This is a genomic window from Mitsuaria sp. WAJ17, assembly GCF_014174515.1.
Classification (GTDB): Bacteria; Pseudomonadota; Gammaproteobacteria; order Burkholderiales; family Burkholderiaceae_C; genus Roseateles_B.
The window spans coordinates 115344-173014 of the sequence record NZ_JACJUG010000004.1 but is presented as its reverse complement, the minus strand read 5'-3'; the positions used below and the strand labels follow the sequence as shown (position 1 = coordinate 173014).

The following is a 57671-nucleotide window of genomic DNA, read 5'->3' as shown; positions in this document are numbered from 1 at the left end:
GCACGGCGCTTTTCAAGCAGCATCCCCTGGTCTACGGCGCGATGGCGCTGACGGCGGGCCTGGCCTGGTTCTTCTACCGCTCGCGCGCCGGGCTGGTGCTGCGCGCGGTGGGCGAGTCGCCCGAGTCAGCCCATGCCCTGGGCTATCCGGTGCGCCGCATCCGCCTGCTGGCCGTGCTGGCCGGCGGTGCGCTGTGTGGCCTGGCCGGGGCCTATGTCTCGGTGGCCTATACCCCGCTGTGGGTGGAGGGCATGATTGCCGGCAAGGGCTGGATCGCTCTGGCCCTGACCACCTTCGCCACATGGCGGCCGGCCCGCGTGCTGCTGGGCGCCTATCTCTTCGGTGGCGTCACCATGCTGCAGTTCCATCTGCAGGGGCAGGGGGTGGAAGTGCCCAGCCAGTTGCTGTCCATGTTGCCCTACCTGGCGACCATCGTGGTGCTGGTGGGGATCTCGCGCAACGGCGGCTTCATCCGCGCCAACATGCCGGCTTCCCTGGGCAAGCCATTCCATCCGGGCGGCTAAGATCGCCGGCTGGAATTTTCTGCAGTCTTCACCCCGTCATTCCCCTCGCGGGATTTCCAAGGAGCACCCATGCGTCACATTGGCAAGCGTGATCTGATCAAGTGGGCCGGCTGGTCCGGCCTGGCCGCTGCGGCCCTGTTGGTCGGCTGCGGCAAGAAGGAAGAAGCCGCCAGCCCAGCGTCCGCCGCCTCGGCCGCGTCCGCCCCGGCGGCCAAGTCCGAGCCGCTGAAGATCGCCTTCGCCTATGTCGGCCCCGTGGGTGACGGTGGCTGGACCTTCGCTCACGACAACGCCCGCAAGGCCGTGGAGAAGGAATTCGGCGACAAGGTCCAGACCAGCTTCGTCGAGAAGGTGCCAGAGGCCGCCGACGCTGAGCGCGTCTTCCGCGACATGGTGGGTCAGGGCAACAAGCTGATCTTCGGCACCACCTTCGGCTACATGGAGCCCATGCTCAGGGTCGCCGCCGACACGGCCGACGTCAAGTTCGAGCACGGCACCGGCTACAAGCAGGCCGCCAATATGCGCACCTACGACTCTCGCACTTACGAAGGCGCCTATATGGCCGGCGTGGTGGCGGGCAAGATGAGCAAGAGCGGCATGCTGGGTGTGGTGGGCTCCATCCCCATCCCCGAGGTGATCCGCAACATCAACAGCTTCACCCTGGGCGCGCAGAGCGTGAACCCCAAGGTCAAGGTGCGCGTGGTCTGGGTCAACGAGTGGTTCAACCCGCCCAAGGAGACCGAGGCCGCGCAGTCGCTGATCGATGGCGGCGCCGACGTGCTGATGCAGAACACCGACTCCAGCGCCGTGCTGCAGACCGCCGAGAAGAACGGCAAGTACGCCTTCGGCTGGGATTCCGACATGACCGCCTACGGGCCCAAGGCCCACCTGGCCTCGGCCGTCATCAACTGGGGCCCGTACTACATCAAGGCCGTGCGTGACGCGCTGGACGGCAAGTGGACGGCCGGCCCCGGCAGCCACAGCTGGTGGGGCGTCAAGGAAGGCGCGATCGACCTGGTCTCCCTGGCCGAGGCCGTGCCGGCCGACACCCGCGCGCAGATCGACAAGGTCAAGGCCGGCCTGAAGGATGGCAGCTTCGCGATCTGGAAGGGCCCCATCGTCGGCCAGGACGGCAAGGAAGTGCTGAAGAAGGACGAGGTCGCCGACGACAAGTTCCTCTCTGGCATCAACTTCTACGTGAAGGGCGTCGAGGGCAAGGTGCCCACGGGCAAGTAAACCCGCGCCCGTCGCAGCAAGCCACCCGCCGAGAGGCCGGTGGCTTTCTTCATGGCCGGGCCCCGGCTGTGCGCTCCGGTCTGCAGTTCGTCCGCTACCGGCTGCAGGTCATCCGCGGGGGATTGGCAAGGACGGGTGGTCTCACTACATTGGCGCGGTGCCGGGTCTTCGCCCAGCCGAGCCAACGAGGAGCACCACTTGAAGAACGAACAACGGAAGTCCGCGTCACCCCGCATCGCCCTGAATCGCCTGGCCCTGTGCCTGGCGCTGGCCAGCACCGGCGGCCTGCTCATGAGCCTGCCGGCCCAGGCCGCGACCAGCGCCAAGCAAAGCAGCGCGCCCGCCGCGCCCAAGCGCTACACCATCGAGCAGTTCATGGCGACGACCAATATCGGCGGCGCCTCTTTCAGCGCCGACGAGAAGCGCATCCTCTTCCACAGCAACAAGACCGGCATCTTCAATGTCTACAGCATCCCCGTTACGGGCGGGGAGCCGGTGGCCCTGACCAGCTCCACCAAGGACAGCCACTACGCCGTCGGCTACTTCCCCAAGGACGACCGGGTGCTCTACACCCGCGACCAGGGCGGCAACGAGCTCAACCACCTCTATGTGCGCGAGCTGGACGGCAGCGAGAAAGACCTGACCCCGGGCGACAAGCTCAAGGCTATGTTCATGGGCTGGTCCGGTGACAAGAACAGCTTCCATGTGGCCACCAACGAGCGCGATGCGCGCTTCTTCGACGTCTACCGCTACGACGCCAAGACCTACGCTCGCGAGCTGGTCTACAAGAACGAGACCGGCCTGAATGTGGCCCAGGTCAGTGACGACGGCCGCTGGATCGCCTTCGGCAAGACCAACACCACGGCCGACAAGGATGTCTACCTCTACGACACCCAGACCAAGACCACCAAGCACGTGACGCCCCACCAGGGCGTGGCCGACAACAGCCCGGCAGGCTTCGATCCGGCCTCCAAGCGCTTGCTGATTACCAGCAACGAGGGCGCCGAGTTCACCCGTCTGATGAGCTACGACCTGGCCAGCGGCAAGATGAGCGAGCTGGAGAAGGCCGACTGGGACGTGGTCTACACCGACTTCTCGGACGACGGCCGCTACCGCGTCACCGGCATCAACGCCGACGCCAGCATCGCGCTGAAGCTGCGCGAGATGGGCAAGGACGGCATGGAGCGCGAGGTGACCCTGCCCAAGCTGCCGGGCGGCGAGATCCGGGGCGTGCGCTTCTCGGGCAGCAGCGGCAAGATGGCCTTCTATGTGAACGGCGATCGCTCACCCAGCAATCTGTTCGTCTATGACTTCGCCAGCAAGCAGGTGAAGCAGCTGACGCAGAGCATGTCCAAGGAGGTCAATCCGGATGACCTCGTGGACGCGAAGGTCGTGCGCTTCAAGTCCTTCGACGGCATGAGCATTCCCTCGGTCTACTACCAGCCCAAGGATGCCTCGCCCACCAACAAGGTGCCCGCCCTGGTCTGGGTGCATGGCGGCCCCGGCGGCCAGACCATGCGCGGCTACTCCGCCCTGATGCAGTACTTCGCCAACCACGGCTATGCGGTGCTGGGCATCAACAACCGCGGCAGCTCGGGCTACGGCAAGAGCTTCTTCACCGCTGACGACGGCAAGCACGGTCGCGAACCGCTGTGGGACTGCGTGGAGGCCAAGACCTACCTGGCCAGCACCGGCGTGATCGACCCTGAGCGCATCGGCATCATCGGCGGTTCCTACGGCGGCTACATGACCCTGGCAGCCCTCGCCTTCCGCCCCGAGGCCTTCAAGGTGGGCATCGACATCTTCGGTGTCTCCAACTGGCTGCGCACGCTGGAATCCATCCCGCCCTACTGGGAGAGCTTCCGCCAGGCCCTCTACCAGGAGGTGGGGGATCCGGTGAAGGACAAGGACTTCCTCATCGCCACCTCGCCCTTGTTCCATGCCAAGGAGATCCGCAAGCCGCTGATGGTGATCCAGGGCGCCAACGACCCGCGCGTGATCAAGCCCGAGAGCGACGAGATCGTCGAGGCGGTCAAAAAGAACGGCGTGCCGGTGGAGTACGTGGTCTTTGACGACGAAGGCCACGGCTTCTCGAAGAAGAAGAACAACATCGAGGCCAGCGGCCGCATGCTGCAGTTCCTCGACAAGCACCTCAAGACGGCCAACACCACGCCGGCCAAGTGAAGGCGGCCTGATGGCGGCCTGATGGCGGCCTGATGGCGGCCTGATGGCGAGCCTGCTGCCACCGCGAGGCACGGTCCCCGCGCTCGCTGAGGGAGCCTTCCCCTGCAGGAACCCACCGCCCGGACGATGGTCTGGCCGGTGGGCTTTTCCTTGCGGGGCGGCAGCGCATGAGGGGCATGCCGATGCGGCCGGGATGGGCGGATTGTGGGCGTCCCGGTGAAGGTCGGCAGCTGCCCTGCGGTACCATGTGGCCCCATTTTTCATGGGGCAGGCGATGGTCTGGCCCCCCGCGTAGGCTGCTTCGTCGGAGAGTTGTTGTGTCCCTGTCCCCGCCCTCCCCATCATCTGCCGCAACAGGCGCCACCGGCCAGCGCGCCGAGCCGTCAGCGCCGCATCCGGCGACCGAGGCGCTGTTTCGAGCCATCGAGGCACAGCGGCAGACCGACCCCTTGATCGGCGCCAAGCTCGGTGCCAAGGACATCTTCCAGAAGCTGCTGCATGGGATGAAGGGGGAGCGGGGCGTCCACGCCGAGTCCTTGCTCTGCGCCCTGGGTGCCTTGGCGGGCTACGCCTGTCAGGCCAGCCTGCGCGAGCAAGCCCTGGCCAAGGGGCAGCCAGAGACTGCCGCCTTCATCACGGTCAAGAGCCCCGATGGCAAGACGTATTTCTTCGGCGAGCCGCTGAACCAGGCCCTGGCTGAAGGGCCCTATTCCGTCTGGAGCCTTGCTGCCGGTGCCGCGCAGCATCTTGGCTGCCAGACGCTGCCTGACCTCAAGCCCATCTTTGAGCACGTCGTCCAGTCGGTCGGCACGAGCGCCTTCGGCCGGCCCAGGTTGCCGCAGGGCCGGGTCGCCAGCGACACGCCCATCAACTACGTCAAGGCCCTGTGGCCGGCACTGCTGCCCACGGTCAAGCGCTACTGCAAGGAGCCCTCCGAGTGGCCCATGCTGTTCGCCGCCGCCGCCCAGGAGGCGATGGAAGCCAGCAAGGCGGTGCTGGCGCCGGAGCTTGCTCTGCTCATCGTCATGGAGTGCGCGATCCCCATGTCCAAGGTGGACCTGGCTGAGGGGCACACCGGCCAGGCGGCGGCTTCTGCTGGATTGGCGCCCAAGAATGCGCCGCCGGCCCGTCGAGACAGCCCGTCCGCGCGTCAACGCTGGACCCGGGTTCTTCTGGGTACGAACGAAGGGCGGATCCTCGTCCTGGCCAGCGCGCTCTATCTGGCCGTCGGCCTTTTGGCCAAGGTCTCAACGTCCATGGCTTCCGCCTTGGGCGTGGTCGGCGTGTTGGGGGTCTACATGCCGCTCCTCCTGCTGTTCGTCGCCCATCGGCTGGGCGTGCTGAGGCGGGACTTTGTCAGCAGCCGCTTCGACACGGTCTGCATGCTGGTGGCGGCATTGGCGCCGTTCCTGGCCCTCGGCAAGCTGGTCTTGTTTCGCTGAGCGACTGCCCGTGGCCCGGTGGCGACAGGCCCAAGGCGCCTGCCTGTCTTGACGGGGGCGGCGCAACGCCCGCCGTGCAGGGGCTAGCTCGGGCAGTGAGCCGCTTGAAGGGCTGGATGCGCCGAAAGCCGCTGTCAGCGCGAACAGCCGGGATGTGGCGGCGGCGCGCCGGCCGGCTGGGCTCGCCCCTTCGACTAGCGGATCAGCGCCGGCTGCGCCTGGGGGTTGCGGCCGTCTGCGGAGGCCTGCGCTGCGGCCAGGTCGGCCCGGCGGGCTCCGGTAAAGCGCTTGGCCCAGTAGGCTTCGCGCAGGTCCTCCACGCGCACGGCGCTGCCCACGCGGGGGCTGTGGATGAACTTGCCGTCGCCCACGTAGATGCCCACGTGTGAGAAGGTGCGCTTCATCGTGTTGAAGAAGACCAGGTCGCCCGGCTTCAGCTCTTCCTGCTTGATGGGTATGAGGCTGGACAGGCGCGCCTGTTCGTCTGCTCGGTGGGGCAGAACCAAGCCCACGGACATCTCGAAGATGTGGCGGGTGAAGCCGCTGCAGTCGAATCCGCTCTCCAGGGATTTGCCGCCCCGCTTGTAGGGAACGCCCAGGAAGTTCATGGCCGACATGACCAGGTCGGAAGCGGTGTCGCGCACCTGGTTCAGCAGCTTGTTTTCACTGGCGTTTTTCATCAGCCCGGTGTCCTGGAGGAAACGGGTGATGGCGTCATTGCCATTGGTGCTGGGGCTCGAACCCGCGGCCGCGGCGGCGGCCAGGTCGGCCGGTGCCGGGCTGGTCTTGGCGGCTGCGATGGCGCCCGGCTGGGCGGCCACCTGCTGGCTCTGGCCATAGGCACCCATCATGGTGCCCGGCGGCGGCGCCAGCGGGGCATTGCCCTGCGCCGACTGCTGCTGCGCCAGCGCGCCCGTGGCGCACACGCCCAGCGCGAGGGCGGCACAAGCCGCCACCATGTGCAGGGGGCGCAGGGAGCTCTGGCGGCGGGAAGGATGTCGGGCTGGCAGCATCGGGAACTTGATCTCGGCCGCGCAGCTTAAGAAGCGGGTCTTGGCAGTGTCAAGCAAGGCAGGGGCAAACCGCGGGTAATTCCGGGCGCTGTTCGATACCCGAATCACCCCGCGTTTCAGTTTGGGGAACAAGCCCTATTGGACCATAGGGGGGCCCCGGCACATGTGTCCAAGCGCACAGCAAGCGCTCCGGGATTGATCCCCGGCAATGCTCGCCGGCATGACGCTCCGGGGTCAGGCTGCCGTCAGAGCCCCGTCGTGAAATGCGCCGTAATTCGTAATTATGGAAATGCAGAGGTCAGCCATGAGCAGCATTCCCGGCAGCACCGCCCCCCAGGTTCCGGGCGATTACGCCAGCTTTTACCGTCGTTCGGTCGAGCAGCCGGACGAATTCTGGCGCGAGCAGGCGGCGCTGATCGAGTGGCAGACGCCTTTCGAGCAGGTCTGCGACTACAGCCGGCCGCCCTTCGCCCAATGGTTTGTCGGTGGCACGACCAATCTTTGCCACAACGCCGTGGACCGCCACGCCCGTGACCGTGGCGAGCAGGACGCGCTGATCTGGGTCTCCACCGAGGTCAAGGAGGAGCGCATCTACAGCTTCCGCGAACTGCAGCGCGAGGTCGAACGCATGGCCGCCATCCTCCAGGCCCAGGGCGTGGGGCAGGGCGACCGGGTGTTGATCTACATGCCCATGATCCCGGAGGCGGCCTTCGCCATGCTGGCCTGCGCGCGCATCGGCGCCATCCACTCGGTGGTGTTCGGCGGCTTCGCCAGCGTGTCCCTGGCCAGCCGCATCGACGATGCCACGCCCAAGCTCGTGGTGAGTGCCGACGCAGGCAGCCGCTCCGGCAAGGTCGTGCCCTACAAGCACCTGCTGGATGAGGCCATCCAACTGGCACAGCACAAACCGCAGGCAGTGCTGATGGTGGACCGCGGCCTGGCTGCCTTCGAGCACGTGGCCGGGCGTGACCTGGACTACGCCGCTCTGCGCGCGCAGCACAGGGATGCGCAGGTGCCCTGCACCTGGCTGGAGTCCAACGCCATCAGCTACACCCTCTACACCAGCGGCACCACCGGCAAACCCAAGGGCGTGCAGCGCGATGTGGGGGGCTATGCCGTGGCTCTCGCGGCCAGCATGAAGCACATCTACTGCGGCCATGCCGGAGAGACCTACTTCTCCACCAGCGATATCGGCTGGGTGGTGGGCCACAGCTACATCATCTACGGCCCGCTGATCGCCGGCATGGCCACGCTGATGTACGAGGGCCTGCCCACCGTGCCGGATGCGGGCATCTGGTGGCAGTTGGTCGAGCGTTTCAAGGTCTCGGTGATGTTCAGCGCACCGACCGCCGTGCGCGTGCTCAAGAAGCAGGATCCCGCCTACCTGGGCAAGTACGACCTCAGCAGCCTTCGCGCTCTGTTCCTGGCAGGCGAACCCCTGGACGAGCCCACCGCGACCTGGATCGCGCAGAGCCTGGGCCGCCCCATCATCGACAACTACTGGCAGACCGAGACCGGCTGGCCCATCCTCTCCATTGCCAACGGCGTGGAGAAGAAGCCCAGCAAGTTCGGGTCCCCCGGTGTGGCCATGTACGGCTACAAGGTGAAGCTGCTCAACGAGAACACCGGCGAGGAGCTCACGGGTGCCAACCAGAAGGGCGTGGTGGCCATCGAGGGCCCGCTGCCGCCGGGCTGCCTGCAGACGGTGTGGGGCGACGATGCCCGCTTCGTCAACACCTACTGGTCCAGCATCCCTGACAAGCTGGTGTACTCAACCTTCGACTGGGGCATCCGAGACGAGGACGGCTACTACTACATCCTGGGCCGTACCGACGACGTGATCAACGTGGCCGGCCACCGCCTGGGCACGCGCGAGATCGAGGAGAGCATCGCCAGCCATCCCAATGTGGCCGAAGTGGCCGTGGTGGGCGTGGCGGATCAGCTCAAGGGTCAGGTGGCCATGGCCTTCGCCGTGCTGAAGGACGCCAGCCTCGCGGCCACGGAAGAGGGCGCCCGCGAGCAGGAAGCCGAGATCATGAGGCGGGTGGACGAGCAACTGGGCGCGGTGGCCCGGCCGGCCCGCGTGCGCTTCGTGAGCGTGCTGCCCAAGACCCGCTCGGGCAAACTGCTGCGCCGCGCCATCCAGGCGGTGTGCGAGCAGCGCGATCCGGGCGATCTGACCACCATCGAGGACCCCTCGGCCCTGCAGCAGATACGCAGCCTGTTGGGGGGCTGACGAGCGCGTCATCCCGGCTGTTCTTGGTGTTTGTCCCGGTGCGCTGACTTCCGGGCGAGGGCAGGGCCGCGGGCACAATCCGCGCATCCTTCCCAGAGAGGCGTTGGTGCTAACCGTGCCATCGCGCAGCCACACCATGACATCGATGCAGACCCCGCGCCGCCTCGTCGGCGCGCTTCTCCTGGCCGGTTTGGCCGGCCTGGCCGGCGTTGCAGGCCCGGCACAGGCGGATGCGGCCCCCTCGCTGCCCGCCCCGCTGTTCCCCACGTTGAAGACGGTGGCCCAGATCCGCCAGGCCTGCGACAACGGCCTGGCCTCGGCCAAGAAGGCGCTGGCCCAGCTGGAGCGCCGCAAGGTGGACCTGGGCTGGATGGCCGCCTTTGACGACTACGCTGCCACGGTGGAAGACGGCCAGAGCGCTGTCGATTTCGTGCAGTACGTCCATCCGGACAAGGCTGGTCGCGATGCGGCTCAGGCCTGCTCCATGCGCTGGACGCAGTTCAACTCCACCGTCGCCCAGAACGAGCAGCTCTACAAGGCCCTCAAGCGCGCCCCCACGCCCCAGCCGCGCGACCGCGAGCTGCAGCGTGTGGCGCTGGGCGCCTTCGAGGACAGCGGCGTGTCCCTGTCCGCGCCCAAGCGCCAGCGCGCCAAGGCCATCATCGACAAGCTGGGCGAGCTGGACCAGCAGTTCAACAAGAACATCCGCGACGCCAACCTCCAGATCGCCTACACCGAGTCCGAGCTGCAGGGCGTGCCCGAGGGGGTGTGGAAGCACGCGCGCCGCGATGCCCAGGGGCGTGTGCTGCTGGGCGTTGACTATCCCAGCTATGGGCCTGTATTGCAGTCGGCAGAGAACCCCGAGACGCGCCGCCGCATGTGGGAGGCCAAGGTCAACGAGGGCGGTGAGCCCAATCTGCGTCTGCTGGCCGAGATCGCCCAGCTGCGCCGCGAGTACGCGGCCCTGTTTGGCTATGACAACTATGTGGACTTCAACCTGCGCCGCCGCATGGCCGGCAATGCGCAGACGGCCTGGAAATTCCTGGACGAGGTCCAGGCCACGGTCACCGAACGTGAGCGCGCCGATGTGGCCGAGCTGCAGGGCGCCAAGGCCCAGCACATGGGCCTGCCCCTGGCCCAAGTCCGCATCGAGCGCTGGGATGCGAGCTTCTATGCCGAGCGCCTGCGGCAAGCTCGCTTCCAGGTGGACCAGGAAGCCCTGCGCGAGTATTTCCCCGCCCAGGAGAGCCTGCGCTTCGCCATGCGCATCATCGAGCGCCTGATGGGCGTGAAGTACACCGAGGTGCCGGCCGACCTGTGGCACCCCGAGGTCAAGGCCTTTGCCGTTAGCGACGCCGCCACCGGCAAGCCCCTGGCCAATCTCTACGTGGACCTCTTCCCCCGCGAGGGCAAGTACAACCACGCTGCCGTCTGGCCCCTGCGCGGGAGCGCCACCCGCGTCGGGCGCCTGCCGGCCGCGGCCCTGGTGGTCAACTTCAACCGCAAGGGTCTGACCGTTGACGAGATGGAGACCCTGCTGCACGAGCTGGGCCATGCCGTGCACAACAACCTCAGCAACACCTTCTACCTGCAGCAGGCCGGCACGGCGGTGATGCATGATTTCGTCGAGGCGCCCTCGCAGATGCTGGAGGACTGGGTGGTCAACAAGCAGGTGCTGCCCCTGATGCTGGAGGTCTGCCCCGCCTGTAAGCCCATGCCCGAGGCCCTGGTGGACAAGGTCGTGGCCGCCAAGCACTTTGGCAAGGGCACGCAGTACGGCCGCCAGCATCTTTATGCCAGCTATGACCTGGCCCTGCATGGCAAGGAGCCCCAGGACCCGCAGGCCCTGTGGGCGAAGATGGAAGGCGCCACGCCCATGGGCCATGTGCCGGGCAGCAAGTTCGTGGCGGGCTTCTCCCATATCGCTGGCGGCTATGGCGCGGGCTACTACGGTTACCTCTGGAGCCTGGTGCTGGCCATGGATCTGCGCAGCCCCTTCGAGGCCAGCAAGCTCGATGCCGAGGTCGGCCGTCGCTACCGCGAGCGCATTCTGGCCCAGGGGGGGCAGAAGCCGGCGCCGGAGCTGGTGCGCGACTTCCTGGGGCGCGCCCCCAGCAACGCGGCCTTCTTCGATTACCTGAAACACTGAGCGACCCAGTGTCTTCGCGCTGCTGACGGCCCGCCCCTGGCGGGCCGTTGTCATTGGGGCGGGCTTGTCTGTCGCTATGTGTGTGCAGATGTGTTTTGTGCGCCGTCTGCATCAACCCTGTCAGATGTTTCAGGTTGCGCCTTAACTGAGGGTTTTGCTGGACTGTGGGGCCGGGCGAGATGGCCACAATGCGCGCGTCTTCTCCCGGGGGGAGGTTCTGTCGGGGAAGGCGCACAACAGTCCGGGCGCCTTGCGATGACCCGGCGTGTCGGGATGCAGGACGGAAGTGAGTACGGTTATGCAAGGGTTCAGGCGTTTGTTCGGGCAAGTAAGAGTGGCCCTCGGCGTGGCAGTGTTGCTGGCGTCGGGCTCTGCGGCGCAGGCCATCACCTTTGCCATCAATGAAGGGGTCACCTACCGGGTGAGTAACGCCGAGATCGCGGCGCGCTATGCGGCCATGGCCGCGGATCTGTCCAAGCTGCTGCAGCAGCCCGTCACCATCGAGCCCATCAGTGACTACAAAAGCCTGCGCCAGGGCCTGGCCGACAAGCGCTGGGAACTGGCGCTGGTGCACCCGGCCCACGTCTCCATTCAGGCCATGAGGAACTCGGGCTACCGGTTGTTGGCCGTGACCAAGGGCTTCACCGAGTACAAGGCCGGCTTCATGGTGCGAGCCGATGCCACCTGGACCCAGCTGACCGACCTGCGCGGCCAGCACCTGGGCGCACCGGACGAGGACTCCATCACCTCGGTGATGCTGCGTGCCACGCTGCGAGACCTGAAGATGAGCGCACCGCAGGTCCGCATCACCTACACCCGCTACCAGGACGCCGTGCCCTTCTTCGTCGAGAACTACCTTACCCATGCTGGCGTGACCGCCTCCAGCGCGGTGCTCAAGGCCTGGCAGGCCAAGGGTGGCAAGATTCTGGGCTACACCCGGGCCGTGCCCATCAAGCACGTCATCGCCAGCCCCAGCCTCAGCGCCGAGCAGTTCGAGAAGGTGCAGAACTACCTGACCAACCTGGACGCCAGCGAGGATGGCCGCAAGAAGCTGGAGCCCACCAAGTGGAAGGGATTCGCCCGCTTCGAGCAGGCCGAGATGATGAAGCTGGGCGAATGGCTGGACGTGCGCTGAGCGCGGGCTCGCGCCGTCATGGCCTGCCGCGGCGCGCTGGCAGCACCTGCGCTGCGGGTCCGTCGCGGCGCCGATGTGCGACGTGTTGCGCCGTCGTTCCCTGAGCTGTCGAGAAGGTGATCCCATGTCCCAAGACTCTCTCTGGCTGCAACTGCAGTCGCTTCCCGCTGAGGCCGTGGCGCTGCGCGCGCCGGGGCGTCACGCACTGAGCCACGGCGAACTGCGCGCGCTGATCGAGCGCAGCGTGCAGCAACTCAATGCCTGGGGCATGGGCCGCAACGACCGGGTGGCCATCGTGCTGCCCAATGGGCCGGAGATGGCCGCCTGCTTCCTGGCCTGTGCCTGCGGTGTGGCCAGTGCGCCGCTGAACCCGGCCTACCGGGCCGAGGAGTTCGACTTCTACCTTCGCGACCTCCAGGCGCGCGCCCTGATCGTGGAGGAGGGCAGCGACTCCCCCGCCGTGGCCGTGGCCCAGGCCCTGGGCGTGCCGCTCATCCGCCTGCAGGCGCTGGAGGCCGCGGGCGACTTCCGCCTGGCGGGCGACTTCGGCAGCGGCGCCGCGAGCGCCCAGGGCGGCATGGCCCGGCCAGACGACGTGTCCATGGTGCTGCACACCTCGGGCACCACCTCGCGGCCCAAGATCGTGCCGCTGTCCCAGCGCAACCTTTGCGCCTCGGCGGCCCATATCCGCCGCACCCTGCAGTTCAATGCGGCGGACCGGGGGCTCAACATCATGCCCCTGTTCCACATTCACGGCCTGATCGCCGGGGTGCTGGCGCCGCTGAGCGCGGGCTCGCAGGTCTTCTGCACGCCCGGCTTCAATGCACTGAAGTTCTTCGCATGGATGGACGAGGCCGCGCCCACCTGGTACACGGCCGTGCCCACCATGCACCAGGCCATCCTGACCCGCGCAGGCAAGAACGCGGACGTGATTCAGCGCCACCCGCTGCGGTTCATGCGCTCCTCGTCCTCCTCGATGCCGCCGCAGGTCATCAGCGAGCTGGAGCAGGTCTTCGGCGCGCCCCTGATCGAGGCTTACGGCATGACCGAAGCCACGCACCAGATGGCCAGCAACCCCCTGCCGCCGGGGGTGCGCAAGCCTGGCACCGTGGGCCTGGCCGCCGGCCCCGAGGTGGCCATCATGGGGCCGGACGGCGTGCTGCTGGCGCCCGGTGAAACGGGCGAGATCGTCATCCGCGGCCCCAATGTGACCCAGGGCTATGAGAGCAATCCGTCAGCCAATGCCGAGGCCTTCCGCGAGGGCTGGTTCCGCACGGGTGACCAGGGCGTGATGGATGCCGAGGGCTATGTCTCCATCACCGGCCGCCTCAAGGAAATCATCAACCGCGGCGGCGAGAAGATCAGCCCGCGCGAGGTCGATGAGGTGCTGATGGACCACGCCGCCGTGGCGCAGGTGGTGTGCTTCGGGTTGCCTCATCCCAAGCTGGGCGAGGAAGTGGGTGCGGTGGTGGTGCTGCGCGAAGGCGCCGAGGCGACCGAGCGTGAGCTGCAGCAGTTCGTCGCCCAGCGGCTCGCGGACTTCAAGGTGCCGGCCAAGATCCTCTTCATGGCAGAGATTCCCAAGGGCGCGACCGGCAAGCTGCAGCGCATCGGCCTGGCACAGAAACTGGGCCTGGGCTGAACCAGGGCCTCAGAACAAGTTCAACCAGAGGAATGGATCCCCTGTCATGCAGAAGCACCTGATTCACGCCCTCGGCGCCCTGGCGCTGGTTTTCTGCGGAGATGCCCTGGCAGCTGCCTGGCAGCCGAGCAAGCCCGTCGAGTTCGTCGTCCCCGCCGGCACCGGCGGCGGTGCCGACCAGATGGCCCGCTTTATCCAGGGCATGGTGGCCAAGCACCAGCTCTCCCCCCAGCCCATCGTGGTGGTGAACAAGTCCGGCGGCGCCGGCGCCGAGGGCTTCCTCGACGTCAAGGGCGACAAGGGCAATCCCCACAAGCTGGTCATCACGCTGTCCAACCTCTACACCACGCCGCTCGCCACCGGCGTGCCCTTCAACTGGCGAGACCTGACCCCCGTGTCCATGATGGCCCTCGACCAGTTTGTGCTGTGGGTCAACGAGGACTCGCCCTACAAGACGGCCAAAGACTACTTCAACGCCGTCAAGAGCCAGCCCTCGGGTACCTTCAAGATGGGCGGCACGGGCTCCAGGCAGGAAGACCAGATCATCACCGTGATGCTGGAGAAGGCCGCGGGCAAGAAGATCGTCTACGTGCCATTCAAGGGGGGGGGCGACGTGGCCGTGCAACTGGTGGGCAAGCATGTGGACTCCACGGTCAACAACCCCATCGAGGCCGAGTCCCACTGGCGGGCCGGCAAGCTGCGCCCCCTGTGCGTTTTCGACGACATGCCCATGCCCTACCCGGCGAAGGTGACCGCCAGTCAAAGCTGGCAGGACCTGCCCACCTGCAGCTCGCAGGGCATCCCGGTTTCCTATGTGATGTTGCGCGGCATCTTCATGGCCCCTGGCGTGACGCCTGAGCAGAAGGCCTTCTACGTCGGCATGCTGGACAGGCTGCGCAAGCTGCCCGAGTGGAAGGACTTCATGGCCAAGGGGGCCTTCAAGCAGCAGGCGCTGCAGGGCGAGGCCTACTTCGACTGGCTGGGCCGCAATGAGCAGTTGCACCGCACGCTGATGAAGGACGCGGGCTTCATCGCCCAGTGAGACCGCTGGCGGGCGCGGGCGCGCAGGCGCAAGGGGAAACGACATGGACTCACATGACAGCCCGGACATCCCGGCAGCGGCGCGAGGCTGGTCCCTGCGCTGGGTGGAGTTGATCACGGCAGCACTGGTCCTGGCCTTTGCGTTGCTGCTCGTGTGGGACAGCCTGCGCCTGGGCACGGGTTGGGCCGATGATGGCCCACAGTCCGGCTACTTCCCCTTGCGCATCGGTCTGGGACTGGCTTTGTGCAGTGCCTGGCTGCTGATGCAGCAGCTGCGGAGCTGGTCGGCCACGACCCAACGCTTCGTCGAGGCCGGGCCGCTGCGCGACGTGGCGGCCGTCTTCCTGCCCACGGTGGCCTATGTGGCCCTGATCCCCTGGCTGGGCATCTATGTGCCCTCGGCGCTGCTGATCGCCTGGTTCATGCGGCGCCAGGGCGGCTATGGCTGGACCCGGGTCCTGCCGGTGTCGGCCGGCGTCGCCCTGCTGGCCTTTGTGCTCTTCGAGCGGTGGTTTGTTCAGCCCCTGCCCAAGGGGCCGCTGGAGCACTGGCTGGGTTTTTGAATGCCCCCAGACCTGACCCTGTGCGCCAGGCCCCTCAAGGGGGTCAAGAGGCCTTGGGGCGGCCCGGCGGTGCGGTTTGTGGCGCCCCCAGACCTGGCCCTGTGCGCCAGGCCCCCCAAGGGGGTCAAGAAACCTTGGGGCGGCCCGGCGGTTTCTGGAGAGGAGTAGACCGTGGATGACTTCAACAGCCTGCTGCACGGCTTCTCCGTCGCGGCCACACTGCCCAACCTGGGCTACATGCTCGTGGGCCTGCTGCTGGGCGTGCTGATCGGTGTGCTGCCTGGCTTGGGCGGTGCCAACGGCGTGGCCATCCTGCTGCCGCTGACGTTCAGCATGAACCCCACGACGGCCATCATCATGCTGTCGTGCATCTACTGGGGCGCGCTGTTCGGCGGCGCCATCACGTCCATCCTCTTCAACATACCGGGCGAGCCCTGGTCGGTGGCGACTACTTTCGATGGCTACCCCATGGCCCAGCGGGGCGAGGCGGCGCAGGCGCTGACGGCGGCATTCACCTCCTCTTTCGTGGGCGCGCTCTTCGCCACCTTGCTCATCAGCTTCCTGGCGCCCGTGCTGGCGCGCTTCGCCGTGAGCTTCGGGCCGGCGGAGCTTTTTGCCGTGCAGCTGCTGACCTTCTGCAGCTTTGTCGGCATGAGCCGCGAGGCGCCGGCCAAGACCCTGATCGCCATGCTCATGGGTTTCGCCCTGGCCACCATCGGCATGGACGACATGACCGGGCAGCTGCGCATGACCTTTGGCTTCGCTGAGCTGCTGAAGGGCTTCGACTTCCTGATCGCGGTGATCGGGCTCTTCGGCATCGGCGAGATCCTGCTGACCATGGAAGAGGGCCTGTCCTTCAAGGGTCAGACCGCGCGCATCAGCCCCCGGGTGGTGTTCCGGACCTGGTGGGAGCTGCTGAAGCACTGGAAGCTGTTCCTGCGCTCTGTGGCCATCGGCTGCTGGATGGGCATCACGCCGGGCGGCGCGACGCCGGCGTCCTTCATGAGCTACGGCGTGGCACAGCGGCTCTCGCGCCATCCCGAGCGCTTTGGCAAGGGTGAGCTGGCCGGTGTGGTGGCGCCCGAGACCGCGGCCCACGCCGCCGGCACCTCGGCCCTGCTGCCCATGCTGACCCTGGGCATTCCGGGCTCGCCCACCGCGGCGGTGCTGCTGGGCGGCCTGGTGATCTGGGGCCTCCAGCCTGGTCCCATGCTCTTCGCAGAGAACAAGGACTTCGTCTGGGGCCTGATCGCCTCCATGTACCTCAGCAATGTGGTGGGCCTGCTGGTGGTGCTGACCACCGTGCCCTTCTGGGCGGCCATCCTGCGCATCCCCTTCGCCATCATCGCGCCGGTGATCGTGGTGACCTGCGTCATCGGGGCCTACACCGTGCACGGCGCCATGTTCGACATCTACATGATGCTGGTCTTTGGCGTGATGGGCTATGTGTTCAAGAAGCTGCGCATCCCGCTGGCGCCCCTGGTGCTGGCCCTGGTGCTGGGCGACAAGGCCGAGTCCAACTTCCGGCAGTCCATGCTGCTCTCGCAGGGCAGCCTGGGCATCTTCTGGTCCAATGCCCTGGTCGGCGGCCTGACGGCCCTGGCCCTGCTGATGCTGGTCTGGCCCCTGTGGGGGCTGCTCAAGCGCCGTGCGGCGCGCAATGAATTTGCGGTGAGTGCATGAAGTTCGCAATCGTCGGTGCTGGTGCCATCGGTGGCCTGCTGGGGACGCGCCTGGCCCTGGCTGGGAACACGGTCACGTTCATCGCCCGCAATCGCAACCTGGCGGCCATCAATGCCGAGGGCTTCACCCTTGTCGATGAGGAGGGCGGCTCGCTGCATGCGCCTGCCGGCGAGCAGCTGCGCGCCGTGCCGCGCATGGCGGAGGCCGGCGAGCAGGAGGTGGTGCTGCTGACGGTCAAGGCCCACCAGCTGCACGAGCTGCTGCCGGAACTGCCTGCATTGATCGGGCCGCAGACCCTCGTTGTCAGCATGATCAACGGCCTGCCCTGGTGGTACTTCCAGGGTCTGGCCGGTCCGCACGAGGGGCGGGTGCTGGAGTCCGTGGACCCCGGTGGTGCCATCGCGCGCACCCTGCCCGCGGGCCAGGTGATCGGCAGCATCGTCTACCCCGCGGCGCAGCTGGAGGCGCCGGGCCGCGTGCGCCTGATCGAGGGCAGCCGCTTCTCCCTGGGCGAGCTGGACGGCCGCCGCAGCGAGCGCATCGAGGCCCTGTCCCAGGTGCTGATGCAGGCCGGCTTCAAGGCGCCGGTGAGCCGCGACATCCGCTCCGAGCTGTGGGTCAAGCTGTGGGGCAACCTCAGCTTCAATCCGATCTCAGCGCTGACCCATGCGACCCTGGAAGACATCTGCCGCTTTCCGCTCACCCGCGAGCTCGCGGCCCGCATGATGAGCGAGGCGCAGACGGTGGGCGAGCTGCTGGGCGTGCAGTTCAAGATCTCGCTGGACAAGCGCATCGCCGGCGCCGAGGCGGTGGGGCCGCACAAGACCTCCATGCTGCAGGACGTCGAAGCCGGCCGCGCACTGGAGCTGGAGGCGTTGCTGGGCGCGGTGGTGGAGCTGGCGCGCATCACGGGGACGCCGAGTCCCAACCTGGATGCCGTCTACGCACTGGCCCGCCTGCTGGGGCAGACGCTGGAGCGTGGGCAGGCCCGCCTGAACCTGCAGCCTCGGGCCTGAACCGGGCAGGCTTCAGCGCCTTGCGCTCAGTCGCAGCGCAAGCCCTCGATCCGCAGGCTGCGCCCCGTCGGCAGCAGGGCTTCCTGCACCTCGCAGCGCTTCGCGCCTACGGGCAGCGGTCGCACCAGGATCAGCGCGGTGTGGTGGTAGGAGCAGGCCAGCCAGCGCGCTTCCTCGGCGGGGGCGGCGGCCTGGACCGGTGAGAAGGTCCAGCCGTAGCGCCGCTGCCTGGCGGTCTTGTGCTCGAAGTCGGGCACCAGACGTGCGCCCAGGGCCGGCGGTCCCTGCAGCATCGACACCCCGCTGAGCCCGTGGACGGGCAGGCCGGGATCGGCCATCGCCTGCCAGGGCGCTGCGGGAGGGGCGCCCGGCTGCTCATGGACTTCCAGGCTGGCCGGGCAGTTCAGGGCGGGCGCTTCTTCGGGCGAGGCGGCCCGGACCGTGGTGGCCAGGCACAGCGCCAGCGCACAGACCCTCGGTGGCGTAGCAATTGGTCGCAATTCAGTCTCACTCGATGACGAAATACTGGCGGGCGCAATCGACGCGCGGATAGTCGGGCCGCTTCAGGTAAATGGTGCGGCGCTTGACCTCGCCCTGGCTGTTCCACTGGTCCAGCACCACGAGCCCCAAGGCGTTCTCCTCCAGGAAGATGGCGGCGTGGCGGCCGCGGCCGTCGCGGGGATAGTGGCCATGTTCGTCGAAGGTCGCAATGGCCGTGCCGCGGCGGATGCTGCCGGCGGGCGCGTTCACCACCTGGATGCCCTGGCGCCATTCGGGCGTGGATGGGGCGCCGGTGGCCTGGCGCACGTACTCCACGCACTCGGTGTGGCCGGTCTTGTTGACGAACTTGGCAGGACCGAAGGAGTCGGATTCAGCGATCTGGAGAAGGTAGGGCATGGACTCAGGCTGTCATTGGCAACCGGGTATGCTCGCCTGGATGGCCGGGGCCCTTGTAAACGGCTGTGTCAGCGCCGGGCGGCCCACTCCTGCTGCAGGAAGGTCAGCACCGCGTCATCGTCGTGATGCCCGATCACCGCATGCGCCTCAGCCTTGACTTCGTCGATGGCATTGGCCACGGCCACGCCGCGATGGGCCGCGCGCAGCATGGTGATGTCGTTGACCTGGTCGCCGAAGACCACCACCTCGCGCTCGGTCAGGCCGTAACGCTGGGCGAGGATGTGGATGGCCTGGTCCTTGGTGGCGCGGCGGTCGTGCACGGTGAGCCAGGGCCAGTCGGGGCGGTAGAGGTCCTCGTTGAGATGGCACTGCACCGCCTCGCCGAACTGGGTCTGGATGTCCTCCTGCAGCGCCTTCAGCGGGCCGTGGGTGCCGACGACCACCAGGGTCATCAGGGGCCCGCCGCCCAGCTCGCGGGCAAGGTCCAGGCATTGGCGCAGGCGCGGATCGCCGCTTTGCACGCGCTCGTTGACGAAATGCTGCTGGCCCTCGTTCTCCACGCCCTGCCAGCAGAGCCGGTCGCCCTCGGGCGTGTGGACCGAGAGAAAGGGCAGCTGCCCATGGCGGCGCACCAGGGCGAAGAGGGCCTCGCCCAGGGCGCCGTCCATGCCGTGCACCAGTTCGTGCCGGCCCGTGGCCAGGTCACTGATGAACGCGCCGTTGGACGAGATCACCGGCAGGCTCAGCGGCAGGCCAACCAGCAGCTGGCGGATGGACACCACATGGCGCGCGCTGGCCACGGTGAAGACCAGGCCCTGGCCCAGCAGTTCGGTGAGACCCTTGCGGGTGGCATCGGACAACTGGCCCTGCCGATTGAGCAGGGTGCCATCCAGGTCGGAGACATAGAGCGTCATCGCGTTTCAATGAAAAAGCGGCGCCTCAGCGCCGCCGGTGGTGCAGGCTGCGGGCCCGCGGTCTCAAGGAGCCGCCGGGCCGTCCCAAGGTTCCTTGCCCCCTCGGGGGAGCCTGGCGCGAAGTGACAGGTTTGGGGGCGCTGCCTTAGAGCACCTCGGAGGCAAAGTCCGCCAGACGCGAGCGCTCGCCGCGGGCCAGGGTGACGTGGCCGCTGTGGGCCCAGCCCTTGAATCGGTCCACGGCGTAGGTGAGGCCGGACGAGCCCTCGGTGAGGTAGGGCGTATCGATCTGGGCGAGGTTGCCCAGGCAGACAATCTTGGTGCCCGGGCCGGCGCGCGTGATCAAGGTCTTCATCTGCTTGGGCGTCAGGTTCTGCGCCTCGTCAATGATGACGAACTTGTTGAGGAAGGTGCGGCCGCGCATGAAGTTCAGGCTCTTGATCTTGATCTTGCTGCGCACGAGGTCGTTGGTGGCGGCGCGCCCCCATTCCCCGGCGCTGCTGTCACCGCGGGCCAGGACCTCGAGGTTGTCGTCCAGCGCGCCCATCCAGGGGCCCATCTTCTCTTCCTCGGTGCCAGGCAGGAAGCCGATGTCCTCGCCCACGGGCACCGTCACGCGGGTGACGATGATCTCGCTGTAGCGGCGCTCGTCCAGCACCTGCGAGAGGCCGGCGGCCAGCGTCATCAGCGTCTTGCCCGTGCCGGCGGTGCCGGTGAGGGTGACGAAATCGACGTCCGGGTCCATCAGCAGGTTGAGGGCAAAGTTCTGCTCGCGGTTGCGGGCGGTGACGCCCCAGACAGCGTTCTTCTGGTGGCCGTAGTCCTTGAGCGTGCGCAGCACGGCGCTCTTGCCGGTGATCTCGGTGACCTTGGCATAGAGCGGTGCGGTGCCCGGCGCTTCCAGGTAGACCAGCTCGTTGACCAGCAGCGAGGGCACCAGTGGGCCGCTGATGCGGTAGAAGGTGATGCCGCCCTGCTGCCAGCTTTCCATGGTCTTGCCATGGCGCTCCCAGAAGTCGGCGGGCAGTGCCTGCACGCCGGTGTAGAGGAGGTCGGAGTCTTCCAGGGTCTTGTCGTTGCGGTAGTCCTCGGCGGGCAGGCCCAGGGCCCGTGCCTTGATCCGCATGTTGATGTCCTTGGACACCAGCACCACTTCCCGCTCGGGCTGCTGCGCCTTGAGTGCCTGCACCACGCCCAGGATCTGGTTGTCCGCCTTGCCCTGGGGCAGGCCCTGAGGCAGCGGGGCGTCGATCAGCTGGGTCTGGAAGAAGAGCTTGCCGCCGGCCTCGCGGTGGCCGGTCTGGTCCAGGGGCAGGCCTTTGGCCATTTCCTCCAGCGTGCTGCTCTTGAGGCTGGCCGCCAGGGCGTCGAGGTCACGGCTGACCTGGCGCACGTTGCGGGCGACTTCGGTCATGCCCTTCTTGTGGCCGTCCAGCTCCTCCAGCGTAATCATGGGCAGGTAGATGTCATGTTCCTCGAAGCGGAACAGGCACATCGGGTCATGCATCAGCACATTGGTGTCGAGCACGAAGAGCTTGGTCGCGCCGACGGACTTGGGCTTCGCCGCCTTGCTCGTGCGGGCCTTGGCCGCCGGGGCCGGCGCAGGAGCCGCAGCGGCCTTCTTGGCGGCAGGCGCCTCGACCTGGGGTGCGCGGGCCTCGACGACGACGGGGGCTGCCGGCTCGGCCGCGCGCAACACCTTGGCGGTGCGCTGTGGCTTGGCCGGCATGGGTGCGGCGACCACGCTCAGCACGGGCGCGGGCGGGTTGGGTGCCGGGGCCTCGGGCAGGGCGGCCAGCACCGGTTTCTTCTTGCTGGGGACCAGGCTGGTGGCGTAGTCGCTCGAGTCCAGACGACTGGCGCGCTTGGTCGGGGGCTTGGGCAGTGGCATGAGGCGTTTGAAGGGACGGGTCAAGCCGTCCTTGGCAGTGGGGGCGAAGACCGCCACCCGGCGCCGGCATGGGGTCCTGAAAAGCAAAAAGCCGCCTTCGTCGGAGGGCGGCTTTGTTCAGGGCAGGGTCCGGAGCGCGAGGGCATGGTTTGATTATGCACAAGTCGCCAGGGCCCCCGGGGGACAGGGCCGGGCGGCGTCCAAATACAACAAAGCCGGTCTCGTCATCTGACAGGACCGGCTCGGGCAGGATACTGCGGGACTGGCCGCAGAACCCCCGAGGCCTCAGGCTGCCGCCCGGGGCTCGATCAGGCGGCTTCCTTCTTCAGCGACTTCACGGCCTTCAGGACTTCGTCCACATGGCCGGCCACCTTGATGCCGCGCCATTCGGCACGCAGCACGCCGCTGGCGTCGATCAGGAAGGTGGAGCGCTCGATGCCCTTCACCTTCTTGCCGTACATGATCTTGTTCTTGACCACACCGAACATGTGGCAGAGCTTCTCTTCGGTATCGGCGATGAGCTCGAAGGGCAACTCCAGGGTCTGCTTGAACTTGTCATGCGAGACCATGTTGTCGCGCGACACCCCCAGCACCACGGCGCCGGCCTTCACAAAGTCCTTGTGGCGGTCGCGGAATTGCATGGCTTCGGTGGTGCAACCCGGGGTATTGTCCTTGGGGTAGAAGTACAGCACCACCGTCTGGCCATGGAATGCCTGGGGTGTGAACTTCACGCCTCCGGTAGCAAGAGCTTCAATTTCCGGGAGGGGTTTGTTGAGCGCTGGCGTCATGTGGGCGTTTTTGCTAATAGGCCTGCCCGACTGGGCATAGCCTGCAATTATACGTTGAACGCCAAGCCCCGGCTTTGCCGACCTTTCGGGGGGGTGTCCGGGCTTGCCGGATGGGGGCGGCGCCGGGAGGGCGGCAGTCGCCGGGTTCCTCAGTCCTGTGCTTCCATCAGCAGCGCCGCCAGCACGGAACGGCCTTCGGCGGCCAGCACGTTGTAGGTTCGGCAGGCGGCGGCCAGGTCCATGGTCTCCAGACCGATGCGGGCCTCGATCAGGGCCCGGTAGCGCGCCGGCGGCACGAAGCGAAGGCGCTCGCCGCTGCCGAAGATCACCAGCTCGGGCCTGAGCACCAGGATGCGCTCGAAGGCGGCTTCGTCCAGGGCCTCGAAACGATCCACGCCCCAGGGCTGCACCTCGCCGCGCCACGGCACCAGCAGGCTGCTGCCATGGGGCTGGCCATTGACCCACACGCGGTTCTTCTCATGGCGGGAGATGCTGTTGCCGCCTTGCTGTTCGTCGAGCTGGAATTTCATGCCGGAGCGTGTGGGTAGATTCAGGAGAGTCCGAGGGAATTTCGGGAGCGAGGGGCAGGGCCGCAGGCCGGCCGACGAAGCCTAGCTGCGCGGCTTTCGAACCATGGGGAGCTCCATCCAGGGAAAGCCCTGCTACCCTGTTAAATTCTACGTTTTGCGGCGCAACATGCGCGGCACTCACGAGGAGTCCCTGTCTTGAACCCGATTTCCAAGTCCGCCAAGCTCGCCAATGTCTGCTACGACATCCGTGGTCCTGTGCTGGACAAGGCGCGCCAGATGGAGGAAGAGGGGCAGAAGATCATCAAGCTGAACATCGGCAACATCGCTGCCTTCGGCATCGCTCCCCCGGACGAGATCGTCCAGGACATGATCCGCAACCTGCCCGACGCCGCCGGCTACACCGATTCCAAGGGCCTCTTCGCCCCCCGCAAGGCGGTGGTGCACTACTGCCAGGAAAAGAACATCCGCGGCGTGACCGTGGACGACGTCTACCTGGGCAACGGCGCCTCCGAGCTGATCGTGATGGCCCTGAATGCGCTGCTGGACAACGGCGACGAGGTGCTGCTGCCCGCGCCCGACTACCCGCTCTACACCGCCGCCGTGGCCCTCTCGGGCGGCAATCCGGTGCACTACATCTGCGACGAGCAGAGCGACTGGATGCCCGACATCGAGGACATCAAGCGCAAGATCACTCCGCGCACCCGGGCCATCGTCGTCATCAACCCCAACAATCCCACGGGCGCGCTCTATCCGGAGTCGCTGCTGCTGGAGATCGTCGAGCTCGCGCGTCAGCACCAGCTGATCATCATGGCCGATGAGATCTACGACAAGACGCTGTTCGACGGCAACGTCCACACCAGCATCGCCTCGCTCTCGGAAGACGTGCTCACGCTGACCTTCAACGGGCTGTCCAAGAACTACCGCAGCTGCGGCTACCGGGCTGGCTGGATGGTGGTTTCGGGCGAGAAGCGCCATGCCCAGGACTACATCACCGGCCTGAACATGCTGGCCTCCATGCGCCTGTGCGCCAACACACCGGGCCAGTTGGCCATCCAGACCGCCCTGGGTGGCTATCAAAGCATCAAGGACCTGGTGGCCCCCTCCGGCCGCCTGTGCCGCCAGCGCGACCTGGCCTACGAGTTGCTGAGCCAGATCCCGGGCGTCAGCGTCGTCAAGCCGAAGGCCGCGCTCTACATGTTCCCCCGCCTGGACCCCAAGATCTACCCGATCGAAGACGACCAGCGCTTCGCCTATGAACTGCTGGCCGAGGAAAAGGTGCTGATCGTGCAGGGGACGGGCTTCAACTGGACCGCCCCCGATCACTTCCGACTGGTCTTCCTGCCCAATACCGACGACCTCCGCGAGGCCGTGGGCCGCATCGAGCGATTCCTGTCGAACTACCGAAAACGTCACGGGCGCTGAGTCGCCCCCCATCCAGCTAGAACGAGAACACACCATGAAAGCGATCAAAGTCGGCCTCCTTGGCATCGGCACCGTGGGTAGCGGCACCTTCAACGTGCTGCGTCGCAACCAGGCCGAGATTCGCGGCCGGGCCGGCCGGGGGATCGAGATCACCATGGTGTCGCGCCGCAATGTGGCGCTGGCGCGCGAGATCGTGGGCGAGGCGGCCCAAGTGGTGGCCGACCCGCGCGAGATCATCGCCAACCCGGAGATCGATATCGTCGTCGAGCTGATCGGCGGCTGCGGCGTGGCCCGTGAGCTGGTGCTGGAAGCCATCGCCGCCGGCAAGCACGTGGTCACCGCCAACAAGGCCCTGATCGCCGTGCATGGCACCGAGATCTTCGCCGCCGCCCGCGAGAAGGGCGTGATGGTGGCCTTCGAGGCCGCGGTGGCCGGTGGCATCCCCATCATCAAGGCCCTGCGCGAGGGCCTCACCGCCAACCGCATCGAGTGGCTGGCAGGCATCATCAACGGCACGACAAACTTCATCCTGTCCGAGATGCGCAGCAAGGGCCTGGACTTCGCGACGGTGCTGAAGGAGGCGCAGCGTCTGGGCTATGCCGAGTCCGACCCCACCTTCGACATCGAGGGCGTGGATGCCGCGCACAAGGCCACCATCATGAGCGCCATCGCCTTCGGCATCCCGGTGCAGTTCGACAAGGCCCATGTGGAAGGCATCAGCCAGCTGCAGGCCACGGACATCAAGTACGCCGAGCAACTGGGCTATCGCATCAAGCTGCTGGGCATCGCACGCCGCCGCAGTGACGTCGCCGGCGGCGGCATCGAGCTGCGCGTGCACCCCACGCTGATCCCGACCCAGCGCCTGATCGCCAACGTGGAAGGCGCAATGAACGCCGTGGTGGTCCAGGCCGATGCAGTGGGCACCACGCTCTACTATGGCAAGGGCGCCGGCGCCGAGCCGACCGCCTCGGCCGTCATCGCCGATCTGGTGGACATCACCCGCCTGCACACCGCCGACCCCGACCACCGCGTGCCGCACCTGGCCTTCCAGCCGGATTCCATGAGCAACACGCCCATCCTGCCCATGGAGCAGGTGCTGACCAGCTTCTACCTGCGCCTTCGCGTGGCGGACGAAGCCGGCGTGCTCTCGCGCATCACCACCATCCTGGCCGAGCACGACATCTCCATCGACGCCGTGCTGCAGCGTGAGTCCGCCGAGGGCGAGAAGCAGACCGACCTCATCATCCTGACCCACGAGACCCAGGAAGGCCGCATGAACACGGCCCTCTCACAGATGCAGAGCCTGCCCACTGTGCTGGCGCCCATCGTGCGCCTGCGCAAGGAGGAGCTGGCCTGAGGCCTTCGGGGCGGGTGCCCGTATCCGCCTCGCCCAGCCACCGTCCGCCGGATATGCCGCGATGACTCCAAGCGATCCGGGCCAGCTGCTGGATGACTTCTCCGCGCTGCTGGCCAACGATCCCGGTGCGCTCTCGACACAGAGCGGCTACTACGTGCCCAATCTGCATGGCACCGGGGCCGAGGACGTGGTCGCGCTGCTGGACCGGGCGATCCGGCGCAGCCACAGCGACGCCCAGCTCTACTACTTCAGCGGCCAGCGCGGGACGGGCAAGAGCACGGAGCTGCGGCGGCTGGAGATCCTGCTCAATGGGCAGCCGGGCACGCGCGCCTACATCATCGACGCGCTGGACTACATCGGCGACACCCACCCCATCGACACCCTGGACCTGCTGCTGGTGATCGCGGCCGCCTTCGCCGACCGCCTCAGCCAGCCCGACGCCCTGGGCTTGGACCAGGACCCCCGCGAGAGCCCCCTGCAGCGCTTCACCCACTGGCTGGGGGCCGAGGTGGAGATCACCGGTGTCACCCTGGGCGGGGTCAAGGCCGAGTTCAAGAAGCAGCAGCAGAGCATCGTGCAGCGCCTGCGCACCTTCGACCTCTCCCGCCAGGAGCGCGTGATGGCCGAGTGCCGCCAGCACATCGGGCAGATGGCCGAGGCTGTGCAGCGGCGCTGGCAGGCGCCCAAGATCGTGCTGATGGTGGACTCCCTCGAGCGCCTGCGCGGCATCGGCAAGGAGGCCTCGGAGATGTTCGACCGCGTGGTCAAGGTCTTCGACGGCGACATGAACCAGCTGCGCGTGCCGGGGCTGCACATGGTGTATTCGGTGCCACCCTACCTGCCCTATCTCACCAACATCAAGGCCCTGGTCCAGCTTTTCATGCTGGCCTCGGTGCGGGTCTGCGAGCCACCGGCCAGGGCCCGGCGCGCGCCGCGGGCGGGCGGGCTGGACGCCATGCGCCAGGTGGTCGAGCGCCGCTGCCCGCGCTGGCGCGAGCTGCTCAGCGAGCCCGCGCTGGACCGCCTGATCCTCACCTCTGGCGGAGACCTCCGCCAGCTGCTGCGCCGCCTGTTGCTGGACACCCTGGACGAGGCAGCATTCGCGCTGGAGCGCCTGCCCCTGGGCGAGGACGACCCCATCCTGCTTACCGTGGTGCAGCGCCATCGCGTGGAGTTCGAGAGCCTGGTGGTGCAGGACGAATACCCCCTGCTCAAGGGCATCGCCGAGCAGAACGCCCTGGATCTGCGCCATCGCGACGAGCTGTCCACCGTGGCGCACTTCTTCGATGTCCGCGCCGTGCTGAACTACCGCAACGGCGTGGACTGGCTGGATCTGAATCCCTTGCTCTGGGATCTCATCGCACGCTGGCAGCCCGCGGCGGCCGGCCACGACCGTGGCAACTGAGTCCTTCAACGCCCCCGCCGAGGCGGCCTGGTCCCGCCTGGTCCGCCGCGTGGGCCAGTTGCAGGGCTTTGGCTACATCGTGCTGTTCGTGTCCGACCCGGCGGTGCTGGCGCCGTTCAAGGCCCGTCTGGCGGGATGGATGGCTGACCGGGGCTGGCCCTGGATGGTGCTGTCCGAGCGCCAGCCCGCGGGCTTTGCCGAGCGCAGCATCACCGCGCTGTTCGACAGCCTCGGCACTGAGCCACCGCCCCGGCTGGTCTGGCTGGAGGCGCAGCGCGGCGCAGGCGAGCCCGCCTGGGAGCAGGCCCGCGGCGAGCTGCTGAGCCGGCTGAACGAGCGCCGCGGCCGCCTGGAGGCCGAGCTGGCGGGCACGCTGGTGCTGGTGCTGCCCGAAGGTGCGCAACGCAGCGCCGCCGGCCAGGCGCCGGACCTGTGGCATGTGCGCAGCCTGGGTCTGAGCCTGCCCGGAGAAGCCGCGGGGGGACGCAAGGGTCAGGTCTTGCCTGATGTCCGTCCCATGCCCATGCCCGCTGCGGAGCCGGCGCCATCTTCTGTCGCCGCGCCTGGCCCTGGCCACTTGTCGGGCGCCCTGTCCGGTGCCGCCGCGGACCTCTGGTTGCAGCGCTGGCAAGGCCTGCTGGCCGGCCGGACCATCGAACAGCTGGACCTGGCCGACGAAGCCCTGCTGGCTTTCGGCGTGAAGGACAGCCTGGCCTGCCAGGACGCCTTGCTGCGGCAGGGCCGTGCCGAGGAGGCGCTGGAGCTGGCGGATCAATGGGTCGATCTGGCCCGGCGCCGTAGTGCACAGGGCCGAGGCCTGCTGGACATCGCGACCAGCCGCGAGCTGTGCGCCGCCCTGGAAGGCCAGGAGCGGGCCCTGCTGCAGCTCGGCCGCCCGCAGCTGGCCCTGCCCCTGGGCGAGGCGCGCGTGGCCATCTGCCGCGAGCTACTGCACCGCCTGGGCGAGACGGCCGCCGCCCTGCAGGAGCTGGCCGCGGCGCTGGACCATCTCAGTCGCGTGGCTCAGGTCCTGGGCGATTGGCATCGCGCTGCCAGCGCGGCCGAGGACAGCCTGGGCGTGCATCGAAAGCTGGCCAGCCGCCTGGGCGAGACACCGGACAGCCTGCGCGCCCTGGCCCTGGCCCTGGACCGTGCGGGCCACGCGGCGCAGGCCCAGGGCGACTGGTACCGCGCCGGTGCCGTCTACGAGGAAAGCCTGTCCCTGCGGCAGTTGCTCGCCCGGCGCTTGGGCGACAGCCCGGAGGGGCTGCGCGACCTGTCCGACGCGCTGGACAACATCGGCCGCGTGGCCGAGGCGCAGGGCGACTGGGCGCGCGGTGCCGAGGCCTATGAAGAAGCCCTGACCCTGCGCCGCCAGCTCATCGAGCAGCAGGGCGGCCTGCCCGAGCGTCTTGCCCACAGCCGCGCGCAGCTGGCGCTAGGCGGCGCCGCGCCCGAGCTCGAGGCGGACCTCGCCTCCACCCTGCTCGATGCCGCCGCGCTGCCCGGCCCCCGGGCCCAGGCCTACCGCGAGGAGGCCGGCCGGATTCTCGCCGCCCTGCGCGCCCGTTATCCCGGCGCCGATCGCTACGAGCGCCTGCAGCAGCGATGGGCCCTGTCGAATGCGAGGTCCGCGGCGCCCCCGGCGCAGGCGGACGTCCCACCCCCTCAACCTCAAGCTGGAAGCTCAAGCAAGTGAAATACATCAGCACCCGTGGCGACAAGACCGAGCGCCGATTCTGCGAAATCCTGCTGGAAGGCCTGGCGCCGGACGGCGGGCTCTACCTGCCCGTGCACTACCCGCAGGTCGATGCCGCCACGCTGACGCGCTGGCGCGGCCTGGCCTACCACGAGCTGGCCTTCGAGATCCTCTCGCTCTTCATCGACGACATCCCGGCCGATGAGCTGCGCGCCCTCTGCGCCCGCACCTACACGGCCGAGGTCTTCGGCACGCCGGAGATCACCCCGCTCAAGCCCCTGGAACCGGGGCTGGCCCTGCAGGCCCTGTCCAACGGCCCCACGCTGGCCTTCAAGGACATGGCCATGCAGCTGCTGGGCCAGCTCTTCGAGTATGAACTCAAGCGCCGCGGCGAGACCCTCAACATCCTCGGCGCCACCAGCGGTGACACCGGCAGCGCGGCCGAGTACGCCATGCGCGGCAAGGCCGGCGTGCGTGTGTTCATGCTCTCGCCCCACGGCCGCATGAGCCCCTTCCAGCAGGCCCAGATGTTCAGCCTGCAGGACGCCAACATCCACAACATCGCCGTCGAGGGCGTGTTTGATGACTGCCAGGACATCGTCAAGGCCGTCTCCAACGACCTGGCCTTCAAGCGCGAGCACCGCATTGGCACGGTCAACTCGATCAACTGGGCGCGGCTGCTGGCGCAGGTGGTCTATTACTTTGCGGGCTATTTCTACGCCACGAAGTCGAACGCCGAGAAGGTCAGCTTCTGCGTCCCCTCCGGCAACTTCGGCAACGTCTGCGCTGGCCATGTGGCCCGCATGATGGGCCTGCCCATCGAGCGCCTGGTGGTGGCCACCAACGAGAATGACGTGCTGGACGAGTTCTTCCGCACCGGCGTCTACCGCCCGCGCGGCAGCGCCGAGACGCACGAGACCTCCAGCCCCTCCATGGACATCTCCAAGGCCAGCAACTTCGAGCGCTTCGTCTTCGACCTGCTGGGCCGCGACGGCACCCGCGTGAAGGCCCTGTTCAAGGACGCCCTGGAGCGCGAGGGCCGCTTCGAGATCGGAGCCGCCGAGAAGGCGGCCATCACGGGCTACGGCTTCGTCTCCGGCTCCAGCAGCCACGCTGACCGCCTGGCCACCATCCGCGCCACGCAGCAGCAGTACGGCGTCATCGTGGACACGCACACGGCCGACGGCCTCAAGGTCGCGAAGGCCTGGCGCCAGGACGGCATCCCCATGCTGGTGCTGGAGACGGCGCTGCCTGCCAAGTTCGCCGCCACCATCGTTGAAGCCCTGGGCGAGGAGCCGCCGCGGCCCGCGCACCTCCAGGGCATCGAGGCCCTGCCCAAGCGCGTCCAGCTGATGCCGGCCGATGTGCAGCGCGTGAAGGATTACATTGATGCCCATGTCCGCTGACACCGCTTCCCCCACGCCCGCCCGCAAGCCGCTGCTGAGTCTCGACGAGGCCCTGGCCCGCCTGCTGTCCACCGTCCAGCCCCTGGGTGAGACGGAGACCCTCTCCACCTTCGATGCCCTGGGCCGCGTGCTGGCCGCCGAGGTGCGCTCGCAGCTGGACGTGCCCCCGCACGACAACAGCGCCATGGACGGCTACGCCCTGCGCCTGTCCGAGCTGCCTGCTGACGGCACCGCGCTGCCCGTGAGCCAGCGCGTGCCTGCCGGCAGCGTGCCGGAGGCCCTGCAGCCCGGTACCGCGGCGCGTATCTTCACTGGCGCGCCCGTGCCCGCCGGCGCGGACGCCGTGCAGATGCAGGAACACTGCGAGGCCATCCCCGGCGAGGGCCTGGGCTCGGTGCGCGTGCTCGAACGCCCCGCTGCAGGTGCGGCCATCCGCCGTCGTGGCGAGGACGTGCAGGCCGGCAGCGTGGTGCTGGCCGCCGGCCATCGTCTGGACCCGGCCGCCCTGGGCCTGGCCGCCACGGTGGGCGCGGCCTCGCTGAGCGTGGCCCGCCGCGTGCGCGTGGCCCTGTTCTCGACGGGCGACGAACTGGCCATGCCCGGCGAGCCGCTCAAGCCCGGCGCCATCTACAACAGCAACCGCTTCACCCTGCGCGGCCTGCTGCAGCAACTGGGCTGCGAGGTGCAGGACCTGGGCATCGTGCCCGACACCCTGGACGCCACGCGCGCCGCGCTGCGCGCCGCGGCGAGCCGCGCGGACCTGATCCTCACCTCGGGCGGTGTGTCCGTGGGCGAGGAAGACCATCTGCGTCCCGCCGTCCAGGCCGAAGGGCAGCTGGACCTCTGGCAAATGGCCGTGAAGCCCGGCAAGCCCCTGGCCTTCGGCGCGGTGCACCGACCGGGCCAGGCCGGCCGCCAGGCCTGGTTCATGGGCCTGCCGGGCAATCCCGTGGCCAGCTTCGTGACCTTCATGCTGACCGTGCGCCCAGTGATCCTGAAGCTGCAGGGCGCTGCCGAGCTGGCTCCCAAGGCCTGGCCCCTGCGCGCCGACTTCGACTGGCCACGGGCCGACAAGCGCCGCGAGTTCCTACGCGCCCGGCTCAATGCCCAGGGCGGCCTGGACCTCTTCGCCAACCAGGGCTCGGGCGTGCTGAGCTCAGCGGTCTGGGGTGACGGTCTCGTTGACGTAGCGCCAAGCACGCCCATCCAGGCCGGCGATACTGTGCGCTTCATTCCCTTCTGCGCGCTGCAATGAGCTCCATCACCGTCCGCTACTTCGCTTCGCTTCGCGAGGCCCTGGGTGAGCAGGAGACCCTGCCCTGGCAGGAAGGCCAGACCCTGGGCCAACTGCGCGACGCCTTGCTGGCACGCGGCGAGCCCCATGCCAGCGCGCTGGCCCGCACGCGCGCCGTGCGCTGCGCCCTGAACCAGCAGCTGGCCAAGGAGACCGCCGCCATCCCGGCCGGGGCCGAGGTGGCGTTTTTCCCGCCGGTGACGGGCGGCTGAGCCGGCGGCGCGGGCGGGTCAGCCCGCCGACGTCCGCGCCCGGCGATAGCTGGCCGATGACCGTCCGATCAGCCGGTTGAACTCGCACCTGAAGTGCGCCTGGTCGAAGAAGCCCAGCGACGAGGCGAGAGTGGCCAGCTCGGCTGCCTCCTGTGATGACAGCCGGTGCACCGCTTCCTGCAGCCTGAAACGCTGGGCCACCCGCTTGGGCGGCACGCCCACATGAGGCCGGAAGAGCCGCTGCAGCTGCCGTTCGCTCATGCCCAGGATCTGCGCCAAGGCGTTGACGCTGACCGGCCCCTGTTCCGCTGCCGTGATGGTCATCGCTTGCTCGGCCAGGGCTTCGGGCCGCCGGGCCTGCTGGATCAGGGGCCGCCGGATGGCTTGCGCCTGGGCGCACATCGATGCCGCATCTTCGGCGTCCGGCACGAGGGGCTCGACGGCGACGCTGGAGCGGCCCCAGAGCGTTTCGGTGGACAGCACCCGGTCCGTGAGCCCGGCCACAGGGCCGGCCAGGAGTGGCCGCAAGCGAGGGCCCAGCACGCGGCCACGGCCCGCCAGCCGAGGCTCGAAGACGCGCCGCATCACGCCATGGACGGCCGCGCATCCCCGGTCGAACACCAGGTGAGCGTTGGGGAAGGGCAGGGTGCGCCGGCCGGGTCAATGATGCCGCGCATTCGCCTCGACCCGGTCGGGCGCCCTGGGGATCTCGGCTGTCCGCAAGTCGGCCTGCGGACTGGCGCTGATGCTGTGTGGCCTGTCACAGGCGGCCTGGGCCGGACCCGAAGTCGTGCAGGCGCGGCCGCACGAGGCCGCAGCATCACCGGAGCGATGGACGTCGAGCAGAGTGCCCTGGCGTTCCTGCTCGTCGTCACCGTCGTCCCCGACTCCGGGAGCGTGGCGCTGGCCGGTCTGAACGGTGTCCTGCGGATCGAGCGGCGGGAGGGGCAGCACCACAATCGCTTCATCCCCTGCACGCTGCCCGGGGCGGTGACGATCGGCCGCACGCGAACTCTCCGCGACAATCGCCGCATCCATCGCCGAAAGAACAGGACCCGGACTGATGCAAGGGCTGCACCTCACTGCCGATCTGCGTGGCTGCGATCCCGCGCAGGCCTTGATGACCGACCCCGCCGCCCTGCGCCACCGCTGCGTGGCGGCGGTGGCCGAGGCCGGTCTGGGCGCCGTCGCCGAGCTCTTCCATCGCTTCACGCCGGCCGTGGCGGGCGAGCCCAGCGGCATCACCGGCGTGGTGTTGCTCGCGGAGTCCCACCTGGCCATCCACACCTGGCCGGAGCTGGGCGGGGTGACGCTGGATGTCTACGTCTGCAACTACGGGGCGGACAACAGCGCCAAGGCCGAGCATCTGATGGACGCGCTGATCGCCGCCTTTGCCCCCGGCGAGGTGCAGTGCCAGGTCTTGCGCAGAGGGCAGGGTGCCTCAGCGCCCTGACAGCGCGGACCCGCCAGGCTGTGGGCGCCAGGTCCATGCGCTGCCGGAACCGGGTGATGAAGGCGCCGGGGCTCTCGCAGCCCTGGGCTGCACGGGCAGCGTTCCGATCTGAAGGCGCCCGTCGGCGCCGGCAGGCGGTGCGGGCCTAGAGCTGCCGCTCGAAGAAGCGCACCACCCGGGAACGCGCCAGCCAGGCCTGCTCTGCATCGGGTGTGAACTGCACGCTGGGCAGCACGCCGGTGCGGAAGTAGCTGCCCTGGTCGGCGTAGGGGTCCGTCACGGTCATGGGCACCATCAGGCGGTCCCAGCCATGGGTGGCGCCGGGGTAGCTGTTGACGCTGACGACGTTGCCGTTGCTGGCATTGGCCGACTGCGCCAGCGCTTGGCAGGCGGCGCTGCCCTTGTCGTAGTCGTCCCTGCTGCCGATCTGGATCATCACGGGCGCGCCGGTGAGGTTGAGCCACTGCACACCGAACTGCGCGGGCGTGGTGTTCAGCGTGGCCAGCAGGGCCGTGTTGTTCCAGGCATAGCAGACGGGGTAGTGCGCGACATGCGCCTTGAAAGTGCGACCGCCGCCGAACCGCCCGGCATACAGGCGCTCGGCTGCTCCCAGGCTCACCAGGCCGCCCCAGGAGAAGCCCAGCACGCCGACGCGGGTGCCATCGATCTCCGGCCGCTGGGCCAGGTAGGCCAGGGCCGAGAAGGCGTCCGGGTAGGTCAGCACCGGCGCGTTGGGGCGCTGGACGGCCGTGGTGACGCCCCGTGCCTGCCACATGTCGATCTGAAGGGTGGCGATCCCGGCCGCGTTGAGTGCGGCCTCGTAGAAGTCACCGCGGGCATCGATGCCCGCCGAGCCATGCAGGATGAGCACGGCGGGCAACTTGCGATGGCCGTGGCCGGCGCCCCGGCCAGCGTGCGCCGGCAGGCTCAGCTTGCCCTGGATGGTCAGCGTCGTGCCGGGCGCCGCCAGATTGGGCGAGGGGAAGCTGATGAAGGACAGTGCCGGCTGCCGGGCGTGCGCCAGGGAATCGTCCTGCGCGGCCTGCGCAGGCAGTGCGAGCAGCACTGCCGCCGCCCGGCCGGTCGATTTCAACCAATTCCAAACCATGCTTGCCTCCGATGCGCTTGTCGCGCGCAGTCCGGTCTTCCGGCTGCGCAGCACAGACGCTATCACCGAGGCTCGATCCGCACCGTCGGGACTTGCCTGGATGGCCGGGGCGGGCGGCGAGGGGCGGCGCGGCCGCTGCCTTCGGGATCAGCGCACCGGTTCCGGCGCGGGCCGGACGGACCACTGGGCCTGGGCGGCCAGCTCGTGCGCGGTGCGCTCGTCGGCGGTCACCAGGTACTCCTGGCTGCTGCGCTCGACGAAGTAGGCCGAGCGGTAGCGCTGCAGCAGCTCAACCAGGGCCTTGCGGGCCTGGCCGGGGGTGCCGGTGAAGGTGAGGGTCATCGTGGTCATGATGGGGTGTCCTTGCGATGCCGGCGCTGTCGGGCCGGTGGTCATTCCTGAACGCCTCGGCGCCCGCCCGGTTGACCGCAGGAGGCGCGGGCGCAGAGGGCAGGCCCTGCCTCGCGATGGCGATCTCATGCGGCCGGCGCCGTCCCCCCCTGCATTCCTGCCCCGGCGGCGGGTCTCATCACCATCCCACGACAGGGATGCACGAGAGTGGACTGAAGGGACTGAAGGGACTGAAGGGACTGAGGGGACCCGGTGCCGTGGCCTCGCCCTTCATGGTCGGCCTGCTGACAGCGTTGCCGAGCAGCGCGGCGCCTCTGCTGTGGCGGCGGGCACCTCCAGCGGCAACAGAGCCCGCCTCAGGACGCGCCAAGGCCGCCCAGGAAGCGCAGCAGCTCGGCGGCCGTCTCGTCGGGCAGATGGTCCGCGAAGAAGTGGCCGCCGGGCAGCGTTGCCGTGTGCACCTCGCGGCAGCGCTTGCGCCACTCCGCGGGGATGTCGAAGAGCGCATTCATCACCCCGCCCGCACCGTAGAAGACCAGGGTCGGACATTCGACAAGCCGCCCGGCGTCCACCTGGTCCAGGGCCAGGTCCACCGTGGCCGCGGCGCGGTAGTCCGAGCACGAGCCGTGGATCATGCCGGGGTCCCGCCAGCACCGGCGGTAGTCGGCGAGCTGCGCCGGGTCGAAGTCGCCCAGCTGCGCCTTGCCCCAGCCCAGCAGGCAGGTCTCGTAGAAGTAGTCGGGGTCCTGGCCGATGAGGCGCTCGGGGAAGGGCTCTGGCTGCTGGAGGAAGTACCAGTGCCAGTAGGCGGCCGCGACCTGGTGGCGGGTGTCCATGAACATGGCCAGGGTCGGCACGATGTCCATGACTGTCAGCGAGCGCACCGCTTCCGGATGGTCCAGCGCCATGCGGTGAGCGGTGCGCCCGCCGCGGTCATGGCCGACCAGGTGGAAGCGCTCGAAGCCCAGGCGGCGCATCAGGCCGAGCTGGTCGTTGGCCATGGCGCGGAACGAGTAGTTGGCGTTGTCGGGGCGCCTTCGTGGCTTGCTGGAGTCTCCGTAGCCCCGTAGGTCGGCGGTTACCACGGTGTAGTGCCGGGCCAGCTGAGGCGCGATGCGGGCCCACATGGCGCGGGTCTGGGGAAAGCCATGCAGCAGCAGCAGCGGCGGGCCCGAGCCACCGACGCAGCAGGCGATGTCGATCTCGCCGACCGTCACCCGCGATGTGCTGAATCCGCAGAAGTCCATGTGTCGCTCCCGGCTGCCTGGCGTCTTCATGGCAGGGCCGGCAAGACCTGACCCCGAAATGCCAGCGAACCGGCCGGCCCGGCCGGCTCGGCCGCAAGGATAGGCGGGCCTGGCGCTGCTGTCATCAGGGCGGCATCAGCCCGCCTGGCCCCGCCCACCTGCGGCGGCCAGGTCGGTTTCCGCCGCTTCTGCCGCTTCTGCCAGCACCTCGCCGGACCGGTCCCCCATCCAGTAGCGCGCCCCCGCGCCGCGCCGAGCGGCCGCGTCCTGCGGGTTGTAGAGCTTGCACTTGCTGAGCGAGAGGCATCCGCAACCGATGCAGGAGGCGAGGGTGTCCTGCAACTGCTGCAGCTCCGCGATGCGCGCCGCCAGCAGGGGCTGCCAGGCGCGCGAGAGGCGTTCCCAGTCGCGCGCATTGGGTGTGCGGGCGTCCGGCAGGCTGGCCAGCGCGGCGCGGATCTGGTCCAGGCTCAGGCCCACCTGCTGCGCAGCGCGGATGAAGGCCACGCGACGCAGGTCGCTGCGCGCGAACTGACGGCGGCCCGAGGCGCTGCGGTGGCTCGTCAGCAGGCCCTGCTCCTCGTAGAAGCGCAGGGCGCTGGCGGCGACGCCGGCACGGCGGGCGAAGTCACCGATGGGCAGCAGGGCGGAGGAGGCAGCGCTCATGGCAGTTCCTGGAAGAGGGAGTGAGGATGAAATGAGTGCTTGACTTCAAGTTAACTTGAACTTGCAGTATCCGCCCATCGTGCCGTGAAGCAATGAGGAGAACGACGATGGACGATGTGCTGAACCATGCATTCCAGAACTGGGCGCAGCGCCTGGGCGACGACTTGGCTGCAGGATCCCCCCTGCCGAGCCGGGCGGCAGGGCCCAAGGCCGGGTCCCAGGGCTTGCTCCACCGGGGCCTGGACGAGGCGCTGGCCTTCGGGCCAGCCTTCGACGGCGCCATGAGCAACCACTTGCCAATGGCCTTGCATGCCGCCTGGGAGATGGGGGCGGACGCCCCGCGCCTGCAGGCGCTGCTCGAGCATGAGCGCCCCAAGCTGGCGCTCGCTGGGCCCGCCACGCAAGCGCAGCAGGCCTCGGCCCTGCGCGCGGTCCAGCGGCGGATGGCGGGTACCGCGGGGGCGGATGAGTGGCTGCAGCGTCGCGGCCAGCCTGAGGACTTCCCCTGGCTGCAGGCCTACTTCGCGGCCCTGCTGGCCCGCCAGCCTGCCGCCCAAGTGCTGGGCTCGCACCTGGAGGGCCTGCTGCGCTCGCCGCATGCCTTCGCCTTCCACGGCCTGATCCGTACGGCGCATGCCTGGGAGAGCGCCCATCCCGGCGAGCTGGCCGCCGCCCTGGCCACCTGGGCCGCCTGGTGGGAACTGCTGCCGTCCGGCAATGTGGGCGGGGCCGCGATGGCGCCCGCCGACTGGACGCAGGCCCTGCGCAGCCACACGAAGGACTGGCGCAGCGAGCTGCCCATGATCATCTACCGCATGCGCAGCGCCAGCGAAACGCCGCTCTACGCCGGCCTGGCCGAGCGCCTGGCACCGGCCTCGGGCCTTGGGCAGCGGCGCGAGCAGCTGCTGGAAGTGGCCCGCGAGGCCTATCTGCACAGCCGCAACTTCACGGTGCTTCACCTGATCACGGGCCTGCGCGCGCTGCGGGTGCTGCGGCCCCTGCTGCCGGCCTCGGTGGACCAGCAGCCCCTGGTCGCCGCCTTGGATCGCGCGACCGTGGCCGGCTGGATGGCCGGCCGCCTGCAATGGCAGGACGCGCTGCCGGCGTTCGCGGAAGAGGCCTGGCCGGCCTTGCACCGCGCCGCCCTGGCCCAGGACGACGAGCACGTGATCAAGGGTGTGCATGCCTGCTGGCAGGAGGACACGCGGGCGCCGGATCCCCGCTGGCGCCAGGTGGCGCAGCGCATGCTGGAAGGGCGGGCCTGAGGGGCAGGCGCTGCCCGTGGGGGCCGACATTGGCAAGTCCGGCTTGATAATCTGTGCCCAGCCGTCTTGATCCAACTTCAGTCGGAGGCGTCCGCCCCATGTCCCAGAGCGAGCTGCGCAACCTCAAACTCTTCGTCAAGACCGCCGAGCTGGGCAGCCTGCGCCGCGCCGCCGCCGCCGAGGGCATCAGCCCGCAGGCGGCCAGCCAGGCCCTGGCCCAGTTGGAGCAGAAGCTGGGCGCGCGGCTCTTTCACCGCACCACGCGCAATATGTCGCTGACGGACGAGGGGCGGCTCTTCATGGACGCCGCCCTGCCGGCCCTGCAGGGGCTGGAGCGCGCCTTCCAGGTGGTGCGCCAGGCAAGGGACGAGGTGGCCGGCCCGCTGCGCATCGTGGGGCCGCGCTCCAGTTTCCAGCCCGTCATCGGGGCCCTGGTGGACGAGTTCTGCCGCCGCCATCCTGACGCCCAGCCCGATGTGCAGCTGGACGACCGCATCGGCAACTGGGTCGAGGACCGGGTGGACGTGGGCTTTCGAGTGGGCTCCGCGCCGGCGGACGGCGTCATCGCCCGCAGGCTATTCGCCCTGCAGCTGATCCTCTGCGCCGCTCCGGCCTACCTGAAGCGCCACGGCGCGCCCTCGACCCTCGCGGAGCTGGCCGGGCACCGCTGCAGCGGCTTCCGCCACCCCTCTACCGGGCGCCTGCTGCCCTGGCATGTCAAGGTGGACGGCAACACGGTGGAGCAGGAGGTCCTGCCCGCCTTCTGTACCAACGAGGAGGGGCTGGAGATGGAGGCTGTCCTGGCGGGGCGCGTGATCGGCCAGCTCAGCGGCATCATGGCGGCCGCCCATCTGCGTGCGGGCCGGCTCGTGCCCGTGCTGGCGGCGCACACGGCGGACCAGTACGGCCTGCACATCTACTGGGGCAGCCGCGTGGCTCAGCCGGCGCGGGTGCGGGCCTTCATCGATCTCGCCATCGAGCGCCTGAGCGGCAACAGCGACTACGTGCTCGGCGAGCAGGAACTGGCACGCCTGGAGCTCCAGGGCCGGCGTCAGCACCTCCGGCCTATCGCTTGATTGGCAAGCTTTTCTTGACAGTGCAGCAAGTGCGGCTGGGCTATCCGTGGCGCAGGGAAGGGCCTACATTCAGCGGCTGACACGTCCGCCCATCCGCCTTGCGCGCCGCAGTACGGATTCCGGTGACCCCCTTTCTTCCAACCGCGGAGACCCGAAGTCATGCCCCAGCTCCTCGTCAACGGCCGCGAGCACCAGCTCGACATCGACCCCAGCACCCCGGTCCTCTGGGCCCTGCGTGACAGCCTGGGCCTGTGCGGCAGCAAGTTCGGCTGCGGCGCCGCGCTGTGCGGCGCCTGTACCGTGCATGTGGATGGCCAGGGCGTGCGCGCCTGCGTGACGCCCGTTTCCGCCGTCGAAGGCAAGCCAGTCACCACCATCGAGGCCGTCACAGCTGGCGGTGACCGCGTGGGCAGCGCCGTGCATGCCGCGTGGGTCAAGCACGACGTGGCCCAGTGCGGCTATTGCCAGAGCGGCCAGATCATGACCGCTACCGCCTTCCTCAAGAGCCTGCCCAAGGGCAAGCAGCCCACGGCCGCCGAGATCGACTCCGCCATGGCCGGCAACATCTGCCGCTGCGGCACCTATGCCCGTATCCGCGCCGCCGTGGCCGAAGCCGCCCGCACCCTGGCCTGAAGGAGACCGCCATGCTGAACCGCCACCTGTCTCCTGAACTTGGCGCCACCCTGGCCGCCGAGATGCCCCGCGCCCTGCGGCACATCCTGGCGCGCGAGCCTGGCGCGGAGGCGCCGTCGGCGCTGAGCCGCCGCGGCTTCCTCAAGATCACCGGCGGCACCGGCTTCGCGCTGGGCTTTGCGCCCCTGGCTGCCGCGGCCTCCGACGCCCCCGCCGCCGGCCTCAAGCCCTTCCAGCAGCCGGTGTCCTTCCTGCGCATCGCGCCGGACGGCCTGGTCACCGTGCTGGTCAACCGCCTGGAGTTCGGCCAGGGTGTGCACACGGCCCTGCCCATGATCCTGGCCGAGGAGCTGGACGCCGACTGGTCCCGCGTTCAGGCCGAGCTGGGCAGCAATGCCCCGGCCTTTGTGGACCCCGCCTTCGGTCTGCACATGACCGGCGGTTCCAACAGCATCAAGAACAGCTTCATGCAGTACCGCGAGCTGGGCGCCCGCGCCCGCGCCATGCTGATGGGGGCGGCCGCGGCGCGCTGGAACGTGGGCGTGGCCACGCTGCGCACCGAGCAGGGCCAGGTCATCGCCGCCGACGGACGCCGGGCCGGCTACGGCGAGCTGGCCGAAGCCGCCATGGCCCAGCCGGTGCCGGAGCAGGTCACGCTCAAGAACCCCAAGGACTTCCGCCTGATCGGCAAGCCCATGGACCGCCTGGACAGCAAGGCCAAGAGCAGTGGCAAGCAGGACTTCGGCATCGACGTGCGCCTGCCCGGCCAGCTGACGGCTGTGATCGCGCGCCCACCGGTCTTCGGTGCCAAGCCCCGCTCGGTGGACGATGCCGCTGCCCGTGCCGTGCGCGGCGTCAAGGCCGTGCTGCGCGTGCCCCTGGACCGCGGCGCCGAAGGTGTGGCGGTGATCGCCGAGGGCTACTGGCCCGCCAAGCAGGGCCGCGACGCCCTGAAGATCGACTGGGACACCTCGACCGTCGAGAAGGTCGATAGCGCCAGGCAACTGGCCCAGTATCGCCAGCTCGCCCGCCAGGACGGCCCCGAGCACTTCAAGGCCGACATGGCGCCCCTGGCCAAGGCCCCGCACAAAATCCAGGCTGAGTTCCACTTCCCCTACCTGGCCCATGCTCCCATGGAGCCGCTGAACTGCACGGTGCAGTGGCGGCCCGACGGCGCCACGCTGTGGGTGGGCACCCAGTTCCCCGGCGTGGACGGCATGGCCGCGGCCAAGGTGCTGGGCCTCAAGCCCGCGCAAGTGGCCGTCCAGGTGCAGATGGCCGGGGGCGGTTTCGGTCGACGTGCCGTGGCCACCAGCGACTTCGTCTGCGAGGCCTGTGCCGTGGCCAAGGCAGCGCGCGCCGCCGGCATCGAGGCCCCCGTCAAGACCCAGTGGAGCCGCGAGGACGACATCCACGGCGGCTACTACCGCCCCATGCACCTGCACCAGGCCCACCTGGGCTTTGACAAGCAGGGGAATGTGCTGGCCTGGGACCACGTCATCGTGGGCCAGTCCATCGTTTCCGGCACCCTGTTTGAAGGCTTCATGGTCAAGAACGGCATCGATCAGACGGCCGTCGAGGGCATGAAGGACCCCTATCCCTTCCCGATGCGCCTGCGCGTCCACCATCCCAAGCTCAATGTGCCGGTGCTGTGGTGGCGCAGCGTGGGCTCCACTCACACGGCCTTCGTGATGGAGACCCTGATCGACGAGATCGCCCGTGCCACAAAGCAGGACCCTGTGGCCTACCGCCTCAAGATGTTCGGCGACAAGCACCCGCGCCACCGCGCCGCGCTGGAGCTCGCAGTGGCCCAGAGCGGCTATGGCAGACGCAAGCTGCCGGCGGGCCGGGCCTTCGGCGTGGCGGTCCACGAGTCCTTCGACACCGTGGTGGCCTATGTGGTCGAGGCCTCGGTGAAGAAGGGCCAGGCGGTGCTGCACCAGGTCACGGCCGGCGTGCATTGCAATCTGGCGGTGAACCCGCGCACCATCGAGGCCCAGGTGCAGGGCGCCGCGCTGATGGGCCTTGGCATGTGCCTGCCCGGTGCGGCGATCACGCTGAAGGACGGCGTGGTGGAGCAGGGCAACTTCGGCGACTACGCGGTGCCGCGCATCACCGACATGCCGGCGATCGCCGTGCACATCGTGCCCAGCGCCGAGCCGCCCACCGGCATGGGCGAGCCGGGCCTGCCGCCGCTGGCGCCGGCCTTTGCCAATGCCGTCGCCAGGGTGACCGGCAAGCCGCAGCGCCAGCTGCCCTTCAAGCTCTCTTGAACCGAGTCGCGTGATGGAAGACCTGGACACCCTGGTGCTGCGCACCGCCGACGGCTGGCAGGCGGCGGGTCAGCCCGCGCTGCTGGTGACGGTGGCCCGCACCTGGGGCTCCTCGCCGCGGCCGCCGGGCTCGCTGATGGCCATCAACGGCCGGGGCGAGACCGTGGGCTCGGTCTCGGGCGGCTGCATTGAGGACGACCTCATCCTGCGCATCCGCGAGCAGGGCATCGAAGCGGTCTGCGCCGAGCGGCGGCCCGCGGTGCTGCGCTACGGCATTTCGGCGGATCAGGCCCACCGCTTCGGCCTGCCCTGCGGCGGCACGGTGGAACTGGTGCTGGAGCCGCTGCAGGCGTGCAGCCAGGTGACCGAGCTCCTGGCCGCCTGCGCCGCGCGGCGAAGCACCGAGCGCTGCCTAGATGTGCGCAGCGGCGCCGTGACCCTGCGGCCGGGCCGTGCCGACGGCGTGCCGCGCTGGGACGGCGAGATTCTGGTCAACCACTTCGGGCCGCGAGCCCGGCTGGTGCTGATCGGCGCGGGCGATCTCTCGCGTTTCATGTCGGAGATGGCGCTGAGCCTGGGCTTCGAGGTCATGGTCTGCGACCCGCGGCCGGAGCAGCGCGCCAGTTGGGCCCTGCCCGGCGTGCACCTCAGCCATGAGATGCCGGACGACCTCATCCAGCACCTGCGGCCCGACGCACGCACCGCCGTCGTCGCCCTGACCCACGACCCCAAGCTGGACGACCTGGCCCTGATCGACGCCCTGCAGTCCCAGGCCTTCTACGTGGGAGCCATCGGTTCGCGCCGCAATGCCCAGCAGCGTCGCCAGCGCCTGCAGGAACACTTCGCCCTCAGCCCCGCCCAGATGGAGGCCTTGCGCAGCCCGGCGGGGCTCTACATCGGCAGCAAGACGCCGGCCGAGATCGCCCTGTCCATCATGGCCGAGATCGTCGCCTGCAAGAACGGCATCGCCCTGCCGGCCCAGGTGCAAGTGGCTGAGGCCAAGGGGCAGGAGGAGGCAGCCAGCCGCCTGCCGCAGGACGCCCTGGCGTGCGGCCGCTGAGTGACGAGTCGGCCCCCGGCGCCGTCATCCTGGCCGCGGGCCTGGGGCGGCGCCTGGGGGGGCGGCCCAAGGCCGCCCTGCACATCGGCGAGCAGAGCCTGCTGGAGCGCCTGGCTGGGGTGCTGCGCGAGGCCGGCGTGAGCCAGCCGCGCGTGGTGCTGGGGCCGTATCGCGAGATCCTGCTGCCCCTGGCCCTGCGTGCCGGCCTGGACCCCCTGCTGCATGAGCAGGACGATCCCTCGCTGGTCGATTCGCAGCGCCTCGCCGTGCAGGTCCATCATCGACTGCAGCCGGAGCGGCCGCTGTGGCTGCTGCTGGGGGATCTGACGGCGCTGAGCGTCGAGGATCTGCGGCGTCTGAAGGAGGCCTGGCGCAATCGGGCCCCCGACGTTCAGGCCTTGCTGCCAGCCGTAGCGGGACAGCGTGGCCACCCGGTGATCCTAGGGCCGCAGGCGGTGGATGCCATCGACGAGCAGCCCGCCAACCTCGGCGTACGCCACTGGCTGTCCGCACATGAGGATCGCGTGCATTTCGAGGCGCTGCCCGGCCCGGGGCCGGTGCAGGACCTCGACACCGAGGCGGACTTGCTGGCCCTTCGCGCCGCGCATCACCCCACGCCGGTGGATTGGCGCTAGGCCCCCGATGAGCGGCCCCGCCGCGGGCCTTCATGACTGAGCAGTGCCCCTCGGCGGCCTCCCATCTGTGCGCAAGCTCGGCGGGCCAGGAGCAGTGTCCTGGATCGGCGCGGGTAATGGCCTGTAATGTCCGTGGCCACGACGAATACCTAGAGTTCATCCCATCAGCGGAGAACTCATGGATACCCAGCTCAACTTCATCAACCGATCGCTCGCAGGCCACACCGCCGAGATCGTGCTCTTTCAGAAGAACCTGGCGCTGGACATGAGCGCGCTCGACGTGGCGTGGAAGGTCATCCGCTACTGCGGGCGCGATTGCTCCCACCCCGTGGTCTTTTCGCAGAACTTCGAAGTGTCGGTGCAGGACCGATGGGGCAACTTCACACCGCGCCTGGCGGCCGAGCCCGGCCGATCTTTCGAGTTGGTCCGGGGGCCCGTGGGTGGACGGTTGCTGCGCCACTGTCGCCGCGAGGCGGCCGCCACCCATGCCGCCAACGGGGTGATCGAGGTGCTCAATGCCCAGAGCCAGGGCGCCGTGGACGTCTGCCTGTACCGAGGGGGGGTGCTCCTCGGGTGCAAGACCTCGGTCGTCCCGGGACAGAAGGCGGTCTTCCGGTATCCGCCGAGTCTCTGGATCGCCGTGGCCTCCGAGATCACCGCGGGCCAGGCCTTCCAGTCGGCCGTGCTGTCGGAACAGGCGGTGGAGCTGTCCCTGATGGGGGTCGCCCGTGCCGACCTCGTCATGACCGGCGGCGGGGCCGGCCCTGCTGCCGGCCCCTACGAATTCAGTTTGGAAAACGTGGTCGCCTGGTAGCGATCCGTGCCTCAAGGAGTTCGCTGCCGGGCCGCGATCAAGTGCGGTAGCGGCGGCTGACATGCGGTGCGCCTCTTGCGCATCTACTCACTCTCGTCGTTATCAAAATTAGGAGCCTATCGTGGCAGTCAATCTCAATTTCATCAATCAATCCAACGACCTCAACAACTCGCAGATCGTCATCTTCCAGAAGAACGTGGCAACGGACTTCGACGAACTGTCGGTGGCCTGGAAGGTCATCAAGTATTGCGGCCAAGGCGACAACCACCCCTTCACCTTCCCCATGGGCCTGAGCGTCGGGTCCTCCGACAGCTACGGCAACTACACGCCGCAAATCAAGGCGCAGAACGGCGAGCTGTACAAGATGGCCCTGACCGCTTCGGGCAACCAGCTGGTGGCCGGCGGCCCGGGCACCAGCCCCAAGGAAGTGCAGGTGCTCAACGGCCTGCCCAAGGGCGCCATCACCGCCAGCTGCTACAAGGACGGCCGCCTGCTGGCCACCAAGACCTCCATCGCGCCGCAGCAGAAGGCGGTGTTCCAGTTCAAGCCCACCATCTGGATCGGCGTGGTCTCGCAAGTCGAGCAGGGCGAGGTGATGAACTCCGCCATCATCTCCAGCGTCAATACCGAGATCTCGCTGCTGGGCATCGCCAGCGCGGACATCGTCATGACTGGCGGCGGCCCCGGCCCGAACTCGCAGCCCTTTGCCTTCAACCTCGACAACGTCGTGATGGCTTGATCGCGCCATCGACCCGCGCCAGCCGGCGCGGGTCGGCGTGGTAAGGGAGGCCCTGTGAACGAGATGGTCCACGAGACATGGCGAGGGCTGGACGGCAGACTGGTGTTCGACTGCCAGGTCAACCGCGAGCCAGGCGATGGGGTGCCGACGGTGGTGTCCATCCAGAGCAGGGCCTTCCCCCGCGAGGAGCATCAGATCTTCGTCACCGCCCAGGCCTGCGTGTTCAAGGTTCGCTTCAGCGGCGGATGCCATGCACGGGGCTGGATCCGCCAGCAGACGCCCATCCACATCGACGACGTGCTGTGCACGGCGCTGTTTGCCGACATGCACTACGGCAGCGGTCCGGACGACGAACACCACTTCGAGGGTGTGATGGTGGCCGTGCCCGTCCACGCTTCGCCCTCTCCACCGCTGCCGCCCGTGCCTCCTCAGCCTCCCTGGCCGCCCGCCCCGCTGCCGACCCCGCCGCTGGCCCCTGAGCCGGCCGGCGCGCCGTCCTTCCTGGGCGGCAGCAGCCAGGAGCTGTTCCCCTATGTCTACGTGCGTCGCTGGCCGCAGATGTCGGCGCAGGACGCCCTGTGGAACTTCATGGCCTATGCGCCCAGCAGCCCGCCCGCGAGCGCCTTCTATGGCGATCTCATCCAGGCACTGACGCAAGGGCGCGAGGCAGCGCAAGACCTGGCCCTGGCCTTCGTGGACGGCGAGCCACCCTATGCCGGCGAATTCCTGTCTTCGCTGGACCTGCTGGGCAGCCCCGTGCAGGACTACCCGGCCCTGCAGGAGCGCCTGTGGCACACCGAGCTGCCACCGGAGGCCTGGGCGCTGGCGCTGCAGGCGGAGGTCTCGGCGCTGCTTCAGCGCTGGGACCTGGCTCCGGACTACCTCCGATCGCCGGCCTACGCCCTGTCCCTGGACCGTGTTTGGCAGAGCTATTTCGCCCTGGTGATCCTGCTGGGCGACCTGCCGGCCCTTCTGGAGTCGCTGGTGCGCTGCCTTCTGGTCGCGCATGCCGTCGATCGCGTCCTGGCAGGGGGGCAGTCTGGCAGCCCGCCGGAGTCCGCCCCGCCGCTGGACCGCGCGCAGCAGCTCTCCCTGCTCAATGCCAGCGTGGCGCTGCCGGCCGCGGTCTTTCCGCTGCCGCCTGCCCCAGTGCTGCCGTCATCACCGCCCCAGGACGCCTCCGGCTGGATCGAGCCCTATGCCATCGGCGAGCTGCAGCGGGTGCGCCAGCGGCTGATCCGCTACCAGGCGGGCGAGGTCGCGCGCATCGAGCAGGTGATGCGGGGCGAGCGGCGCGAGCTCGTCAGCCGCCAGACGCATCGCCAGATCGAGGAGAGTCGCCAGGGCAGCAACGAGCAGCAGCTGCTGGGCAATGCGGCAGAGGAGGGCCGCAGCAGCTTGCAGGAGCAGGTCCGCCAGGCGGTGGCCGAGGCCAGCGTCACCCAGCAGTACAACAACTTCACCAGCAGCTACGGCCCGCCGACGCAGGCCACGCTCGACGGCAGCTGGACGCAGTCGGTGCAACCGGGCAGCACGCCCGGCGTGGACGACGCCGTGCGATTCGCCAGGGAGATCCTCAGCCGCACGGTGCATCGCATCCAGCGCAGCGTGAGCCTGCTGCGATCCAGCAGCCGCATGAGCCAGAGCGAAGACACGGTCAGCAGCGTGCTGGACAACACCCAGGGGGCCGGGCCGCTGCGAGCGGTCTACCGCTGGGTCAACAAGGTCTACGAAGCGTGCGTGGTCAACGAAGGGCAACGCCTGATGATCGAATGCATGGTCAGCCGGCCTGCGGCGGGCTACCTGCTGGCGGAGGCAGCGCTGAACGGCATGGACGACCTGCGCCCGGTGCCACCCCGCTGCCTGGGAATCCACAGCTTCGAGGACGTGGACCGTCACAACTACGCCCGGCTGGCCGCCCGCTACGGGGTCACTGAGATGCCGGTTCCGCCGGCTGCCCTGCGCACGGCCGGCGCCTCGCTTCGAGGCGGGCAGCAGACGCTGGTGGCCCTGCCGGAGGGCTACCGTGCCGTCCGCGCCTCGGTGCGCTGCCTGGGAGCTTCCTTGCCGACCGTGGTCGTGGGCTGCCGAGCCTTCCCGCCCGGCGGTCCCAGCCAGGCTGCCATGGCCGAGGAGGACGGCAGCGTGCCGGTGGTCGTGGGCGAGGCCGATCAGCTGGCATCGCCGCCGGCCGACGAGTCGGTCCAGGTCCAGGTGATCGTGGAGATCGCCTGCGAGCCAGGTGCGCCGCTGATGGACGCCTGGCGCATGGCCGTGTACGCGCGGCTGATGGCCGGCTACCAGGCGCAGCTCGAGGCCTATCGCCGGCGCACGGGCAGCGGGCCGCTCCCCGGGCCTCGCTCACCCCTTGCGTGCCGCCTGATCGAGCAGCGGGAGGTCAAGCGTGCCTGCCTTCGCCTGCTGCTGGACCGCATGCAGCAGCTGACGGGCGGGGAGTGGGCCAGTCCCGACGGCTCGCCACCCTCGGTGATGCAGGTCAACGAGCCCCGCTATGTGCAGTTCCTGGACGAGGCCCTGGAGTGGGGGGAGATGAGCTACACCTTCCACGACTCGCCCCGGCCCTGCAGTGCCGACCCGGCGGAGCTGCCGCTGGACGACGAGGACGCGCAGTTCGCCGCCTTCCTGCAGGCTGGGCAGGCCCGCGTCCTTTTGCCCGTGCGGCCGCACCGCGTGATGGCCTTCCTCTACTTCTGCTCCAGCGGCATGGTCTGGCTGGGCTCCGATCGCCTGGTCCCGGCCGACCCGGCCGACCTGCCGCTGGTCAACGACCTCAAGCATGGGGCCCTGCAGCGCCCACCCCAGCGGCGGGTGGGCCCGGCGTGGGAGGTGCTGGTGCCGACCTCCCTGCAGTGGCTCGAGGAAGGCGAGGACTGGCGTGCACCGGCGGGTGACGCCAGCGCGTCACCCGCGCCACCGCTGCTGTCCACCGAATCCTCAAGGGGCCAACCATGATGCCGCTGCATCGGCCCCCCTTCTTCGCGCCGGTCGGCTTCGGCGAAGTGCCGGTCGGCGCTGTCATTCCCTTCGCGGGCTCGCTGGACCGGCAGGACCACGGCACCTCGCCCATCGAGGCTTGGGGCTGGATGTTCTGTGATGGGCGAGTGCTGGCCATCGCGCAGTACCCGGAGCTCTTCGCGGCGCTGGGCTTTGTCTACGGCGGGAGCGGCCGCGAGTTCAAGATCCCCGACTACCGAGGCTACTTCCTGCGGGGCGCGGCCGCGGGCTCGTCCGTCGATCCGGACGCGGATCAGCGCCAGCCGCCCGAGGGCGGGCAGGGCGAAGCCCAGGGCGTCGGGTCCATCCAGTCGTTCGCCCTCCAGACGCACGAGCACATCTACAGCAGCGCGCCAGCGCCGGCGACCCCCTCCAACACCGGGCAGGCCGCGGGCGCACCCAGCGCCACGGCCACGCTGACGACGGGAGGGCCGACCAGCAGTCTGCAGCCGCCGGGCACGGTCAAGGTCAGTGCGAGCGAGACCCGGCCGGTGAACGTGTACGTGAACTACCTCATCAAGTTCACCTACGGCTTGCAGCGGCTACATCGCTGATTTCGACACTTACATCAGGAGCTTCCCATGGCATACACGCAGGTTCAATTCATCGCCTATGTGCTGGACACCGCGCCGCAACTCAATCCGGACGGCAGCGAGACCTACCTCGGGCTGTCGATGCCCGCGCTCGATGTCGATGCCCGCTGCGCGCTGATGCTGCGGGCCATGGACACGGCGTTCTCGCTCCTGCCGCAGGCCTCGCCCCCGGAGGCCGCCGGCACGACGCTGAGGGTCTTCATGGCCCCGGAGTTCTTCTTCCGCGGACCAACCGGTGCTTACGAGATGGACGAGGTCCAGCGCGTCATCCAGCAGCTGCAGGCGAGTGCCAGCGCGGCCCAGTGGGACGACTGGGTGTTCGTCTTCGGCACCATCGTGGGCAGTTCGCTGCCGGCGGGGCAGACGTCCGGGACACCCCAGCGCGAGATCTACAACTTCAGCCTGGTGCAGCAGGGCGGCGTGGCCGGGCAGGGCGATACCGGGGCGCGCGTGGTGATGAAGGAGCTGAAGTCCGGCATCGACTTCGTGAGCAGTACGCCCGTGCCGGGCGGGCTGCTGCTGGGGCAGGTCGATCCGCTGGCGCCCGCCCGCGTCTCGGGGCCGGGCCGCGAGCAGCAGCAGATCAACTACGACGGTGCGGGCATCTTCCAGCTGCAGGGCGTCACCTGGGCCCTGGACATCTGCCTCGACCACTTGGGCACGGTGCAACGGCTGCAGCGCTCGCCGCAGCTGCCGGGCGATGCGATGGTGCAGCTGCAGCTGGTGCCCTCATGCGGCATGAGCCTGCAGCCGGCCAGCATCGTCTGCGAATACGGTGGCTGGGCCTTCAACTGCGACGGCTACCGCGACACCCGGCATGCCACGGCGGCTCAATGGCAGCCGCCGCTGGCGACGGTCGCCCAGCAGGCCAGTGCGCCCGTGCCTGACGCCGACCTGGTGGTCACCGGGCAGACGGTACCGATCGACAGCCTTTATGCCTCGGGTGCAGGAGAGATCCAGGTCTATCCGGCCCAGGCCATGCCGCCTGCACAGACGGTGGCCGGCAGCACGGTCCGCCTTGTCTGGCGTGCCAGCGACGACTGGACCTTCACCTTCTTGCTGGTCTACGGACCCTCGGGTCAGTTCACGAACGTGCTGTGCGAGATCACCAGCCGCACCCTGGACTTCATGGGCAACCAGTACTTCCTCCCGCTCGTCCTGCTGACCCAGGACAGCCTGGGACGGCCGGTCCAGATCCGCATGGAGCTGGGCAATGGCAGCAGCCCCTTCGCCGGGGCGGTGTGGTGCCGTATCGATGTGCCCGGCTTCCAGTTCCAGGGTAACGCGGTGGAGTTTCCCGGGGCGACGTCGGGGCCTGCCGCCGAGACCGTCTGGTGAAAGTGAATGCCCAGGGGAGATCGGGATGGCGGAGCAAGGTCGGGTCCTGCTGGGCGTGCTGGTTCACTCGCCGGAGCAGGACGTGCAGGGCACCCTGCGTGCCGTGCATGAGGGCACTGCCACACCATGTCGCCTGTGCCTTCTGGCGGCGCCGCGGGCTGCGTCGCAGGTCGCCCCCTTGCAGCGGCAGCTTGACATCTGTCCGGGTGTGCTCCAGCTGTGGGTCGCGCCGGGGGCGGGCGATGCGGCGGCGTTCAATCGTCTGATCGGGGAACCGGCAGACGTCTACGTTCTGCTGGAGGCGGGGGCCCTGCCTGCGCCGGGTTGGCTGGCGCGGCTGCTCGAGGCCCTCGACGGCGATCCGGCGATTGGGCTGGCCGGACCTTCGACCAACTGGGGCTGGAACGAGCAGGCCGGCCCCTCGCGCGCCGCCGCCAGTACCGACGCCCGCCCCGCGCCACAGGCATGGGCGGCGCCAGCATCGCTCTCTCTTTACCGACGAGCCCGCCGTGCACCGCAGCCGGTGGTGGGCGCGATGCCATCGGTGCGCCTGCCGGCACTGCGCGCCGGCGAAGACAGGCCGGGCGAGCCTGCACCGGCGGTCGTGTCACTGGCGCCGCTGCACAGCCTGTCCGACTTCTGCTATGCCGTCCGGCGCGAGGTGGTGCAAGCCGTGGGCGCGGCGGACGAGGGCTACGGCACCGGACCCTGCTGGGAGATGGACTACAACATCCGTGCGGCGCGGGCCGGCTTTGCCGGCGTGTGGGTGCCGGCCGCCTATGTGCACCGAGCTCCCATGACGGCCGACCGTCAGCGGCGCGAGTCCGAGGGCCTTGAGCGCAGCAAGCAGCGCTACCAGGACCGATTCTGCGCATTGCGCGCGCCAGGCGGGCCGATGGGGGCGCCGCAGGCAGGCACTGCGGCCCCCTACCACGCGCATTGCGTGGGGGACCGCTGCGACCACTTTGCCCGCCCGGCGCTGATGCCGGCTGCGATGCCGCTCGCCGGATCCGGTGGCGCCCAGCGGCGTGTGGCGCCGCTGGGCGCCACCCCGCTGGTCAGCTGCATCATGCCCACCCGGGGGCGAGCCCGCTACGTGGCGCAGTCGATCGCCTACTTCTGCCGGCAGGACTGGCCGCGCCGCGAGCTTCTCATCATTTACGAGGACGAGCAGGACCTGCCGCCCGCGCATGAGCTGCAGGACGCCCGCATCCGCTGCCTGCGTGTCCCTTTGGGCAGCAGCATCGGGGCCAAGCGCAACGAGGCCGTGCGCCAGGCTCGCGGCGAGGTGGTGGCCCACTGGGACGACGACGACTGGTATGCCGATGGGCGCCTGAGCCGCCAGGTGGCCCCCCTGCTGCAGGGACTTGCCGACATCACCGGCCTGAACGACCTCCTCTTCATGGCCCTGGCTTCCGGCGAGTGGTGGCAGGCCAGTCAGGCGCTGTTCAGGCGCCTGTTCGTGGAGAACGTGAGCGGCGGCACCCTGGTCTATTGGCGTCGACTGTGGTTGCACCACGGTCGCTATCCCCCGACGTCGCTGCGCGAGGACGCCGATTTCATGGAACAGGTCATGGCTGCCGGGGCTCGCCTGTGCCGGCTGCCCGGCCGCGAGCTGTGCGTGTATGTCCGCCACCCAGGTAACACCTGGAAGTTCAGGGCCGGCAGCTATCTGCAGGAGAGCGAGTGGTCGCGGGTGGCGGCGCCGTCCTGCATGGCGCAGGACCTGCCCTTCTACTTTGCGCCCACTGCCGCGAAGGCGGAGCCGCAGTGGCAGCCGCTCGTGAGCTGCATCATGCCTACCGCCAACCGGCGTGACTTCGTGCCCCAGGCCATCCGCGACTTCCTGGCGCAGCAGTACCCGCACCGAGAGTTGCTCATCGTGGACGACGGCACCGATCCCGTGGAAGACCTCGTGCCATCGCGCCCGGACATCCGCTACATCCGCCTGGAGCAGCGTCGCAGCGTCGGCGCCAAGCGCAACATCGCCTGCGAACTCGCGCATGGCGAGCTGATCGCCCACTGGGACGACGACGACTGGCGCTCGCCCGCCTGGCTGTCGTCCCAGGTCCAGCTGCTGACACGCAGCGGGGCTGATCTCTGTGGTCTGGACCGCGTCTATTTCTGGCGCCCGGAAAGCGCCGAGGCCTGGCAGTACCGCTGGGACGGCCGCACCCACTGGGTTTGTGGTGGCACGTTGTGCTATCGGCGGTCCTACTGGCGGTCCACGCCGTTTCCCGATCTGGACATCGGCGAAGACAACGCCATCGTGTGGAAGGCGTCCGCCGCGCAGGTGGCCGTCAACCCGGCGGTGGAACTCTATGTGGCGCGCGTGCATCCCGGGAACTCCAGCGCCAAGGCCACCCAGGGATCTCGGTGGCATCCCTGCTCGTATGCCTGGGTACAGGGTCTGGTGTCGGTGCCGCGTCATGAGGCGTAATGGCGCAAGTCAGCGCCATTCCCTACGCTGGCCTGGCCCGGTCTTCGGGTGACTCTGACCCATTCAAGGAGAAATCATGCGCCATTCCATCCTCTCTTTTCTGACGCCCGTCTTCGCACTGCTGATGTGTGCCGGTGCCGCACAGGCGGACGGCGCCAAGCCAGTGAACAGCGGCCCCGTGGTACGCGGCGTGGACCTTGGCCCCAGGCCTGCCACGGCAAATCCGGGTGACCCGACCGGAAAGACCTGCGACTTCAGCAAGGAGGACGTCAACCCGGCAGGGCAGATGACTGGTGCCAGCGTGAACTGCAGTCCGGATGGCACCGTTGCGCCGTTGGTGGTGAACCTGCCGACGCGCTTCACGGCCTATTGCGTGGTCCGGAGCGCGCCGGTCAAGAGCGCACGCCTGCTTCAGGCGCCCCTGCCCAGCAATGCCACGCACTGCGATCTGTCCGGCATCACGCCCAAGGACGCGACGCAGCAGTTCGGCGGCGCAGTCTGGCGCTGAGAAGCGGGGCGGCGTCAGCGCCGCTCCAGCCGGCAGGCTTGCAGGCCCTGGACCTCTACGGCCTGCACGCCCGAGCTGGTCGCCAGGTGTCGGCAGTCCTGCGCCGGCAGCAGCACGGCGCCATGGGGCGCCTTGCCTGCCAGGAGCAGGGCCTGGTTGAGGGCGAGTCGCCAGGCTTGGTCTGGTGCGAGGTCTTGGTCCACGACGCAGACGGCGCTGCCCAGGTGCAGTTCCAGGCGCTGGGCGGAGGCCATGAGGTGTCCGCGTCGGACCGCGGCCGTGGCCAGGGTCAGCATGGCATCGATCGCGCGTGCCATGCTGGATTCCGGGCCCGTGCCGCCGCTCATGTGGAAGAGGCAGCGGTCACCCAGCGTGCCGGCGGGCTCGGCTCCGCCGCGGCGCAGGAGACTCTCGCACCAGTGCAGAAGTTCGCTGCGCTGGCTGTTGAGGGTGCCGAGATCCCAGTCGCCCGCCGGTGCCCTGATCTGCAGGTGCGCGCACAGGGCCACCTGCCGTCGGGCGGCCGTCTGCTGCGGCGCGTCGGTCGGGGTTTGCGTCGGGGCCGCGAACGCTCGGCCGGGCCGGGTCCGCAGGCGCCTCGTGCTGCCGGGCGCCATGGGCAGCTTGAGCAAGTCGCGGTAGAGCCTCGCGGCATCGTGGCTGCGGTGGGCGCAGTCCTTTTCCAGCGTGCGCCCCAGCAGGGCTCCGAGTGGGTGCCGCGCCAGGGCCGCCGGCAGTACCACCGGGGCATTGCCAAGCTGCCAGCGGCGCGCTTCCTCAGCGCTCATGCCCTCGAGCACGGGACGCCCCAGCAGGCATTCGGCGAACACCAGACCCCAGGCGTAGAGATCCGCCGCGGGCGATGGCGCCTGCCCGAGCAGACGCTCCGGTGCGCTGTAGGCCGGCGTGCCCTTGCGTGGCGGGGTGTGGTCCTTCGCCTGTCCGGCCGAGCCGAAGTCCAGCACCTTGGGATGAAGGCAGGCGCCGCTCGAGAACACCATGATGTTCTGAGGCTTGAGGTCGCCGTGTGAGATCCGTTGCCGATGCAGCCAGCTGAGCACGTCCAGCACGCGGCCCATCAGTGCAGCCGCCGTGGGCAGAGGCAGAGGGCCCCGGCGCCTCAGGTACTCGGACAGGGGCACTCCCGGGACATACTCGAAAACACAGAAGGGATGACCGCTGTCTGCGGTCCCGAGGTCCATCAGCCGGACGACATGCGGGTGATGCAGCGAGGCGCACAGCCGGGCCTCCCGGTGCAGTGCCTCGTGCAGGAGATCCGGCGGGCGCATGGGGGCGGCCATCGGCATGCTGCGCGGGAACTTGAGGGCCACATACTGCCCAGTGCTGGTCTGGCGAGCCTTGTAGACGGTGGCGGAGCCACCCCGCCCGAGGAATTCGAGCGACTCATAGCCGCTGACGCCTGAGGGCAGTGGGTCCGGATGCACCGAGAGCGGGGCGAGGCGGGCTGTGCATCAGCTCGATCGGGCATCCGCCCATGGCGAAGCCTGGGCCAGGCGCCAGGGCTCGTAGCTGCCCTGCAGCGTCTGTCCCCGGAGCACCCGGCAGGGCAGTGCCTGCAGACGAAGCGCGCCGCGCCGACGTTCCACCAGCGTCGGCGGCTCCAGCGGGTGCGGCACGGCCTGAGCAATCTGCTGGCGCAAGCGGAAGAGCTGGATGTTCAGGTGGGGGCCATCGATCCCGAGCATGGACGCGAGCCTGCCGTGCTCCACCCATCCCTGGGCCTCGGTGCTGACGCCGCGTTCCGCGTCCTGCATCCGCATGCGGGCCAGTGTCAGCAGGGTGTAGTGGTGGCTGCGTTCGCCCAAGTCCAGGACATGGCCGAAGTGATGCAGCTTGAGCCAGGCGTGCTCCTCGTCCAGGCTGACCCGCAGCTCCAGCGCGGTGGGGCCATCGAGCCCCATGCTGGCGCCGAGGCCGGGCGGGGTGAGGTGGGGGTCCGTTCCTGAGGCGAAGCACCAGCGCCGGCCGCCCATGCGCACCTCCTCGCCTTCGGAGAGCGGCTGTGCTCCCCGCGCATGGCAGCAGAGCCACTGCCCCCGCTCACCGAGCACGAGACGCAGGGCCTCCTGCAGTTCTGGCGGCAGAGGATTGGCGCCGCCCAGCAGCACGGGTGTGCCGCCGTCCAGGGGCAGCAGCATGGGCGCCGGGCCGGCGAGGTCCTCCACACACCAGCGCTGGCAGCCATCCGCGGTGAAGCTCAGCAGGCTGCCCAGACGCAAGGGAACGGGGCAGGCGGTCGGCACGCGGACGCCATCGACCAGGCTGCCGTGCCGGCTGAGGTCCCGCAGCTCCCAGCGCTGACCAGTCCAGTGGATGGCCGCATGCAGGCGAGAGGCGCCTGGGCTGTCGAGCAGGGTGTCCGACAAGGGGTCTCGCCCGAACACATGCTGGGCACGGAGGTAGATGCTGTGTCCGCTGGTGCAGTTGCTGAGCTTGGCCACGTGGAATCCGTTGTTCTTTGAATCATGCGAGGGCCAGGGGCACTAGTGACTTGCGTCAGTGCACCGGTTCGAGAAGGATCCGCACGTTAACTCCGCCATGGCAAGGGAGGATCTGTCAGACATTACATTCCTGGCATCACTTGTAGATCCGGCGCCCGTGCTGTCATGGGCTGTCATTGCCGGGGAGTCTGAACCGACTCAGCATGGGCTCGCATCTTGACTATTTGGAGAGCCTTCATGCCTGAATTGAGCAATGCACAGCGCGCCCTGCTGGCGCCCCAGGGCGGCGAGCATCCGCGCGACGGCGCCATCGTCCCCACTTCGAGCAACGCCCCTTTCGTGAATGCTGCCTGCTGGGGGTGGGCGCTGACGGGCGAGTACGAGCACGCCGACAACGCCTACACCGCGGTCACGATCTACAACTCGCCGCAAGGCGCGTTCCGATACAACGACCAGCAGGAGCCGGTCGGCCTGAATCCGGACTTCTTCGCCACCACGGATCTGATCTTCGAACAGACCGTGCCGTACCACCAGACACTTGCCGAGCACATCGATGCCGCACTGGCGGGGGCGCTGGCCTCGCAGAATGCCTGCCGCGTGGCGCTCCTCAAGCTCACAGCCTGCGTCAACGGGCACACCGTGCTGGCCGACGACGGCCGGGATGACTACACCCTGGTGATGAAAACCAGCAGCTGGCACGGCTGGGACCACTGGGCCCTGGGCATCCGCGGGCCCGGCGGCGGTGTCATCACCTACCAGCAGAAGGTCACCGGCACGCCCTTGTCCTACAACTGCGGCGTCGTGTGGGATGAGCACCAGCCGCTGGAGACCGTCATTCGCCTGGACGGCCTGCTCGCTGCTCAGGTGGACATGCTGAACCGCGTGGTCTGACGGGCACCTAGCGCCCGCTCTCCAGGAGGGCTCGGGCGGCCTCGACGCGCTGCGCCAGCGGGGCCGTGTCATCACGCATGACCTGCATCAGGAAGGCGATGGCTGAAGCCCGGGGGTCTTCGGACGTGCTGGGCAAGCCGTTCGATGGCCACACTCCTGCGCCGTCGGCTGCAGGGCTGTGGTCGGAGGCTGGGGCAGGGGACAGGCGCAGCAGGGCGTCCGACAGGGCGCCCTGCGCGATGGGCTCCACGGCGGCCAGCACGTCGGCCTGCGCATCGGGACCGGGCGCCATGTCGATCCAGGGGCTGTCACCGAAGACGGGGGCCAGGTCTGCGCTCACGAAGGCGGACCAGCGGTCCGGCTCGGCCTGCGCCTGCGGAGGCAGGGCGATGGCACGCCGCGGGCCGGTGTCTGTGCGCCCGCAGCTCTCCCCGGCCTGCAGGTGCAGACGGCTTGCAGGTACGTCCGGCAGGTAGCGTAGGCACAAGGCTTGCAGGAAGGCCAGACCCTGTGCTGCCTCGATGGGCGCTGCCAGCGGGAACCACAGTTGATAGCCGTCACGCCCCGAGATCGCAATGGCCGGAGCCGGCAAGGCCAGGTCCTGCTGGACGCTGTGCCAGACCTCTGCCAGTGCCGTCCATTGCGCTGGCCGGGCCAGCTCCAGCAGCAGGGCGCGCGTGCGGCCTTGGGCGTCGGCGAGGGCCGGGGCCTGGCCGCTGTGCGGTGGCTGGCCGGGGGTGAGGAAGAGTCGTTGCCACTGGGCGTGGAGTCGGTTCATGGCGATGCGAAAAAGGTCGGTGCCGGCGCGCGGCGAAGACCGGTGGCCAGGCGGGGTCAGGTCTTGCCCTCGGCCATCCGCTGGACCATCCAGGCCTCGAATTCTGGCCCAGGCAGAGGCCGGCTGAAGAGATAGCCCTGGTAGTTGGTGCAGCCCAGGGCGGCCAGGGCCTCGCGCTGCGCCGCGGTCTCCACGCCTTCGGCGATCACGGTGAGGCCCATGCTGTCGGCCAGGGCCACGACCATCTTGGCGATGGCCGCGTCGTTGGAATCGACCAGGATGTCGCGCACAAAACCCTGGTCGATCTTGAGCTGGTCCAGGGGCAGGCGCTTCAGGTAGGACAGCGAGGAGTAGCCGGTGCCGAAATCGTCCAGCGAGAAGCACAGGCCCAGGCCCTTGAGGGCGGTCATCTTGGCGGTCACGTCCTCGATATTGGTGGCCAGCATGCTCTCGGTCATCTCCAGCTTCAGCGCCTGGGCGCGGACGCCACCGCGCATCAGCGTGGTCATGACCTGTTCGACGAAGTCGGCCTCGCCGAACTGCCGCGCACTGACATTGACCGAGAGGCTCAGCTGCGACAGCCCCGGCATGTTGCGCCAGCGCGCCAGCTGGGCGCAGGCCGTCTGCAGCACCCACCGGCCCAGGGG

General features: G+C 68.9%; 50 protein-coding genes (2 of these 50 cut by a window edge). 34 read left to right on the top strand and 16 right to left on the bottom strand.

Annotation, left to right across the window (positions count from 1 at the left end):
* The 4 genes from H5407_RS05125 to H5407_RS05110 form a co-directional block, all read left to right on the top strand.
* On the top strand, positions 1-524 hold the 3' portion of the coding sequence (locus H5407_RS05125; RefSeq protein WP_404935591.1) for an ABC transporter permease. Its footprint begins 403 nt before the window's first position; only the last 524 of its 927 coding nucleotides appear in the window; the start codon falls outside the window, past its left edge; it ends in the stop codon at positions 522-524.
* A 69-nt stretch (positions 525-593) separates the two neighbouring features.
* A complete protein-coding gene (locus tag H5407_RS05120; protein WP_183103352.1) occupies positions 594-1760 on the top strand; it encodes a BMP family ABC transporter substrate-binding protein in 1167 nt (388 codons plus the stop codon).
* Between the two features lie 198 nt (positions 1761-1958).
* A complete protein-coding gene (locus H5407_RS05115; protein ID WP_255501069.1) occupies positions 1959-3944 on the top strand; it encodes a S9 family peptidase in 1986 nt (661 codons plus the stop codon).
* Between the two features lie 317 nt (positions 3945-4261).
* On the top strand, positions 4262-5386 hold the full coding sequence (locus H5407_RS05110) for a hypothetical protein (RefSeq protein ID WP_183103351.1): 1125 nt from the start codon (positions 4262-4264) through the stop codon (positions 5384-5386).
* A gap of 194 nt (positions 5387-5580) precedes the next feature.
* Here H5407_RS05110 and H5407_RS24650 read toward each other — a convergent pair whose 3' ends face one another.
* The gene (locus H5407_RS24650) at positions 5581-6399 is read right to left on the bottom strand and encodes a C40 family peptidase (RefSeq protein WP_220800481.1); all 819 of its coding nucleotides are present in this window, start codon (positions 6397-6399) and stop codon (positions 5581-5583) included.
* Between the two features lie 304 nt (positions 6400-6703).
* Between H5407_RS24650 and H5407_RS05100 the strand changes: the two genes are divergently transcribed.
* The 8 genes from H5407_RS05100 to H5407_RS05065 all read left to right on the top strand — a co-directional run bounded on the left by H5407_RS05100 (position 6704) and on the right by H5407_RS05065 (position 17864).
* A complete protein-coding gene (locus H5407_RS05100; RefSeq protein WP_183103350.1) occupies positions 6704-8635 on the top strand; it encodes a propionate--CoA ligase in 1932 nt (643 codons plus the stop codon).
* 136 nt (positions 8636-8771) lie between these two features.
* Positions 8772-10784 carry a M3 family metallopeptidase gene (locus H5407_RS05095; RefSeq protein ID WP_183103349.1) on the top strand — a complete coding sequence of 671 codons (2013 nt, stop codon included), beginning with the start codon at positions 8772-8774 and terminating at the stop codon, positions 10782-10784.
* A gap of 346 nt (positions 10785-11130) precedes the next feature.
* Positions 11131-11919 carry a PhnD/SsuA/transferrin family substrate-binding protein gene (locus tag H5407_RS05090; RefSeq protein WP_310737616.1) on the top strand — a complete coding sequence of 263 codons (789 nt, stop codon included), beginning with the start codon at positions 11131-11133 and terminating at the stop codon, positions 11917-11919.
* 124 nt (positions 11920-12043) lie between these two features.
* Positions 12044-13561: an acyl--CoA ligase gene (locus H5407_RS05085; protein WP_183103347.1), complete on the top strand. Its 1518-nt coding sequence runs from the start codon at positions 12044-12046 to the stop codon at positions 13559-13561.
* 46 nt (positions 13562-13607) lie between these two features.
* Positions 13608-14603 carry a tripartite tricarboxylate transporter substrate binding protein gene (locus tag H5407_RS05080; RefSeq protein ID WP_183103346.1) on the top strand — a complete coding sequence of 332 codons (996 nt, stop codon included), beginning with the start codon at positions 13608-13610 and terminating at the stop codon, positions 14601-14603.
* 43 nt (positions 14604-14646) lie between these two features.
* Positions 14647-15165: a tripartite tricarboxylate transporter TctB family protein gene (locus H5407_RS05075; RefSeq protein ID WP_183103345.1), complete on the top strand. Its 519-nt coding sequence runs from the start codon at positions 14647-14649 to the stop codon at positions 15163-15165.
* Positions 15166-15336: 171 nt separating this feature from the next.
* A complete protein-coding gene (locus tag H5407_RS05070) occupies positions 15337-16848 on the top strand; it encodes a tripartite tricarboxylate transporter permease (protein ID WP_183103344.1) in 1512 nt (503 codons plus the stop codon).
* Positions 16845-17864, top strand: coding sequence for a 2-dehydropantoate 2-reductase (locus H5407_RS05065; protein ID WP_183103343.1), 1020 nt, complete (start codon positions 16845-16847; stop codon positions 17862-17864). Before H5407_RS05070 ends, H5407_RS05065 begins: the two co-directional genes overlap by 4 nt.
* 26 nt (positions 17865-17890) lie before the next feature.
* Here the strand turns inward: H5407_RS05065 and H5407_RS05060 are convergent, their stop codons facing one another.
* From H5407_RS05060 to H5407_RS05035, 6 genes are all read right to left on the bottom strand, one after another.
* Positions 17891-18364 (bottom strand): STY0301 family protein, encoded by a 474-nt coding sequence (locus H5407_RS05060; RefSeq protein ID WP_183103342.1) that lies wholly within the window; start codon positions 18362-18364, stop codon positions 17891-17893.
* 7 nt (positions 18365-18371) lie between these two features.
* Positions 18372-18761, bottom strand: coding sequence for a BPSL0067 family protein (locus H5407_RS05055; RefSeq protein ID WP_183103341.1), 390 nt, complete (start codon positions 18759-18761; stop codon positions 18372-18374).
* A gap of 68 nt (positions 18762-18829) precedes the next feature.
* The gene (locus tag H5407_RS05050; protein WP_183103340.1) at positions 18830-19675 is read right to left on the bottom strand and encodes an HAD family hydrolase; all 846 of its coding nucleotides are present in this window, start codon (positions 19673-19675) and stop codon (positions 18830-18832) included.
* 145 nt (positions 19676-19820) lie between these two features.
* Positions 19821-21566, bottom strand: coding sequence for a PhoH family protein (locus H5407_RS05045; protein WP_183103339.1), 1746 nt, complete (start codon positions 21564-21566; stop codon positions 19821-19823).
* Positions 21567-21874: 308 nt separating this feature from the next.
* Positions 21875-22354 carry a peroxiredoxin gene (locus H5407_RS05040; protein WP_183103338.1) on the bottom strand — a complete coding sequence of 160 codons (480 nt, stop codon included), beginning with the start codon at positions 22352-22354 and terminating at the stop codon, positions 21875-21877.
* Positions 22355-22503: 149 nt separating this feature from the next.
* The gene (locus H5407_RS05035; RefSeq protein WP_183103337.1) at positions 22504-22884 is read right to left on the bottom strand and encodes an Mth938-like domain-containing protein; all 381 of its coding nucleotides are present in this window, start codon (positions 22882-22884) and stop codon (positions 22504-22506) included.
* A gap of 195 nt (positions 22885-23079) precedes the next feature.
* Here H5407_RS05035 and H5407_RS05030 point away from each other — a divergent pair, with 195 nt between their 5' ends.
* From H5407_RS05030 to moaD, 7 genes are all read left to right on the top strand, one after another.
* Complete coding sequence (locus H5407_RS05030) at positions 23080-24306, top strand: pyridoxal phosphate-dependent aminotransferase (protein ID WP_183103336.1); 1227 nt, start codon at positions 23080-23082, stop codon at positions 24304-24306.
* Positions 24307-24340: 34 nt separating this feature from the next.
* Complete coding sequence (locus tag H5407_RS05025; protein ID WP_183103335.1) at positions 24341-25663, top strand: homoserine dehydrogenase; 1323 nt, start codon at positions 24341-24343, stop codon at positions 25661-25663.
* A 61-nt stretch (positions 25664-25724) separates the two neighbouring features.
* A complete protein-coding gene (locus H5407_RS05020; RefSeq protein WP_183103334.1) occupies positions 25725-27068 on the top strand; it encodes a hypothetical protein in 1344 nt (447 codons plus the stop codon).
* Positions 27058-28767: a hypothetical protein gene (locus H5407_RS05015; RefSeq protein ID WP_183103333.1), complete on the top strand. Its 1710-nt coding sequence runs from the start codon at positions 27058-27060 to the stop codon at positions 28765-28767. Before H5407_RS05020 ends, H5407_RS05015 begins: the two co-directional genes overlap by 11 nt.
* On the top strand, positions 28764-30173 hold the full coding sequence (gene thrC, locus H5407_RS05010) for a threonine synthase (RefSeq protein WP_183103332.1): 1410 nt from the start codon (positions 28764-28766) through the stop codon (positions 30171-30173). The genes H5407_RS05015 and thrC overlap by 4 nt, the downstream gene beginning before the upstream one ends.
* Positions 30163-31428, top strand: a complete 1266-nt coding sequence (glp, locus tag H5407_RS05005; protein WP_183103331.1) for a gephyrin-like molybdotransferase Glp — start codon at positions 30163-30165, stop codon at positions 31426-31428. Before thrC ends, glp begins: the two co-directional genes overlap by 11 nt.
* Positions 31425-31679, top strand: coding sequence for a molybdopterin converting factor subunit 1 (gene moaD, locus H5407_RS05000; protein ID WP_183103330.1), 255 nt, complete (start codon positions 31425-31427; stop codon positions 31677-31679). The genes glp and moaD overlap by 4 nt, the downstream gene beginning before the upstream one ends.
* Positions 31680-31697: 18 nt before the next feature.
* On the opposite strand, the gene H5407_RS24645 is transcribed toward moaD, so the two are convergent.
* Positions 31698-32300 (bottom strand): helix-turn-helix domain-containing protein, encoded by a 603-nt coding sequence (locus H5407_RS24645; RefSeq protein ID WP_183103329.1) that lies wholly within the window; start codon positions 32298-32300, stop codon positions 31698-31700.
* 442 nt (positions 32301-32742) lie between these two features.
* Here H5407_RS24645 and speD point away from each other — a divergent pair, with 442 nt between their 5' ends.
* Entirely contained in the window at positions 32743-33132 is a 390-nt protein-coding gene (speD, locus tag H5407_RS04990) for an adenosylmethionine decarboxylase (RefSeq protein ID WP_183103328.1), read from the top strand.
* Positions 33133-33277: 145 nt separating this feature from the next.
* Here speD and H5407_RS04985 read toward each other — a convergent pair whose 3' ends face one another.
* The 4 genes from H5407_RS04985 to soxR all read right to left on the bottom strand — a co-directional run bounded on the left by H5407_RS04985 (position 33278) and on the right by soxR (position 36504).
* On the bottom strand, positions 33278-34240 hold the full coding sequence (locus H5407_RS04985) for a dienelactone hydrolase family protein (protein WP_183103327.1): 963 nt from the start codon (positions 34238-34240) through the stop codon (positions 33278-33280).
* Between the two features lie 147 nt (positions 34241-34387).
* On the bottom strand, positions 34388-34591 hold the full coding sequence (locus H5407_RS04980; protein ID WP_183103326.1) for a hypothetical protein: 204 nt from the start codon (positions 34589-34591) through the stop codon (positions 34388-34390).
* A 356-nt stretch (positions 34592-34947) separates the two neighbouring features.
* Complete coding sequence (locus H5407_RS04975; RefSeq protein WP_183103325.1) at positions 34948-35838, bottom strand: alpha/beta fold hydrolase; 891 nt, start codon at positions 35836-35838, stop codon at positions 34948-34950.
* Between the two features lie 135 nt (positions 35839-35973).
* A complete protein-coding gene (soxR, locus tag H5407_RS04970) occupies positions 35974-36504 on the bottom strand; it encodes a redox-sensitive transcriptional activator SoxR (protein ID WP_183103324.1) in 531 nt (176 codons plus the stop codon).
* Between the two features lie 107 nt (positions 36505-36611).
* On the opposite strand from soxR, the gene H5407_RS04965 reads away from it, so the two are divergent.
* The 13 genes from H5407_RS04965 to H5407_RS04905 all read left to right on the top strand — a co-directional run bounded on the left by H5407_RS04965 (position 36612) and on the right by H5407_RS04905 (position 52893).
* A complete protein-coding gene (locus H5407_RS04965; RefSeq protein ID WP_183103323.1) occupies positions 36612-37769 on the top strand; it encodes a questin oxidase family protein in 1158 nt (385 codons plus the stop codon).
* 98 nt (positions 37770-37867) lie between these two features.
* On the top strand, positions 37868-38845 hold the full coding sequence (locus H5407_RS04960; protein ID WP_183103322.1) for a LysR family transcriptional regulator: 978 nt from the start codon (positions 37868-37870) through the stop codon (positions 38843-38845).
* 159 nt (positions 38846-39004) lie between these two features.
* The gene (locus tag H5407_RS04955) at positions 39005-39478 is read left to right on the top strand and encodes a (2Fe-2S)-binding protein (protein ID WP_183103321.1); all 474 of its coding nucleotides are present in this window, start codon (positions 39005-39007) and stop codon (positions 39476-39478) included.
* An 11-nt stretch (positions 39479-39489) separates the two neighbouring features.
* Positions 39490-41751: a xanthine dehydrogenase family protein molybdopterin-binding subunit gene (locus H5407_RS04950; protein WP_183103320.1), complete on the top strand. Its 2262-nt coding sequence runs from the start codon at positions 39490-39492 to the stop codon at positions 41749-41751.
* A 13-nt stretch (positions 41752-41764) separates the two neighbouring features.
* Complete coding sequence (locus H5407_RS04945; protein ID WP_183103319.1) at positions 41765-42811, top strand: XdhC family protein; 1047 nt, start codon at positions 41765-41767, stop codon at positions 42809-42811.
* Complete coding sequence (locus H5407_RS04940; RefSeq protein WP_183103318.1) at positions 42799-43446, top strand: NTP transferase domain-containing protein; 648 nt, start codon at positions 42799-42801, stop codon at positions 43444-43446. The genes H5407_RS04945 and H5407_RS04940 overlap by 13 nt, the downstream gene beginning before the upstream one ends.
* Before the next feature lie 178 nt (positions 43447-43624).
* A complete protein-coding gene (locus tag H5407_RS04935; protein ID WP_183103317.1) occupies positions 43625-44260 on the top strand; it encodes a hypothetical protein in 636 nt (211 codons plus the stop codon).
* Positions 44261-44381: 121 nt separating this feature from the next.
* Positions 44382-44999, top strand: coding sequence for a hypothetical protein (locus tag H5407_RS04930; RefSeq protein ID WP_183103316.1), 618 nt, complete (start codon positions 44382-44384; stop codon positions 44997-44999).
* Positions 45000-45062: 63 nt separating this feature from the next.
* Positions 45063-47972, top strand: a complete 2910-nt coding sequence (locus H5407_RS04925; RefSeq protein WP_255501077.1) for a hypothetical protein — start codon at positions 45063-45065, stop codon at positions 47970-47972.
* The gene (locus tag H5407_RS04920; RefSeq protein ID WP_183103315.1) at positions 47969-48568 is read left to right on the top strand and encodes a phage tail protein; all 600 of its coding nucleotides are present in this window, start codon (positions 47969-47971) and stop codon (positions 48566-48568) included. Before H5407_RS04925 ends, H5407_RS04920 begins: the two co-directional genes overlap by 4 nt.
* A gap of 27 nt (positions 48569-48595) precedes the next feature.
* Positions 48596-49945 carry a hypothetical protein gene (locus H5407_RS04915; protein ID WP_183103314.1) on the top strand — a complete coding sequence of 450 codons (1350 nt, stop codon included), beginning with the start codon at positions 48596-48598 and terminating at the stop codon, positions 49943-49945.
* Between the two features lie 25 nt (positions 49946-49970).
* The gene (locus H5407_RS04910; RefSeq protein ID WP_255501068.1) at positions 49971-52385 is read left to right on the top strand and encodes a glycosyltransferase; all 2415 of its coding nucleotides are present in this window, start codon (positions 49971-49973) and stop codon (positions 52383-52385) included.
* A gap of 76 nt (positions 52386-52461) precedes the next feature.
* The gene (locus tag H5407_RS04905; RefSeq protein WP_183103313.1) at positions 52462-52893 is read left to right on the top strand and encodes a protein rhiC; all 432 of its coding nucleotides are present in this window, start codon (positions 52462-52464) and stop codon (positions 52891-52893) included.
* A 14-nt stretch (positions 52894-52907) separates the two neighbouring features.
* Here the strand turns inward: H5407_RS04905 and H5407_RS04900 are convergent, their stop codons facing one another.
* Positions 52908-54338: a serine/threonine-protein kinase gene (locus H5407_RS04900; RefSeq protein ID WP_183103312.1), complete on the bottom strand. Its 1431-nt coding sequence runs from the start codon at positions 54336-54338 to the stop codon at positions 52908-52910.
* Positions 54339-54365: 27 nt separating this feature from the next.
* Entirely contained in the window at positions 54366-55355 is a 990-nt protein-coding gene (locus H5407_RS04895) for an FHA domain-containing protein (RefSeq protein WP_183103311.1), read from the bottom strand.
* A 237-nt stretch (positions 55356-55592) separates the two neighbouring features.
* Between H5407_RS04895 and H5407_RS04890 the strand changes: the two genes are divergently transcribed.
* Positions 55593-56246, top strand: coding sequence for a hypothetical protein (locus H5407_RS04890; protein ID WP_183103310.1), 654 nt, complete (start codon positions 55593-55595; stop codon positions 56244-56246).
* A 7-nt stretch (positions 56247-56253) separates the two neighbouring features.
* Here H5407_RS04890 and H5407_RS04885 read toward each other — a convergent pair whose 3' ends face one another.
* Positions 56254-57024, bottom strand: coding sequence for a hypothetical protein (locus H5407_RS04885; protein WP_183103309.1), 771 nt, complete (start codon positions 57022-57024; stop codon positions 56254-56256).
* A 56-nt stretch (positions 57025-57080) separates the two neighbouring features.
* On the bottom strand, positions 57081-57671 hold the final stretch of the coding sequence (locus H5407_RS04880; RefSeq protein ID WP_183103308.1) for an EAL domain-containing protein. 2262 nt of this gene lie beyond the right edge of the window; only the last 591 of its 2853 coding nucleotides appear in the window; the start codon falls outside the window, past its right edge; its stop codon occupies positions 57081-57083.

Coding starts and splice junctions, on each gene's coding strand:
- H5407_RS04920 (WP_183103315.1), top strand. CDS start 47,969: ATGATGCCGCTGCATCGGCCCCCCTTCTTCGCGCCGGTCGGCTTCGGC.
- H5407_RS24650 (WP_220800481.1), bottom strand. CDS start 6,399: ATGCTGCCAGCCCGACATCCTTCCCGCCGCCAGAGCTCCCTGCGCCCC.
- H5407_RS05025 (WP_183103335.1), top strand. CDS start 24,341: ATGAAAGCGATCAAAGTCGGCCTCCTTGGCATCGGCACCGTGGGTAGC.
- H5407_RS05075 (WP_183103345.1), top strand. CDS start 14,647: ATGGACTCACATGACAGCCCGGACATCCCGGCAGCGGCGCGAGGCTGG.
- H5407_RS04935 (WP_183103317.1), top strand. CDS start 43,625: ATGGATACCCAGCTCAACTTCATCAACCGATCGCTCGCAGGCCACACC.
- soxR (WP_183103324.1), bottom strand. CDS start 36,504: ATGAGCGCTGCCTCCTCCGCCCTGCTGCCCATCGGTGACTTCGCCCGC.
- H5407_RS04975 (WP_183103325.1), bottom strand. CDS start 35,838: ATGGACTTCTGCGGATTCAGCACATCGCGGGTGACGGTCGGCGAGATC.
- H5407_RS04980 (WP_183103326.1), bottom strand. CDS start 34,591: ATGACCACGATGACCCTCACCTTCACCGGCACCCCCGGCCAGGCCCGC.
- moaD (WP_183103330.1), top strand. CDS start 31,425: ATGAGCTCCATCACCGTCCGCTACTTCGCTTCGCTTCGCGAGGCCCTG.
- H5407_RS05040 (WP_183103338.1), bottom strand. CDS start 22,354: ATGACGCCAGCGCTCAACAAACCCCTCCCGGAAATTGAAGCTCTTGCT.
- H5407_RS04890 (WP_183103310.1), top strand. CDS start 55,593: ATGCCTGAATTGAGCAATGCACAGCGCGCCCTGCTGGCGCCCCAGGGC.
- speD (WP_183103328.1), top strand. CDS start 32,743: ATGCAAGGGCTGCACCTCACTGCCGATCTGCGTGGCTGCGATCCCGCG.
- H5407_RS05035 (WP_183103337.1), bottom strand. CDS start 22,884: ATGAAATTCCAGCTCGACGAACAGCAAGGCGGCAACAGCATCTCCCGC.
- H5407_RS05120 (WP_183103352.1), top strand. CDS start 594: ATGCGTCACATTGGCAAGCGTGATCTGATCAAGTGGGCCGGCTGGTCC.
- H5407_RS04955 (WP_183103321.1), top strand. CDS start 39,005: ATGCCCCAGCTCCTCGTCAACGGCCGCGAGCACCAGCTCGACATCGAC.
- H5407_RS04960 (WP_183103322.1), top strand. CDS start 37,868: ATGTCCCAGAGCGAGCTGCGCAACCTCAAACTCTTCGTCAAGACCGCC.
- H5407_RS04905 (WP_183103313.1), top strand. CDS start 52,462: ATGCGCCATTCCATCCTCTCTTTTCTGACGCCCGTCTTCGCACTGCTG.
- H5407_RS04985 (WP_183103327.1), bottom strand. CDS start 34,240: ATGGTTTGGAATTGGTTGAAATCGACCGGCCGGGCGGCGGCAGTGCTG.
- H5407_RS05050 (WP_183103340.1), bottom strand. CDS start 19,675: ATGACGCTCTATGTCTCCGACCTGGATGGCACCCTGCTCAATCGGCAG.
- H5407_RS05045 (WP_183103339.1), bottom strand. CDS start 21,566: ATGCCACTGCCCAAGCCCCCGACCAAGCGCGCCAGTCGTCTGGACTCG.
- H5407_RS04915 (WP_183103314.1), top strand. CDS start 48,596: ATGGCATACACGCAGGTTCAATTCATCGCCTATGTGCTGGACACCGCG.
- H5407_RS04925 (WP_255501077.1), top strand. CDS start 45,063: ATGGTCCACGAGACATGGCGAGGGCTGGACGGCAGACTGGTGTTCGAC.
- H5407_RS04910 (WP_255501068.1), top strand. CDS start 49,971: ATGGCGGAGCAAGGTCGGGTCCTGCTGGGCGTGCTGGTTCACTCGCCG.
- H5407_RS04950 (WP_183103320.1), top strand. CDS start 39,490: ATGCTGAACCGCCACCTGTCTCCTGAACTTGGCGCCACCCTGGCCGCC.
- H5407_RS05100 (WP_183103350.1), top strand. CDS start 6,704: ATGAGCAGCATTCCCGGCAGCACCGCCCCCCAGGTTCCGGGCGATTAC.
- glp (WP_183103331.1), top strand. CDS start 30,163: ATGTCCGCTGACACCGCTTCCCCCACGCCCGCCCGCAAGCCGCTGCTG.
- H5407_RS05065 (WP_183103343.1), top strand. CDS start 16,845: ATGAAGTTCGCAATCGTCGGTGCTGGTGCCATCGGTGGCCTGCTGGGG.
- H5407_RS04885 (WP_183103309.1), bottom strand. CDS start 57,024: ATGAACCGACTCCACGCCCAGTGGCAACGACTCTTCCTCACCCCCGGC.
- H5407_RS05080 (WP_183103346.1), top strand. CDS start 13,608: ATGCAGAAGCACCTGATTCACGCCCTCGGCGCCCTGGCGCTGGTTTTC.
- H5407_RS05020 (WP_183103334.1), top strand. CDS start 25,725: ATGACTCCAAGCGATCCGGGCCAGCTGCTGGATGACTTCTCCGCGCTG.
- H5407_RS05055 (WP_183103341.1), bottom strand. CDS start 18,761: ATGCCCTACCTTCTCCAGATCGCTGAATCCGACTCCTTCGGTCCTGCC.
- H5407_RS05085 (WP_183103347.1), top strand. CDS start 12,044: ATGTCCCAAGACTCTCTCTGGCTGCAACTGCAGTCGCTTCCCGCTGAG.
- H5407_RS04965 (WP_183103323.1), top strand. CDS start 36,612: ATGGACGATGTGCTGAACCATGCATTCCAGAACTGGGCGCAGCGCCTG.
- H5407_RS05095 (WP_183103349.1), top strand. CDS start 8,772: ATGACATCGATGCAGACCCCGCGCCGCCTCGTCGGCGCGCTTCTCCTG.
- H5407_RS04945 (WP_183103319.1), top strand. CDS start 41,765: ATGGAAGACCTGGACACCCTGGTGCTGCGCACCGCCGACGGCTGGCAG.